This is a genomic window from Pseudoduganella sp. GW821-FHT05F09 (assembly GCF_059419605.1).
Genome location: NZ_JBWKSD010000006.1, coordinates 1 through 53760, shown reverse-complemented (window position 1 = coordinate 53760; position 53760 = coordinate 1). Strand labels below are relative to the sequence as shown.

The following is a 53760-nucleotide window of genomic DNA, read 5'->3' as shown; positions in this document are numbered from 1 at the left end:
CCAGCAGCAGAGCGGCCAGCTCGTGCCGGCTGTAATAATGGAAGTTGTCGCCGGTCCGCGCGATGAGCGCCGCGCAAACAGCGCTCGCCCACGGCGGTTCAGCGTCGAAGACGCGCTTGCAGGCGGCGGTCAGGCTGGCCAGGCTGCCGTCCGTGGCCAGCGCCATATCGGCCAGCGCCAGCACGGTGTGTTGTTTGATATTCATGCGCAGCGAAGGGGCGGGGATCCTTCAACGAGTCTCGTGATGCGTGGGCTGTCTTGCGCGCAAGCGCAACGCGGCCCAGGCGGCGAAGTACTGAACAATCAATGTCCCACGGGGTAGCCCCGTAGAGGCTGTCCCCGCACGAGGCAGGGACAGGCCGGCTTGAAGGAATCCGCCCCGCACACACAGTAGGGCAATTTTGCACAAAGGTCAACACAAGCGGCTTAGCGCGCCTCCACCACCGGCAGCTCGATCGCGCTGGCCGAACCTGGCGCGTGGTAGATGCGCTGGGTGGCCTTGATGTAGTCCGAGGGCTGCGCATGGAAGATGTTGGGCACGAAGCGCTGCGGGTTGCGGTCGTACAGCGGGAACCAGCTGGACTGGATCTGCACCATCACGCGGTGGCCCTTCAGGAACACGTGGTTCACGTTCGGCAGCGCGTAGCGGTAGCGCTCCACCTTGTTGGCCGGGATGGCCTCGGCGTGCTCCAGGCTGTTGCGGTAGCGGCCGCGGAAGATGTCCATCGCAATGCCCTGCTGGTAGCCGCCCAGCTCCGGCTGCGACGCCATCTCGTCCGGATACACGTCGATCAGCTTGACGACCCAGTCGGCGTCGGTGCCGCTGGTGGCCGCGTACAGGTTCACCATGGGCTGGCCGGACAGCTGCAGCGGCGCGGCCAGCGGCTCGGTCACATAGGTCAGCACGTCCGGCCGGTCGGACACGAAGCGCTGGTCGCTCACCAGCCACGGCTTCCACACGTTCTCGTCGTGCATGCGCACCGGGCGCGGCACGAAGGGCACCGGCTTGGCCGGGTCGGACACGTACTCGTCATACGCGGCGCCGCCCTTGGGCGCGTCGAAGCCCAGCTTGTAGCCGTCCTGCAGATAGATGGCCTTGGACGCGGCCGGGCAGCCGCTGGCGCAGGACTGCGGCCAGGCGGCCAGGCGCTGCCAGCGGTTGCTGCCGGTCTGGTAGCTCAGCACCGGCGGCGTGTCGGCCACCGGCGCGCCGTCCTTCAGGTACTGGTTGAAGAAGGGCTGCATCACGTTGCGGCGGAACTCGAGCGCGGTGTCGCCGGTGAACTTGATGGCGCCCAGGCTGGAGCCGTCGTAGTTCACGCCGCTGTGCCGCCACGGGCCGATCACCAGGAAGTTCAGCTTGTTGTCCTTGTCCTGCTGCTCCATGGCGGCGTAGGCCGCGTAGGGGCCGTAGATGTCCTCCTGGTCCCACTGCCCCACGATGTGCATGGTGGGCACGCTCAGCTTGCGCGCGCCCACCAGCTTGTCGATGGCCTGGTGCTGCCAGTAGCTGTCGTAGGCCGGGTGCTCGAACAGCTTTTTCGTGTAGGGCAGCTGGTCCAGGCCGAATTTCTTCGCGTAGCCGCCGGCCGAGCCGGCGCGCAGCAGGCCGTCGTAGTCGTCGTAGACGCCGCTGGCCGGCGCTTCGCCGCGCCCCTTGACCGAGGTCTGGCCGCCGATGTACGGCAGGCTGGGCATGCGGAAGGCGCCGTTGTGGAACCAGTCGTCGCCGCGCCAGCCGTCCACCATGGCGCTCATGGGCGCGGCCGCCTTCAGCGCCGGGTGCGGGTTCATCAGCGCCATCATGACGGTGAAGCCCTCGTAGGACGAGCCCACCATGCCGACCTTGCCGTTGGTCTCCGGCACGTTCTTGGTCAGCCACTCGATGGTGTCCCAGGCGTCCGTGGCGTGGTCGATGCCGGTGCTGTTGAGCGGGCCGCTGAGCGGGCGCGTCATCACATACTCGCCCTCGGAGCCGTATTTGCCGCGCACGTCCTGGAACACGCGGATATAGCCCTCGTCGATAAAGGTCTCGTCGCCCTGCGGCAAGGTGGAACGGATGCTGGGGCTGGCGTTGCGCTGGGCGCGCCGCGCCGCGTTGTACGGCGTGCGGGTCAGCATGATGGGCGCGTTCTGCGTGCCCTTGGGCATCACGATCACCGTGTACAGCTTGACGCCGTCGCGCATCGGCACCATCACCACCTTCTTCACATAGTCCGCGCTATCGGCCGGGGCGGCCAGGCTGGCCGGAATGTCGGGCGCCATCGGCGGCGTCTGCGCCAGCGCGGACGAAATAAACAGGGTCAGCGCGGCCAGGGCCGGCAGCTGCAGGAGGGGGCGGGTGTCAGGGCGGGTACGCGGCTTGCGCATGGGTAAGGTCTCCGTGTTGTGCTGCGGGCCATGGTAGACAACTGCCCCGCTTCGCGCAATGCCGCTTTTGTAACGCAACTTTGCTGTCTCTGTAGCATTTGCTTGCAAATTGCCTGCCGTTATGCGCGCCGCCGCACAGAAGCCAAAGCTGAGCCGGCTTACAGTGGGCCCACAACCAACAGAACAAGGAGTGCCATCATGAAAAAACTGCTGATCGCTGCCGCCATGGCCGCCACCCTGGGCGGCGCCGCCGCCCCGTCCTTCGCCGACGTCGTCGTGGTGCGCACCGCGCCGCCGCCGCCGCGCCATGAAGTCATTCCGCACGCCCGCCCCGGCTACACCTGGGTCGCCGGCCACTGGGACTGGAACGGCCGCCGCAACGTGTGGATCAAGGGCGCCTGGGTGCGCGACCGCAACGGCTACGTCTACCGCCCCACCGCCTGGGAACAGCGCGACGGCCGCTGGGTGGTCGAGCGCGGCGGCTGGCAGCGCGGCGACCGCGACCATGACGGCGTGCCCAACCGCGTGGACCGCGACCGCGACGGCGACGGCGTGCCCAACCGCCGCGACGACAGCCCCAACAACCCGAACCGCCATTAAGGCGTCCGCGCAGCCGCCCCGCCACCCACCTTGACAGGGCGGCGGCAAACTGCAACCATACGGGCATGAAATATTTCCAACCACATCGCACCTGCCTGAATTGGTGGCCCCGCTGACCTAGCGCGGCCACTGCACAGTGATGTGAGTACTTAGACAACGCCGCCTTCGCAGGGTGGCGTTTTTCTTGGCGCATCGTGCGGGGGCAACACCAAAGCCCGAGGAACCCGTATGAGCCAGTCCGCAACGCCCGCCACGCCCGCCGCATCCATCCCCGCGTCCGTGATCCTGACCGGCGACCGCCCCACCGGTCCGCTGCACCTGGGCCACTACGTCGGCAGCCTGCGCAACCGCGTGGCCTACCAGCACGACTACCAGCAGTTCATCATGCTGGCCGACTCCCAGGCCCTGACCGACAACATGGAAGACACCGGCAAGGTGCACCGCAACGTGGTCGAAGTGGCGCTGGACTACCTGGCCGTCGGCATCGACCCGGCCAAGTCCACCATCCTGATCCAGTCGCAGATCCCCGAACTGGCCGAGCTGACCTTCTACTACCTGAACATGGTCACCGTGGCGCGCCTGGAGCGCAACCCGACCGTCAAGCAGGAAATCGTGCTGCGCGGCTTCGAGCGCGACATCCCGGCCGGCTTCCTGACCTACCCGGCCAGCCAGGCCGCCGACATCTCGGCCTTCAAGGCCACCCTGGTGCCGGTGGGCGAAGACCAGATCCCCATGATCGAGCAGACCAACGAGATCGTGCGCAAGTTCAACCGCCTGGCCAACCGCGACATCCTGGTCGAGTGCAAGGCCCTGGTGCCGGAAATCGGCCGCCTGCCCGGCATCGACGGCAAGGCCAAGATGAGCAAGTCGCTGGGCAACACCATCAACCTGGGCGCGACGGCCGAGGAAATCACCGCCGCCGTGAAAAAGGTCTACACCGACCCGCTGCACCTGCGCGTGCAGGACCCCGGCCACCTGGAAGGCAACGTCGCCTTCATCTACCTGGACGCCTTCGACCCGGAAAAAGCCGCGCTGGAAGAGATGAAAGCGCATTATGTGCGCGGCGGCCTGGGCGACAGCATTGTCAAGAAGCGCCTGGAAGTGGTGCTGCAGGAAATGCTGGCCCCGATCCGCGCCCGCCGCGAGGAGTTCGCCAAGGACAAGGGCCAGGTCATGCAGATCCTCAAGGAAGGCACGGCCAAGGCGCGCGAAGTGGCAGCCAGGACGGCGGACGAGGTCAAGGCCGCGCTGGGCCTGAGCTACTTCTAAGCCGCCCGCCATGCCGCCCGCCTGGCCGCTGCCGGCCTGCGCCCTGCTGCTGTACGCGGCGGCCAGCGCGGTCTGCTTCGCGGTCTACGCCCTCGACAAGGCCGCCGCCCGCGCCGGCCGGCGGCGCACGCCCGAGCGCACGCTGCTGCTGCTCGGCCTGTGCTGCGGCTGGCCCGGCGCCCTGCTGGCCCAGCAATGGCTGCGCCACAAGACCAGCAAGCGCGCTTTCCAGCTCGCCTTCTGGGCCACCGTCGCGGCCAACCTGGCCGGCCTGGCCGCCCTCGCCTGGCTGCTGCAACGCTGAATCCATGGACGACGCGCGCGCCAGCAAATTCATCCGCCGGGTCGAATACCGGGCCGTCCGCAAGCTGGGGCTGACCCGGGACGGCCTGCAAACCCGCCGCCTGCACCCGAAAACCATCAATATCTTTGCCGGCCCCAACGGCGCGGGCAAATCCACGCTGCTCGACGCCATCGCCATTGCCGGCCACCCCGCCAAAATGGCCAGCCTGCGGCGCAACCAGCCGCCCAGCGGCGTGGCCACCCGCATCCGCCTCATCTTCGCCAACCAGTCCGAACTCTCGCTCGACCTGCGCTATAACACCGGGGTCAACGAGAACGCGGACTTCGCCGCCTCCTACGCGGTGCTGGGCGTCTACACCAGGAACGACGCGGAACCGTGGCGCGGCCCGCGCAAGGTGGGCCAGGACATCGCCCGCGGCGCCGACCTCCAGCCCTTCGCCGAGCGCCTGGCCGACTCCCAGGTGCAGGTGCGCGAAATCGGCCCGGCCGGGGCCGCGCAGATCGCCGGCGCCGCCATCGCCGCCGAGCTCCAGCGCCTGTGCGGCGAACTCACCGGCCTGCAGCCGGGCGGCGCCCAGCCCATCCGCCACGGCCCGGACGGCTACGAACTGACCTTCGCGGACGACCCCATCGCCACCAACACCGTACCGGCCGAGCACATGCCGTCCGGCTGGATGCACCTGGCCGGCCTGCTGGCGCAGTTGCGCCAGGCGCCCGAAGGCAGCATCTGCCTGATCGAAGAGCCGGAAACCCATCTGCACGCCACGCTGCAGCGCACCCTGGCCCGCTGCATGGGCGAGATCGCGGCGCAGCGCACCCTGCAGCTGTTCCTGTCCACGCACTCCAGCGTGCTGCTCAACGACAAGCTCTGGCCCGCCGGCACGGCCTTCTTCAGCATGGACGGCAACGTTGCGCGCGAAACGGCGCTCGGCAGCGCCATGCTGGACCTGCTGGGCGTCAAAGGCAGCGACCTGCTGCAGTCCAACGGCGTGCTCTGGGTCGAAGGGCCGTCCGACCGCCTCTACTTCAACGCCCTGCTGGCCGAACTGCAACTGCAGCAATACGGCGCCGTGCGCTACCGCGAGAACGTGCACTACAGCTTCGGCCTGTTCGGCGGCGCCTGCATCAGCCACTTCAGCGCCGCCGCCGAGGCCGACGTGGACGGCCTGATCAACGTGATCCGCATCAACCGCCACGCCGCCATCGCCATTGACCGCGACGCCGACTTCGGCACCGACGGCTTCGGCAGCCTGTACGCCCTGAACGGCGCCGGGCGCACCAAGCAGCGCCTGCTGGCGGAGATCTACCGCGACGGCCAGGGCGGCAACGCCGCCTACCTGGGCGAGCGCTACACCATCGAATGCTATCTGCCGCCCGCGCTGGCGCGCACATACCTGGACCCGGCGTCCGGCTACAGCAAGGTGCGCAGCGGCGTCACCAAGGTCTGGCTGGCGCGCCACGCGGTGGACACGCCCGGCCTGGCGGCGCTGATGCTGGCCGCCCACGGCGACCTGCGGCAAGGCGTGCAGCGCCTGCTGGCCGCCATCGCCGCCTGGAACTGAACGCCGCGCCGGCGCCGCGCGCTTCCCGCGCCGCCCCATGCTGTGCGACACTGTCGCCCTTGCGAAAAGGAATTCTCAACGATGTGGAATGGTGTACTGTGCGGCCTGCTGGCCGGGGCCATGTGGGGCATGGTGTTTATCGTGCCGGAATTGCTGTCGGCCTTCTCGCCGGTGGAGATGGCGGTGGGCCGCTACGTCGCCTACGGCGCCATCGCGCTGGGGCTGATGCTGCCGCGCCTGGGCTCGCTGTACGCGCGGCTGGACCGGGCCGACTACGCGGCGCTGGTGCGCCATGCGCTGTCGGGCAACATCGTCTACTACATGCTGCTGGCGCTCGGCGTGAAGCTGGCCGGCGTGGCGCCCACCTCGCTGATCATCGGCGTGCTGCCGATCTCGGTCACCCTGATGGGCCGCAAGGACCACGGCGCCCTGCCGCTGCGCCAGCTGGCGCTGCCGCTGCTGGTGGCGGCGGCCGGCATCGCCTGCATCAACGTGGACGTGTTCCTGCACGCCGGCTCGGCCGGCCACCCTGCCTGGCAGACCCTGCTCGGCGTGCTATGCGCCGCCGGCGCGCTGCTGTGCTGGAGCTGGTACACGCTGGACAATGCGCGCTACCTGAAGCGCAATCCGCACTTCAGCAGCGCCGAATGGTCGGCCCTGTACGGCCTGTCGAGCGGCCTGATCGCGCTGCTGATCGGCCTGGCGGCGCTGGCGGTGTGGCATGGCGACGTGCTGGGCGCGGCCGGCAAGGCCAGCGGACGCGACTGGCTGATGTTCTGGATCACCAACACGCTGCTGGCCCTGGGCGCCTCGGTGATCGGCAACCACCTGTGGAATATCGCCAGCCGGCGCGTGCCGGTCACGCTGTCCGGCCAGCTGATTTTGTTCGAGACGCTGTTCGCGCTGCTGTACGGCTTCGTCTACAAGCAGCAGTGGCCGCGTCCGCTGGAAACGGCCGCCATCGTGCTGCTGGCGGCCGGCGTGATGTGGTCGGTGCGCGTGCACGCGCTGGAGGACGAGGTCACCCCACCCTGACGGCCGGCCCTAGTCCAGCAGGCCGCTTTCGCACAGCACGTCCTGCACCAGCTCCAGGCGCAGCACCGGGTTCTGCTCGGCCATCAGGCGCTGCTTGCGGTTGGGCGTCATGCGCAGCAGCTCGCACCAGCGGTTGGCCACCCAGCCGGAATCGTCCAGCTTGTAGGGCGGCAGCAGCGGCATCTGGTTCGACGGCAGCTGGCGTTTTTGCAGCGAACGGATCACCGCCGCCAGCGCGTCGGCCACGTTCTTCTGCTCCTCGGGCACGGGCACGTCCAGGTCCGGCGCCAGCATCTCCACCTCGCCCATCCACAAGCCGTGCTTGAGCTGGGAGGCGGACTGGATGCGGAAGCGCTGGGTGCCGACGCAGGTCAGCTGCAGCAGGCCGGACAGCGGCGAGGTCCAGTCCACGATGCGCGCCATGGTGCCCACCTCGGTCAGCTCCTCGTGCTGCTCGGGGCGCTGGATTTCGCTGCCGGAGGCCAGCGCCACCACGCCGAACTCCTCGGAGCGGGCCAGGCACTTCTTGATCAGGTCGAGATAGCGGACTTCGAATACCTGCAGGGGCAAGTGTCCGTCGGGAAACAGTACTGTATTAAGCGGAAATAACGGTATCGAAGGCATTCCGTCATGATCGCACAATAAGGTCATGCCGCCGAGCAAATTCCAGTGCCTGCGGCGGAAGCTGGCGGGGGTGTGGCAAACGCCCTACGCTGAAATGAAAATATCCGGACCAGCCGGATATTTTTTTGCAACAAAGCAGCTTGCAGGGCCTGAAACTTATTTAATCAGGAACTGCTCTTTGCTTTTGCCTTCCAGCCATTTCGGCGCGCGGCCGCGGCCGGTCCAGCTTTGGCCGGTGGCAGGGTCGCGGTATTTCATTGGAACAGGAGCGCGTGGCTTGCTCACTTTTGCAGGTTTGGCCGTACCAGCCAGATCAGCCAGCGACAGACCATGCTCGCGCATGATGGCGGCGATTTTTTCTTTAGCCGAATTCAGTTCCTCGCGGCGAACGGATTCCGCCAGATTTTGCAGTTCGGCGATTTTTGCCTGGTATTCCTGATAAGTGGTCATGACTCAACTCTTCCTTGATGGTTGATAAGAGACTCCCCAAAAATGCAGCCCCTGTAGAACTCGGTGACATTTTGTGAGAATTCAAGACCGCAATTTACCACAAGAGCGCGGGGATATTCTAGTTAAATGTGAAACCCCCGGCAAACTTGTATCTTCCAAAGTAATTATTTTTTGCGCCGCAGTCGCCAGGTAGTAATACCGGTAATAAAAAACAGGGCCGGCAGCAAGCCCGCCAGCGCCACCAGCCATTTGACGGCGGCGCCGCCCAGCTGGCCCGAATGCAGGGGAAACAGCGCAGCCAGGAAACGGTCGCCGGGCTGGCCGGATAAAGGATCGATGGCTTCCAGGACTTTACCGCTGCGCATATCGATGTAAATACGCAGCGTGCCGGTGCGCTGCCAGTCGTCGGCGCGCACCAGGCGCGCAATGTATAGACCTTTATCGGGCTGGCGGGAAATACCGGCCATGGTGGCGCCGCCGCGCAAATACGGCGCGGCTATTGCCTGCGCTTCGCCCCAGCTAATAGCGGTTTCGTCTTTTTTCAGCGCCGGCATGGCGATACTGCGGCGTTCCGCACCCACGTCGGCAAGCCGCGCCACCATGCCGCTCACCACTTCCGGCAAACCGTTGTAAAAACCCGTCAGCGCCAGCAGCAGCAAAGGCAGCAGCGCCAGCAAACCGACGGAACGGTGCAGATCATAATGGCTGCGGTAAGTACTTTGATTCAATTTAATCCGCAAGGCGCGCCGCCATTGCCATTTTGCCGGCCAGGCCAGATAAAGCCCTATCGCCAACAACAGCGCGATGGCCGCGCCGATATAACCCTGGGCCTGGCGGCCCGATTTACCCTGGAACATATTCAAATGCCAGGTCTGCACCATCGGCATCCAGTATTGCGCGCCCAAGCCGGCGGCGGCCCGGTCGCGGCTGCCCAGCAGCGCGCCGCTGCATGCGTCCAGCATGGCCTCGCCCGTTTCCACGCCCGGCGCCTTGAACATCACGCGCAGGCTGCCGCCCTCGTGGCGTGGCAGGAACACACCGCCCACCTTGGCTTTCGGCCACTGCGCCTGCACCGCCCGCGCGGCCGCGTCCACGCCCAGCGGCGCGGCGCACACGGAGGCGCTATGGAACAGCTGCGGATTCAGCGCTTCGTCGATATCGTGCTCGAAGACCAGCAAGGAGCCGCTCAGGCCCATCAGCACGAACAGCAGGCCCAGCGTCAATCCCGCCCAGCGGTGCAGCCACACGATGGCCGGCTTGAATGAGACGCGGCGCTGGGCCGGAACTGCAGCTGCTGACAGAGACATTTTTTGTGGCATTGATACGGGAATCCGGCATCATAGCATTAGAATGAGAATGGGTCTCAATTACATATTGGCAGCAGCAATTCCCTGCCATAATGGAAATATTTACCGAACCAGCAGCAACTCCGGGGGCGAACATGAAGAACGTGGTTTTATTGTCGGGCCAGGCTGTTCCCGCCCTGGGCCAGGGCACCTGGAATATGGGCGAAGATCCCACCTACCGCGCGCATGAGGTGGCGGCGCTGCAGCTGGGCATGGACCTGGGCATGACCTTGATCGATACGGCTGAAATGTATGCCGACGGCGGCAGCGAGGAAGTGGTGGCCGAGGCCATCGCCGGCCGGCGCGAGCAGGCCTTTTTGGTGAGCAAGGTCTATCCGCACAACGCCACCCGGGCCGGCGTGGTGGCGGCCTGCGAGCGCAGCCTGAAGCGGCTGAAGGTGGAACAGATCGACCTCTACCTGCTGCACTGGCGCGGCTCGGTGCCGCTGGAGGAAACCCTGGCCGGCTTCGCGGCGCTGCGCCAGGCGGGCAAGATAGGCGATTACGGCGTCAGCAATTTCGACCTGGCCGACATGCGCGAGGCGCGCGCGCTGCCGGGCGGCGGCGAAATCGCCGTCAACCAGGTGCTGTACAACCTCGCCAAGCGCGGCATCGAATGGGATCTGCTGCCCTGGTCGCAGCAGCAGCAAGTGCCGCTGATGGCGTATTCGCCGCTGGAGTCGAACCCGCAGGAACAGCGCGCCATGCTGGAAAACCGCAGCCTGCAGGCGGTGGCACGCCGCCACGGCGCCACGCCGGCGCAGATCGCGCTGGCCTGGCTGCTGCGCCAGGACGGCGTGATCGCCATCCCCAAGGCCGCCAATCCGGACCATATCCGCCAGAACCGCGCCGCGCTCGACATCGCCCTCGGGCCGGAGGACCTGGCCGAGCTGGACCAGGGCTATCCCCGCCCCCGCCGCAACAGCCCGCTGGCCATGCGCTGAGCGCCCCCTAAATCGCCGGGCAGCCGCCGGATTTGTATTTGCAGTGGCGCGCCACCACCGCGCGGATGATGCTGACCAGCTGGCAGGCGGCCGGCCCCGGCCGTTCGGTATTGGCGATAATCAGCGACAGCGACAGCTTGCGCTTCTGCCCCACCCGCAGCCGCAGCGGCTGCAGCAGGCCGGAGGCGAGCTGGCTCTGGATCTTGTGCGTGGCCATCCACGCGAAGCCCAGGCCGGCGCACACCATCTCGGTGCGCGTGGCCGGACTGGTGACGGTCCAGCGCTGCGCCGTGTTGAGCCAGCCATAGTCGCGCGTGGACGCCACGCCGCCGTCGCGCACCACGATGTGCAGGTGGCGCTCCAGGTCGTCCTCGTTCAGGTCGCGGCCCAGGCCGTGCAGCGGGTGGCTGGGGTGGGCCACGGCCAGGAATTCGATATCGAGCAGCGCGTCGCCAAGGAAGCCGCTGGGCACATAGTTGGCGATCACCACGTCGGCGCGCTTTTCGCGCAGCACGTCGTCCGAGGCCGACAAGATGGTCTCCTCCAGGTTCACCCGCGTATGGCGCGCCAGCGGCTCGAACTCCTGCAGGATCTGGATCAGCAGCTCGCTGGGGAACAGGCTGTCCACCGCGAAGCGCAGCTCCGACTCCCAGCCCTCGTTCAGGCTGGCCGCCAGCTCCTCCAGCTGGAAGGCGTCGTCCAGCAGCTCGCGCGCCTTGCGCAGCAGGGTTTCGCCGTTGCGCGTGAGCTTGGCGCGCCGGCCGTCGATTTCCAGCAGCTCTATGCCCAGCTGCTCCTGCAGCTTGGCCACCATATAGCTGACCGACGACTGGCTGCGGTGCAGCGCCTCGGCCGCCTGCGCGTAGCCGCCGCATTCCACGATGGCCTGCAGCACCTGCCACTGCTCCAGCGTACTGCGCGGTATCTTCATTATTTGCTTTGCATGATGTAGGTGCCGTCCCAGTCGTCCGGCGGCGGCTCGGCGGCCAAGCGCTGGCAGCGCTCCACATACATGGCGGCCGCCTTGTCGCCCGGATTGAGCGCCAGCACTTCCTCGAACAGCTTGCGCGCCGCCGCCCATTTGCGCTGGCGGTAGTTGATCAGGCCATTGCGGAACAAGCCCATGGCGTCGATCAGGTTGGGATAGCTGTCCTCGCTGTGGTAGTCCAGCACCTCGTAGACCGACACCGGCTTGGTCTTGCCCTGCACCACCACATAGTCCAGCTCGCGCATGCGGTAGGTGCCGCGCAGCGCGCGGTAGGTGAATTCGCTGACCAGGATGTGCGCGCCGTACTGCTTGCAGGCCGACTCCAGCCGCGCGGCCAGGTTCACGCCGTCGCCGATGATGGTGTAGTCCATGCGCTTCTTGGAGCCGATATTGCCCGACACCACCTGGTCCGTGTTCAGGCCGATGCCGATGTCCACCGCCAGCTTGCCGTCGCGCACGCGCAGCTGGTTCCAGGCGCGCAGCTCGCGCATCATGGCGATGGCGGTGCGCAGCGCGCGGTCCGGGTCGTCCTCGTGCGCCACGGGAATGCCGAAGGCGGCCATGATGGCGTCGCCGATGAATTTGTCCAGCATGCCTTCTTCGCGCTGGATGCAGTCCACCATCATGGTGAAGTATTCGTTGAGCAGTGCCACCGTGCCCTGCGCGCCGAGCTGCTCGGTAATGGTGGTGAAGCTGCGCACGTCCGAGAACAGCACCGTGGCGTTGACGTTCTTGCCGCCCAGCATTTCGGCGCCGTTGGCCACCATCTGGTCCGCGATGCCGGGGTCCATATAGCGCGACATGGTGGCCTTGAGCCGCTTTTCGCTGGAGATGTCCTCCAGCATCAGCATCCAGCCGATGCGCTTCTTCTCCACCGACAGCAGCGGCTGCACGTTGAAGTTGACCGAGATGGTGTCCTCGCCCACCATCAGCGGCGCGTCCATCAGGTGGCCGGCGACCTGGTTTTCCTCCACCAGGCGCAGCTTGTCCAGCACCCAGGCGTTGGCGCCGCCGAAGAACTCGGCCGCCGGCCGCCCCAGCAGCTCGGCTGCGGACGCGCGCAGGATGCGCAGGCCGGCCGCGTTGCAGGTGACGATTTTCTCCTGCCCGTCCAGCGTGATCACGCCGCTGGACATGGACTCCAGCATGGCCTCGTTGTAGTTCTTCATCTGCTGCACGTCGGCAAACAGCTTGGCGTTTTCGAGCGCGATGGAAATCTGCGCCGTGAACGCGCGCAGGCGCGACTCGTCCTCGGCGCTGAAGGGGCCGCCGCGCTTGTTGAGCACCTGCGTCACGCCTATGGTCTTGCCGTGCTTGTTGACGATGGGCACGCACAGGATGGAGCGCGTGAAAAAGCCGGTGCGCTTGTCGAAGGCCGGGTTGAAGCGCAGGTCGGCGTAGGCGTAGGGGATGTTGATGGTCTTGCCCGAGCTGAACACGGCGCCCGCGATGCCGGCCGTGTTGGGAAGGCGGATCTGCATCGACTCCAGGCCCTGCCCCACTTCGGACCACAGCTCGCCGGTCTTCTCGTCGTTCAGGAACAGCGTCGAGCGCTCGGCGCTGAGCAGGCGGGTGGCCTCGCCCATCACGCGCTGCAGCAGCGAGCCGAGCTTGATGTCGGCCGTCACTTCGGACACCACGTCAATGAATTCCATCTCCTGGCGCCGCACCTTCTTCATGCTCTCCAGGAAGCGCGCGCTTTGCAGCGCCAGCGTGCCCTGCGTGGTGAGCGCCGCCAGCAGCTCCAGGTCCTTGGGCGTGAAGTGGCCGCGCTGCTTGTTCAGCGTCTGCGACACGCCGATGATCTCGCCCTTGAAGGTGCGGATGGGCACGCACAGGATGTTGCGGGTGACAAAGCCGGTCTGCTCGTCGATGGCACGGTTGAAGCGCGGGTCGGCGTAGGCGTCGGCGATCACCAGCGGCTCGCCGGTGGTGAACACATGGCCGGCAATGCCGGAGGTGTTCAGGAAGCGGATTTCGCGCTGGGTTTCGCCCTGCGCCACGCGCGAGAACAGCTCGTTGGTTTCCGGGTCGTTCAAGAACAGCGTGCCGCGCTCGGCGTCCAGCTCCTCGGTGGTCACTTCCACCAGCGCGGTCAGGATTTCGTCCAGCGTGTCGTAGGCGGCCATGCGGCGCGACACTTCCAGCAGCAGCTCGGCCATGCGCAGGCGGGACTGGGCGCCGGCCTGGGCGCGCGCGCCGCCCTTGGTCATGTCGTTCATGCGGCGTGGCTTTCCAGGGCGAGGCGCAGCGCGCGGATGGTGTCGTGCAGCTGCTGCACCTCGGCGCGCTGGGCGCTGATCTGCTGCTGGTTCAGGCTGGCCTGCTCGGCATGCACGCGCTCCAGCTCGTCTCGCAGCACCGTGACGGTGTCGCGCAGCTGGGCGATTTCGGCGATGGCGCCGGTCAGCGCGGCCTTGACGGCAATGTCGCGCTCGCCATGCGCCTGCTCCAGCGCGTCGCGCAGCGACATCACGGTGGCGCGGATCTGCTGGGTTTCGTTGTGGGCCGCGGCGAGCGCGTCCTGCACCTGGCGCTGGCGGTCGTGCTGGGCCTGCTCGAGCTCGGCGCGCAGCACGACCACGGTGCGCTGCAGGTCGCGCACTTCGGACTGGGCCGCACTCAGGGCGTCCGGCTCGGCAAGGATGGTGTTGGTCGTGCGTAGTGTCATCCCTTTATCATACCACCCGCTCTTGCGGCGGAGAACCGCCCGGCGTCTTACAATTTCCACTCCAGGCCGGCGCGGAACTGGGCCGCGCCCGGCGCCAGCGAGTTGCGGCGCAGGCTGCCGGCGGCGTCGCTGTAGGTGTTTTCCTCCAGATAGTCCTCCGCCAGCGCGCTGACCACGGACAGGCGCAGCGCGTGCCGGGGCGTGAATTTGTGCAGCCAGTACATTTCCAGGTCGCGCTTGACGGTGACGAAACTGCTCTGGGTGGCGCTGATGCGCATGACGCCGCCGCGCTTGAAGACGAAGCTGGCGCCGGCGCTGTCCATCGTGTCGGCCGATTTGTAGTCGAAGCCCAGCGTGGCCGACAGCGGCAGCTGCTGGTTCAGGCGGTTGTACGGCCCCGGCACGGCGTCCACCCGCGACCAGTTGCGGCTGACGCTGGCGCGCAGGTCCAGCGCCTGCGCCGTGTGCATCAGCGCCTTGAGCGGGAATTTGGCCTCCAGCTCCACGCCGCGCGCCACCGCGCTGCCGTCGTTGATGCTGGTCTGCACCCAGCGGCCGTTCTCCAGCAGCAGCGTCTGGCGCGTGTAGTCGGTGATGCGGCGCGCGAAGCCGCTGGCGCTCAGCAAGGCGGTGTCGGCCCAGTAGTGCTCGTAGGACAGGTCCAGGCCCAGCGCCAGTTCCGGCTTCAGGCCGGGGTTGCCCCGGAAATCGGGCGTGGTCTGGGTGTTGTTGTTGGCCAGGAAGCGGCGCGGTATCAGCTGGGTGGTGGCGGGCGCCTTGTAGGTGCGGGTGAGCGCCAGGCGCAGCTGGTCCTTGGTGTCGGGAATTTTCCACAGCGCCTGGAACAGCGGGCTGAACACGCTGCTGCGGTTGCGCACCGGGGCGAAGCCGGTGCCGTCGCTGTCGGTCTCCAGCCCCTCCCAGCGCAGGCCGGCGTAGATCGACAGGCGCGGCGTGTAGTCCCATTCGTCCTGCAGGAACAGCGCCAGGCGGCGCACGTCGGCATTGAAGTCCTCGTCCATATTGGCCGGATGCTTGCCGGCCAGCGCCACTTCGCGCTGGCCCCGGAAATCGTCGCGGCGGCTGTCGGCGCCGTCCCAGCCTGCGGACAGGGCGTGGCCGGTGAACAGCGGCGTGGAATACTTGCCGGTGAAAGTGTAGCCGTGCTCCCGGGACAGGATATCGACCTGGCGGTCCAGGCCAGGCACGCCATGGTTGGCGCCGGTCTGGCGCGTGGCGTTGCGGTTGCGGTTGGCGTTCAGGCCCAGCTTGGTGTCCAGCTTGCCGCCGCCGTCCAGCTTGTGCAGCCAGTTCAGGTCGGTGCGGTAGAAGTCGTTCCGGGTGCGCACAAAGTTGGCCGTGCCGTCGAAGTCCTGCGGCGGGCCGAACACGGTGGCCGTGTCCATGGTGGCCACCACGCGGTAGCGGTTGGTGGCGAGAAAGGACTGCCAGGTCAGCGTGTCGCCGTTGGCCAGGGTCCAGTTCAGGCGCGGCGCCAGGTTGATGTTTTCCACCCGGCCCACCTCGTTGGACTCGGAATCGCGCAGCAGGCTGGCGCGGCCCAGCGGGTCGCCGCCGTGGTCCTGGATCAGCTTAAGCCAGTGGAAGTTCAGGCGGTTGGCCGACAGCACGGCGGAATAGGAGAAATTGCCGTCGCGGTCGGACAGGGTGTAGACCCCGTTGCCCTGCGAGAAATCCTCGCCCTTGCCCGCCAGCGCCTTGATTTCGCGCTGCGCCGTGCGGACCGCCTTTTTCAGCACGATGTTGATGGTGCCCGCAATGGCCTGGGTGCTGAACTCGGCGCTCGCGGCGCGCATGATCTCGACCCGCTCGATGGCGTCCGGCGCCAGCTGGTCCACGGAAAACCCGGCCGGGGCGCGCTCGCCGTTGAGCAGGATTTGCGTGTAGCCGTTGCCCAGGCCGCGCAGGCGGATGTCGGTGCTGCCGCGCCCGCCCGCCACGGTGACGCCCGGCAGGCGCTTGAGCACGTCGGCGATATTGCTGTCGCCGTAGCGCAGGATTTCCTCGCTGTTGACGACGATCTTGCTGGCCGTATCGTCGCGCCGCGCATCGTACTCGGCGCCCGAGGCCTTGACCTCCACCTTCTGCATCGCCTTGCCTTCCTTGGGCGCCTCGGCCGCGCGGGCGCTCCAGGCGGACGCCACCGCGGCGGCAGCGAGCGTTAGTTTCATTGCAGTATGAAAGCGAGGCATGGCGGCGGCGTAAGTTTGCAAAAAAGGCTACAGTTTCCCACAATTGCTTGTTGTTGGGAAATAGTTTGCATCGCCGATTTTCTCCCCACGGCGTCGCGCACCGTTATAATGCGTATTCGTCTATATTGATAGGTGTGATAACTGTGTCCGACCGTCTTGCTGTACTGCCGCAATACCTGCTGCCCAAGGGCGCGCTGACCAATTTCGCGGGCCGCGTGGCCGGCGCGAAGGGCGGCGCCATGACTACCCGTTTGATACGCTGGTTTGTTGGCCGCTATGACGTGAACATGGCCGAGGCGGCCAATCCGGACATCGCCAGCTACCACTCCTTCAACGAGTTCTTCACGCGCGCGCTGCGCCCGGACGCGCGCCCGCTGGCGGACGCCGACTTCATCTGCCCGGTGGACGGCCGCATCAGCCAGTTCGGCGCCATCGAGGACGACCAGATTTTCCAGGCCAAGGGCCACAAGTTCAGCACCACCGCACTGGTGGGCGGCGACAAGGAACTGGCCGCGCAATTCCAGCACGGCAGCTTCGCCAACCTCTATCTGAGCCCGCGCGACTACCACCGCATCCACATGCCCTGCGACGGCAAGCTCACCCGCATGATCTACGTGCCGGGCGAGCTGTTCTCGGTCAACCCGACCACCGCGCGCGGCATTCCCGGCCTGTTCGCCCGCAACGAGCGCGTGGTGTGCGTGTTCGACACCGCCAGCGGCCCCTTCGTCATGACGCTGGTGGGCGCCACCATCGTCGGCAGCATGGCCACCGTGTGGCACGGCGTGGTCAACCCGCCGCGCCATGACAGCGTCAAGGAATGGACCTATGCCGACCAGAACATCGTGCTGAAAAAAGGCGACGAGCTGGGCCGCTTCCTGCTGGGCTCGACCGTCGTCATGCTCTTCCCCAAGGACAAGCTGCACTTCAACGCCAGCTGGCAGCCGGCCGGACCGGTGCGCCTGGGCGAAACCATGGCCAACCTTAAATAAGAATGCTGAAGACGCTGATGATGCTGAAACCTACCGTGATCGCCATGAGCATGGCCGCCGCCGCACTGTTCGCCGCCGGCGGCGCCTCCGCCTCGCCCGCCGTGCCCCGCGACGGCGCCGAATACCGGCTGCTGTCCGCGCCGGTGCAGGTGCAGGCGCAGGGCAAGAAAGTGGAAGTCATCGAGTTCTTCATGTACCACTGTCCGGCCTGCAATATGCTGGAGCCGGGCCTGGCCGCGTGGGTCAAGAAACAAGGCGACGCCATCAACTTCCGCCGCATCCACGTGCCGCACAACGGCGCAGCCGATCCGGAAGCGCACCTGTTCCTGACGCTGGAAGCGCTGAAGCTGGACGAAAGCCTGCACGCCAAGGTGCTCAACACCTGGCACGTGGAGCGCAAGCGCCTGAAGTCGGACGAGGACAATGTCGAGTGGGCCGTGAAGAACGGGCTCGACAAGGCGCAATTCCTGGCCGCCTACAATTCCTTCGGCGTGCAGACGCGCCTGCGCAACCTGGAAAAACTGGTCGGCAGCTACCGCGTGGACGGCACGCCGACGCTGGTCATCAATGGCCGCTACCTGACCTCGCCGTCCATCGTCGCGGAAGGCAACCCCAACATGCCCCGCCAATCGGTCGAAGCCGCCGCCTTCCAGGTCATGGACGCGCTGGTGCTGAAGGCGCAACAGGAGCTGGGCCGCTAGTCGCCCTGGCGGCGGTGCAGCTGGCGGCGCTCAATATATGACGGTCTAGGCTTCGCAGCGTTGTCTTTGCGCCAGGCGCTGGCACGGGTCCAGTATTCATTGACGCTGCGGCGTATCCAGACGTCGCGCCACGCGTTGCGGGGACAGCCAGTGATTGTCATGCACCACTCGCGTGGCGAGACGGCGCTGCCGGCATACATGAGCCTGTCGCCGTCGACCTTGGCGTGGTAGTCGACACCCTTGTAGCGCAGCCGCAGATCCGTGCCGTCGGGAAGGAACAGGTCTTTCCACTGGTAGCCCCTGCCGCCAGGTTTGCCGAGCCGCTCAGCCATCCACTGCTTCACCGCGAACGCAACAATTTCCTCAGGCTGCCGGATATCGCCGCTCCGTTGCAGCGCATAAGCCAGGTCAATATATATGCGCCCCAATAGGCGCTCAGCAAATGTCTCGTTTCGCATAATTTTGTCTCCTTTTGTCTCGCCGCACATAGGTTGGACAGGACATTTAAGGATGGGTTCCTGAAAAAATGGCCTGAAATGCGAGACAAAACGAGACAAAACGAGGCTGAAAGAGACAAACCCTTGCGGCCTAAAACCAAACATACATATCCTCCAAAGCACCGATCCAGACCAGCGGCACGAGCGTAGCCACGACAGGCATCAAGGCGCGCGCTGCTTTGAACTAAACTAAGAGATACATCTGGAGACCGCGATGAGCACTACCACTTCTTCCATCAGCATTCAGGTTGACGCCGACATCAAGCGCCGCGCCAACGAAGCCCTCGCCGATATCGGACTGTCCATGTCCGATGCCATCCGCATTTTCTTGCACCGGGTTGCTGAAGATCAGCAGTTCCCTTGGGAGCTAAAGGTTCCCAATTCAGAAACCCGTCTGGCAATGGAAGAGGCCCGCGCTATTGCAAGCGCAGGTAGCGACATCGCTCCTTCTGCACCGCCAGCCGCAGGCGGACGACACTAGAGCCAAAATTTGAACAGGCCAAAGACCAGCGGCATGGCAACGAGATTGCTTGCCACGCCGAGAACGAAACGCTGCTTCCGCATCAAATAAAGCGACAGGCAAAACGGCGTTCCGACGCCGACCGCCGTTGCCAGCATCAGCGGCCAGAACACCTCGCCGTGTCCTCCGGAGACAGCCATCCCGAAGATGACCGCCATGAAGAGAAAAAAGTAGACTGCGGCGGCGACCAGCAGCCAGAGTATCCATGCAATGGTGGTCTTCATCAGCTAGTCCTGTCGTTGAGCGTTTCCAGCATGTCGAGGAAGACGCGGGTCTTGGCCGGCATCAGGCGGCGGCCCGGGAAGACGGCCCAGCCGGTCACGGTGGGGAAGCTCCATTCGGGCAGCACGCGCACCAGCTGCCCGCTTTCCAGGAAACTCTGCGCGAACAGCTCCGTGCTGGCCGCGATGCCGATGCCGGTGCAGGCCATGCGCACCAGCAGCTCCGGCGAATTGGCGATCATGCGCGCGGGCAGCTCGCGCTCCCATTCCGTTTTGCCGCGCAAGAGCTTCCACCGTATCATGCCGTTCGCCTTGGGCGGCAGGCTCAGAAGGTCATGCTTGTACAGGTCGTCCGGCTGCTCGGGCAGGCCGCGCAAGGTGGTGTAGCCGGGCGAGGCGTACAGCGCCAGCTTGCTGATGGCCACCGCGCGCGCCGCCAGCGTGGAGTCGTCCGGCAGATTGCCCATGCGGATGGCCAGGTCGTAGCCCTCGGCCACCAGGTCCACCCGGCGCGGCGACAAGTCGATCTCCAGCGAGATGGCGGGATACTTTTCCATAAAGCGCGCCATCAGCGCCCCCATGGTGTGGTTGGCGAAGTCGCCCGGCATGGACACGCGCAGCAGGCCGCTCGGCGCCTGCTGCCGGTGCTGCGCCAGCGCGCCGGCAGCCTCCACTTCCTCCGTCACCTTGCGCGCGTGCTCCAGCAGGCTGGCGCCGAATTCGGTCAGCACCAGGCGCCGCGTGGTCCTTTGCAGCAGGCGCTCGCCCAGCTGCGCTTCGAGCAGCGACAGGCGGCGCGACACGGTGGACTTGGGCTGCCCCACCCGCTCCGCCGCCGCGCTGAAACTGCCGCACTCCACTATCCGGGCGAACAGAAGCAAGTCGCCAGGGTCGATATCCGCCATATGAATTCCATGCTGTGTATGCCAGCGCACCTTACCACAACAGGCGCTGTCCAGAAAACAACGAGCCGGATAAATTGATTTACACTTAATATGTTTAAGCTTAAAGTATATTCAGGCCGTCCCCCTTTCAACCAATTAGGAAAAAGAAGATGAAAAAAACCTTGATCGCCATCGCCCTGACCTCCCTGTCCGGCCTGGCCGCAGCGCAAAGCGCCGTCGTGATCTACGGCGCGGTCGACGCCGGCATCGTGCGTGAATCGGGCGGCGTCGCCGGCAATATCACCAAGCTGACGGGCGGCGTGGAAGGCGGCTCCCGCCTCGGCTTCCGTGGCAGCGAGGACCTGGGCGACGGCATGAAGGGCATCTTCGCACTGGAAATGGGCCTGGGCCTGGACACCGGCGTGAGCGGCCAGGGCGGCGTGCTGTTCGGCCGCCAGGCGCTGGTCGGCCTGCAGACCAAGTCCGGCACGGTCACGCTGGGCCGCCAGTACACGCCGCTGTTCATGGCCATGACCTTCATCGATCCCTTCCAGTCCCTGAGCACCGCTGGCTCGGCCGCCAACCTGATGTCGAACGCCGGCATCCGCATGAACAACACCGTGAAGTACGCCATGCCGGACACCAACGGCTTCTCCGGCGAGCTCGCTTACGCTCCGGGCGAAGTGGCGGGCAACAGCGACGCCGGCCGCAACCTGGGCGCGAACTTCGGCTACGCCAACGGCCCGCTCGTCATCAAGGCCGGCTACGCCAACGTCAACAGCATCCCGGCCGGTACCGCTGCGCTGACCAAGGGCCGCACCACCATGCTGGGCGCCACCTACGACTTCGGCGTGGCCAAGGCTGCGCTGGCGTATGCGTCCAACCGGGGCACGGTCAACATCAACAACACCATCAACCCGAACAGCCAGGCCGACTCGCGCGACCTGCTGCTGGGCGTGACGGTGCCATACGGCCTGCACACCTTCCGCGCGTCCATCATCAACAAGAAGGACCGCGCCGGCACCAAGCGCGGCGCCGACCAGTGGGGCGTGGGCTACAGCTACTACCTGTCGCGCCGCACCGACGTCTACCTGGCCTACGCCCGCATCGACAACGACGCCGCCAAGGGCACCACCGGCTTCTACACCGTGGGCAACGCCACCGAAGTCGGCTCGGGCAACCGCGCAGTCAACGCCGGCCTGCGCCACAACTTCTAAGGCTGCGCAATGGACGCCAAACCGGACTACTGTTTCGAACGCGAAGTGCTGGTCCGGTTTGCGCATTGCGACCCGGCCGGCATTGTCTACTTCCCGCAATACCTGGTGCTGTTCAACGGGCACGTGGAGGACTGGTTCAACGAGGGACTGGGCATAGGCTACGCCCACTTCATCGGCGAGCGCCGCTGCGGGCTGCCGATGGTGAAGCTGGACTGCGAGTTCAAGGCGCCGAGCAAGATGGGGGAGCGGCTCACGCTCGGGCTGGAGGTGACGAAGGTCGGCAACAGCTCGATAGCGCTACGCTTGAGCGCCAGCGCGCAGGGACAGTTGCGCGTGCTGTCCAACCAGGTGCTGGTCACAACCTCGCTCGATACCAATAAGTCGATTCCGATTCCCGATGATTTGCGCGGGCAGCTGGAACCTTGCGCTGCGAGTGGCGGGTTACGCGCTCCGGACTAGGCGTCCCCCGCTAACCCGCCATTCTCAAACCCCTACGTAGCGGTGCCAAACATCCGGCGCCGCCCGCAGCGTGGGCGAATCCCCCGACCACACCACCTTGCCGCGCTCGATAATCGTGTGCTGGTCCGCAAAGCGCGTCAGCCGCTCCACGTATTTATCGATCACCAGCGTGGTCTGTCCCACGCTGCGCAGCCGCTCCAGGCAGTGCCAGATCTCCTCGCGTATCAGCGGCGCCAGCCCTTCCGTGGCCTCGTCCAGTATCAGCAAATGCGGATTGGTCATCAGCGCGCGGCCTATGGCCAGCATCTGCTGCTCGCCGCCGGACAGCTGCTTGCCCATATTGCGCGAGCGCTCCCGCAAGCGCGGAAACAGCTCGTAAATGCGCGCCAGCGTCCACGGCTCGGCCGCCTTCGAGCGGTTGGCCGAAAAAGCCACCAGGTTCTCCTCCACCGTCAGGTTGGGGAAAATCTGCCGCCCCTCCGGCACGATCGCCACGCCGGAGCGGGCGATGCGGTCCGTCGCCATGGCGTCGATGCGCTCGCCGTTGAAGGTGATGCTGCCGCTGCCTATGCGGTTCAGCCCCAGGATGGAACGTATGGTGGTGCTCTTGCCCATGCCGTTGCGGCCCAGCAGCGTGGCGATGTCGCCGCGCCTGATCTCGAACGTCACGCCGAACAGCACCTGGCTGCTGCCATAGGCCGCCGTAATGTCCTGCACCTTCAGTATCGCGCTCATGCCGCCACCTCGTCTTCCAGTTCGTCGCCCAAATAGGCCTTCTTCACTTCCAGATTGCAGCGGATCTGGTCCGGCGTGCCGGTGGCGATGATGCGGCCCGACACCAGCACCGAAATCCGGTCCGCCATGCGGAACACGGCGTCCATATCGTGCTCGATGATGAGCACCGCGATCTCCGGCCGCAGGCTTTCGATCAGCGGTATCATCTCCACCGATTCCTCGTGCCCCATGCCGGCCATCGGCTCGTCCAGCAGCAGCAGGCGCGGACGCGTGGCCAGCGCCAGGCCCAGCTCCAGCTGCCGCTGCGCGCCGTGCGCGAGATTGCCCGCCAGCCCGTCCACCTGCCGTCCCAGGCCCACCCGGTCCGCCAGCGCGCGCGCCTCCTCGAACATGGCGCGCTCGCCCAGCGCCGGCCGCCAGAAGCGCATGCTGGAGCCGCTGCGCGCCTGCACCGCCAGCGCCAGGTTGTCCAGCACCGAAAAGCGCGGGAAGATATTGGTGATCTGGTAGGAGCGCGCCAGCCCGGCCTGCACCCGCAAGTGCATGGGCACGCGCGTGACGTCCGCCCCGGCGAAGACGATGCGGCCGCTGTCGGACGCCAGCGCGCCGGAGATCTGGTGTATCAGCGTGGTCTTGCCCGCGCCGTTGGGGCCGATGATGGCGTGGATCTCGCCCGCGTTCACCGTCAGGTTGAGATTGTCCGTCGCAGTCAGGCCGCCGTAGCGCTTGACCAGCCCTTGCAGTTCCAGCAGCACGCTCATTTTACTGCTCCCTTGGTGTTGAAACGGTCGGCCAGGCTGGCCATGCCCTTGGGCAGCAGCAGCACCACGACCAGCAGCAGCACGCCCAGCGGCAGCTGCCAGTGCTCGGTATAGCCGGACAGGACTTCCTCCAGCAGCAGCAAGGCGAAAGCGCCCAGCGCGCCGCCCCAGAAATAGCCCGCGCCGCCCAGGATCACCATCACCATCAGGCTGCCGGACTGGGTCCAGTGCACCAGGCTGGGGCTCACCAGCATGTTCTGGTTGGCGATCAGCGCGCCCGCCAGCCCGGCCAGCGCGCCGGCGATGGCGAAGCAGGTCAGCTTGTAGCGGAACACCGGGTAGCCGATGGCGGCCATGCGCGTTTCATTTTCGCGCACCGCCTGCAGCACGCGGCCGAAACGGGAATTGACCAGGCGGTGCAGCAGCAGCAGGCAGGCCGCCAGCAAGGCCAGCACCACGTAGTAGAAGGCCGTGTCGCCCGACAGGTCCACGCCCGGCAGGCCGAGCGAGGAACGCGATGTCAGGTTCAGACCGTCCTCGCCGCCGTAGCTGCGCAGCGAGATGAACAGGTAGTACACCATCTGCGCGAAGGCCAGCGTGATCATGATGAAGTAGATGCCGCGCGTGCGCAGGCACAGCGCGCCTATCGCCAGCGCCAACAGCCCGCCCACCAGCATGGCCAGCGGCCAGGCGATCCAGGCCGACGCCACGCCGTGCTGCATCAGGATGCCGACCGCGTAGGCCCCGGCGCCGAAATAGGCCGCGTGGCCCAGGCTGACCATGCCGCCGAAGCCGAGAATGAGATTGAGGCTGCTGGCCGCCAGCGCGAAGATCATCAGGCGGCAGGCCATGCTCACATAGAACTCCTGGCCCAAGGCCTGCGCGCCCAGCGGAAAGGCCAGGAAAACCGCCAGCAGCGCCAGGGTGCGCGGCAGCGGGAGTTGGTGGTGCAGATTGCTGTGCATGGTGGGCTCCTAGCCGCGTGCGGGGAACAAGCCCTCGGGTTTAAAGAACAGCACGGCGGCCATCAGGATGTAGATCAGCATCGATGACAGCGCCGCGCCCAGGTCGGCCATCAGGCCCTCGGGCGCCAGCGAGCGCGTGAGCACCGGCAGCAAGGTGCGGCTCAGCGTATCGACCATGCCCACCAGCAGCGCCCCGGCCAGCGCGCCCCGGATCGAGCCTATGCCGCCGATGACGATGACCACGAAAGCCAGTATCAATATGCCCTCCCCCATGCCCGACTGCACCGTGAGTATGGGGCCGAGCAAGGCGCCCGCCAGGCCGCACAGCGCGGCGCCGAAGGCGAACAGCAGCGTGAACACGCGGCCTATGCTGGCGCCCATCACCACCGCCATTTCGCGGTTGGACGCGCCGGCCCGCACCACCATGCCGATGCGGGTCTTCACCACAACAAAGTACAACAGCAGCGCCACCGCCAGGCCGGCGCCGATAATGAACAGGCGGTAGGCCGAATAGCTGAAGTCCTGCGTGAACTGCACCGGCGTGGCCAGCGCGGCCGGCACGTTCAGCGAAATCGGCGCCGCGCCCCACAGCATGCGCGCGGCCTGGTTGAAGATGAGGATGAGCGCAAACGTGGCCAGCACCTGCGACAGGTGGTCGCGCCGGTACAGCCTGCGCACCACGGCCAGCTCCAGCACCACGCCCAGCAGCGCCGTCGCGCCCACCGCCAGCAGCAGCCCCAGCCAGTAGGAGCCGGTCAGCCCGGTGAAGCTGGCGGCGAAATAGGCGCCCGCCATGTACAGCGAACCGTGCGCCAGGTTCACCAGGTCCATAATGCCCAGCACCAGTGTCAGCCCGGCCGCCAGCAAAAACAGCATCAGGCCGAATTGCAGGCCGTTCAGGCCGTGCTCTATCAGTAGCGCGATATCCATGCCCATCCTTCCCCGAAGTACCCCGTCAAAATTACTTTAAGCCTCAAGCATATTACCCGAAATCCGCGCCGTTCCAAGCTTTTTCGCAGGGCGGCAACGCGTTTTTTTGAGCCGCGACATTTATCTTGACGCCTATATATTTTAAGCTTAAAGTATATTTCAGAGCATCTGGAAAGCAAGCAGTTCGAACGCCCCCACAGACATAGTCAACACGGAGCAGAAATGATCGCTACAGGCTACACCGACACCTTCGCCAGGGACAATCTGCCGCCCCGCGAGCTATGGCCGGACATGGCGGCCGCCCTGCCGGAGCTGCAATACCCGGACCGCCTGAACTGCGCCGCCGCGCTGCTGGACGATATGGTGGCCCAGGGCTTTGGCCCCCGCCCCGCCATCCACAGCTACCAGGAATCGTGGACCTACGCCGAACTGCTGGAAAAAGTGGACCGCATCGCCCACGTGCTGCGCGGCCCGCTCGGCCTGCAAGCGGGCAACCGCGTGCTGCTGCGCGGCGCCAACAGCCCCATGATGGCGGCCTGCGCGCTGGCCGTGCTGAAAGCGGGCTGCGTGCTGGTGCCCACCATGCCGCTGCTGCGCGCCAAGGAACTGTCCACCGCGCTCACCAAGGCCAAGGTCAACGCCGTGCTGTGCGCCGCCGCGCTGGCCGAGGAGATGGAACTGGCGCGCGGCCAGACCGGCATGGCCGGCCCCGCCGTCTACTTCGGTGCAGCCGATGCAGGCGCCGCAGGCAGCCTGGAAGAGCTGATGCGGCAGCAGCCGTCCAGCTTCAAGGCCGCCGACACCGCCGCCGACGACGTCTGCATCATCGGCTTCACCTCCGGCACCACCGGCGTCCCCAAGGGCACCATGCACTTCCACCGCGACGTGCTGGCCATCTGCGACTGCTTCCCGCGTTCCACGCTGCGCTCCGGCGCGACCGACGTGTTCATCGGCACGCCGCCGCTGGCCTTCACCTTCGGCCTGGGCGGCCTGCTGCTGTTCCCGCTGCGCGTGGGCGCCGCCGCCGTGCTGCTGGACCGCCTTACGCCCGACCTGCTGCTGAAAGCCATCCAGGACTTCCGCGCCACCATCTGCTTCACCGCCCCCACCTTCTATCGCCTGATGGCGCCGCTGGCCAAGGCCTACGACCTGTCGTCGCTGCAGAAGGCCGTGTCGGCCGGCGAAGCCCTGCCCACCGCCACCCGCACGCTGTGGCGCGAGAGCACCGGCCTGGAAATCATCGACGGCATAGGCGCCACCGAAATGCTGCACATCTTTATCTCGGCGGCCGGCGATGACGTCCGGCCCGGCGCCACCGGCAAGGCCATCCCCGGCTACCAGGCCTGCGTGCTCGGCCCGGACGGCAAGGAGCTGCCGCCCGGCGAAGTGGGCCAGCTGGCCGTGAAAGGCCCCACCGGCTGCCGCTACCTGGACGACGCGCGCCAGGAACAATATGTGCGCAACGGCTGGAACCTCACCGGCGACGCCTACCGCATGGACCAGGATGGCTATTTCTGGTACCACGCGCGCACCGACGACATGATTATTTCGGCTGGCTATAATATCGCCGCGCCCGAAGTGGAGGACGCGCTGATGTGCCATCCGGCCGTGGCCGAATGCGCGGTGGTCGGCTGGCCGGACGAGGAGCGCGGCCAGATCGTGAAGGCCTTCGTGGTGCTGCGCCAGGGCCAGGACGCCAGCGCGGAGCTGGCGCGCGCCCTGCAGGAGCATGTAAAACAAACCGTGGCGCCGTACAAGTATCCGCGCGCCGTGGAATTTCTGGCGGCGCTGCCGCGCACCCAGAGCGGCAAGCTGCAGCGCCATGTGCTGCGCAGCGCGCCGGCGAAATAAGCCCGTGCATAAGCCAGTAAATAAGCCAGTAAATAAGCCCGTCCCACCACCCAACCAGGAGCCGCCAGTGAAATTCACCGCCATCACCCTACGCCACACCGCCCTCGCCGCCGCAGCAGCCGCCGCCCTGTCCAGTGCCGCCGCCCCCGCGCTCGCCGCGGACAGCGTGAAAGTCGGCATGGTGACCACGCTGTCCGGCGCCGGCGCCGGCCTGGGCGTGGATATCCGCGACGGCTTCTCGCTCGCGCTCACCCACCTGGGCAACAAGATGGGCAACCTGCCGGTGGAAGTGATCACCGGCGACGACCAGCAATCGCCGGACGTGGCCAAGCAGCTGGTCGACAAGATGATCAAGAAGGACAAGGTCGACTTCATGAGCGGCATCGTGTTCTCCAACCTGATGCTGGCGGTCGGCCCCACGGTGTTCAACTCCAAGACCTACTTCGTCAGCGCCAACGCCGGTCCTTCGCAATACGCGGGCGAGCAGTGCAACCCCTATTTCTACAACGTGGCCTGGCAGAACGACAATCTGCACGAGGCGGTGGGCCAGCAGGTGCAGCAGCGCGGCTTCAAGAACGTGGCCCTGATCGCCCCCAACTACCCGGCCGGCAAGGACGCGCTGACCGGCTTCAAGCGCTACTACAAAGGCAAGGTGGCCGACGAGATCTACACCAAGCTGGGCCAGCTGGACTACGGCACCGAGCTGGCGCAGCTGCGCGCGCTGAAAGCGGACGCGGTCTACATCTTCCTGCCGGGCGGCATGGGCATCAACTTCATCAAGCAGTTCGTGGACGCCGGCCTGTCGAAGAACCTGCAGCTATTCGGCCCCGGCTTCTCGGCCGACGAGGACATCATCCGCGCCGTGGGCGCGCCCATGCTGGGCATGTTCAACGCCTCGCAGTGGGGCCACGACATCGACAACCCGCAGAACAAGCGCTTCGTCGCCGACTTCGAGAAGACCTACGGCCGCCTGCCCAGCCTCTACGCCTCGCAAGGCTACGACGCCGCCATGCTGATGGATTCGGCCGTGCGCGCCGTCAAAGGCAACCTGGCCGACAAGGCCGGCGTGGGCAAGGCCCTGCAAGCGGCCAGCTTCAAGTCCGTGCGCGGCGACTTCAAGTTCAACCGCAACCACTTCCCGGTGCAGAAGTATTACGCCCGCATGATAGGCAAGGACGGCCAGGGCCGCATCACCAACCGCACCCTCGGCGTGGTATTCGACGCCCACCAGGACGCCTACGTGGGCGCCTGCAAGCTGCAATAAAGGAGACACGATGAACATCACCTGCATAGGCGGCGGCCCCGCCGGACTGTATTTCGGCCTGCTGATGAAAAAGCAGAACCCAGCCAACCAGATCACCGTCGTCGAGCGCAACCGCGCCTACGACACCTTTGGCTGGGGCGTGGTGTTCTCGGACCAAACCCTGGGCAACCTGGTCAACGCCGACGAGCAGACCGCGCGCACCATCCTGCAGTCCTTCAACCACTGGGACGACATCGACACCCATTTCAAGGGCGCCAAAGTCACCTCGGGCGGCCACGGCTTCTGCGGCATAGGCCGCAAGCGCCTGCTCAACATCCTGCAAAGCCGCTGCGAGGAACTGGGCGTGAAGCTGGTGTTCGAAACCGACGTGGCGGACGACCAGGAAATCGCCGCCGCCTACAATGCGGACCTGGTCATCGCCAGCGATGGCCTGAACAGCCGCATCCGCACCCGCTACGCCGCCAGCTACCAGCCGGACATCGAGCAGCGCAACTGCCGCTTCGTCTGGCTCGGCACCAAGAAGCTGTTCTCCGCCTTCACCTTCGCCTTCGAACAGACGGAGCACGGCTGGTTCCAGGCCCACGCCTACCAGTACGACGGCGATACCTCCACCTTCATCGTCGAGACACCGGAGGAAGTGTGGCGCAAGGCCGGCCTGGACCAGATGAGCCAGCAGGAATCCATCGCCTACTGCGAGCGCCTGTTCGCCAAGCACCTGGACGGCAATCCGCTGATCAGCAACGCCACCCATTTGCGCGGCTCGGCCGCGTGGATCACCTTCCCGCGCATCATCTGCAACAACTGGGTGCACTGGAACACCGTGGGCGGCAAGCGCGTGCCGGTGGTGCTGATGGGCGACGCCGCCCACAGCGCGCACTTCTCCATCGGCTCCGGCACCAAGCTGGCGCTGGAGGATGCGATCGAACTGGCGCGCTGCTTCGCGCAGCACGCCGGCGAAGGAATGGAACAGGTGCTGGACGCCTACCAGCGCGTGCGCGCAGTGGAAGTGCTGAAGATCCAGAGCGCGGCGCGCAACTCCATGGAATGGTTCGAGAACGTGGACCGCTACACCGCCATGGAAGCCGAGCAGTTCGCCTACTCCATGCTGACGCGCAGCCAGCGCCTGTCGCACGAGAACCTGCGCGTGCGCGACGCCGGCTACGTGGAACGCTATGAGGGCTGGATCGCCGAACACGCCCACGCGCAGGCCGGACTGCCGCCGCCGGCGTCCGGCCGCCACAGCATTCCGCCCATGCTCACGCCGTTCAAGCTGCGCGGCACCTTGCTGAAGAACCGCATCGTGGTCTCGCCCATGGCCCAGTACTCGGCGGTGGACGGCGTGGCGGGCGACTACCACCTGGTGCACCTGGGCGCGCGCGCCCAAGGCGGCGCCGGCCTGGTGTTCGCCGAAATGACCTGCGTCTCGGCGGACGCGCGCATCACGCCCGCCTGCCCCGGCCTGTACGCGCCGGAACACACGGCGGCCTGGAAGCGCATCGTCGACTTCGTGCATAACAACACCAGCGCCAAGATCGCCATGCAGATCGGCCACGCCGGCGCCAAGGGCTCCACCCGCCGCGCCTGGGACGGCATCGACCAGCCGCTGGAAAGCGGCAACTGGCCGCTGGTGTCGGCCTCCGAACAGCAATACCTGCCCGGCGTATCGCAAACGGCGCGCGCAGCCACCGCCGAAGACCTGGCCCGCATCAAGGCCGATTTCGTCTCCGCCACCGTGGCGGCGGCCGAAGCGGGCTTCGACTGGCTGGAACTGCACTGCGCGCACGGCTACCTGCTGTCGTCCTTCATTTCGCCGCTGACCAACCAGCGCCAGGACGAATACGGCGGCTCGCTGGAAAACCGCTGCCGCTATCCGCTGGAAGTATTCAAGGCCGTGCGCGCCGCCTGGCCGCAGGACAAGCCGATCAGCGTGCGCATTTCCGCGCACGACTGGGTGGAAGGCGGCATCACGCCCGACGACGCGGTGGCCATCGCCCGCCTGTTCAAGGCCGCCGGCGCGGACATGATCGACTGCTCGTCCGGCCAGGTCAGCAAGCGCGAAAAGCCGGTCTACGGCCGCATGTTCCAGACCCCGTTCGCGGACCGCGTGCGCAACGAGGCCGGCATACCGACCATCGCCGTGGGCGCCATCTTCGAGGCGGACCACGCCAACAGCATCATCGCCGCCGGCCGCGCCGACCTGTGCGCCGTGGCGCGTCCGCACCTGGCCAATCCGGCATGGACGCTGACCGAGGCGGCCAAGATCGGCTACCTGGACGTGGAATGGCCGCAGCAGTACACGGCGGGCAAGGTGCAGCTGGAGCGCAACCTGGAGCGCGAACGCCAGATCGCGGCCGCCAGCAGCGGCATGACGCCGCAGCAGATCGCAGCCAAGCTGCTGGAAGGATGAGCATGAATAGCGCAATACAGGCCGGCACCACGCCCGGTCCGCTGCACGGCAAACACGCTTTCGTCACCGGCGGCGGGCGCGGCATCGGCAGCGCGATCGCCGCTGCGCTGCTGGCGCAAGGCGCGCGGGTGACACTGGCCGGACGCACGGCGGCGGTGCTGGAACAGACGGCGCGCGAGCTGGCGTCGTCCCCGGACACTGCCATAGCCTTCGTCACCGTCGACGTCACCAGCCGCGAATCCGTCAACGCCGCGCTGGCCGAGGCGGCACGCCGCCACGGCCCCATCGCCATCCTGGTCAACAACGCCGGGCAAGCCGCCTCCGCCCCCTTCGCCAAGACCGGCGACGACATCTGGCGCCGGATGATGGCGGTGAACCTGGACGGCACCTACCACTGCATCCAGGCCGCGCTGCCCGGCATGCTGGCGGCGGGCTGGGGCCGCATCGTCAACATCGCCAGCACGGCGGGCATGACGGGCTACGCCTACGTGTCCGCCTACTGCGCCGCCAAGCACGGCGTGATCGGCCTCACGCGCTCGCTGGCGCTGGAACTGGCGACCAAAGGCATCACCGTGAACGCGGTCTGCCCCGGCTACACGGAAACCGATATCGTCAAGGACGCCGTCGCCAACATCGTCGCCAAGACCGGCCGCAGCGAAGAGCAGGCGCGCGCCGAACTGGCGGCGGGCAACCCGCAGAAACAGCTGGTCCAGCCGGACCAGGTAGCCAGCGCCGTGGCCTGGCTGTGCCAGCCGGGCGCCAGCGCCATGACCGGCCAATCGCTGGCCGTGGCCGGCGGCGAGATCATGTAAGGAGCAGAAGAATGACGCGCAAATCACCAGCCAAAGCCATCCTGCAGGCCGTGCCCGCGCCCACATCGGCACCGGCGCAGGGTTCCCAGGTATTCGACCTGGAATCGCGCCTGACGCAGGACCACCACCAGTCGCTCAAGCTGTGGCTGCGCATGCTGTCCTGCACCACCATGATAGAGAGCGAGATCCGCACCCGGCTGCGCAACGAATTCGGCATCACCCTGCCGCGCTTCGACCTGATGGCGCAGCTGCAGCGCCATCCCGAGGGCCTGCGCATGGGCGAGCTGTCCAAGCGCATGATGGTCACCGGCGGCAATATCACCGGCATCACCGACCAGCTGGAACATGAAAAACTGGTGCTGCGCGTGCCGGACCCGAAAGACCGCCGCGCCTACAGCGTAAAGCTCACCGCCGCCGGACGCCGCTCCTTCGAGCGCATGGCGCTGGTGCACGAAGGCTGGATCGCCGACATGCTGGACGGCCTGTCGGTGCAGGAAAAGAACGACATGATCGCGCTGCTGTCGCGCATGAAAGGCCATCTGAGCGACGGCCCCCAACACGAAGAATAAGGAACACACCATGCGCCACCTCCCCGGCACCCCGCACCAGCTGCCCGGCAACAGCCTCTCGCTGGCCGGCTACCAGGCCTCCCACTTCAAGTTCGAAGTGCAGGCCGGCGTCGCCACGCTGACCCTGAACCGCCCCGAGCGCAAGAACCCGCTCACCTTCGAGTCCTACGCCGAGCTGCGCGACCTGTTCCGCGCGCTGGCCTACGCGGAGGACGTGAAGGCCGTCGTCATCACCGGCGCGGGCGAGAACTTCTGCTCCGGCGGCGACGTGCACGACATCATCGGCCCGCTGACCAGGCTGGACATGCCCGGCCTGCTGGCCTTCACCCGCATGACGGGCGACCTGGTGAAAGCCGTGCGCGCCTGCCCGCAGCCGGTGATCGCCGCCATCGACGGCGTATGCGCCGGCGCCGGCGCCATCCTGGCCATGGCCTCCGATATGCGCCTGGGCACGGAGCGCAGCAAGACCGCCTTCCTGTTCACCCGCGTGGGCCTGGCCGGCTGCGACATGGGCGCCTGCGCGCTGCTGCCGCGCCTGATCGGCCAGGGCCGGGCCGCCGAGCTGCTGTTCACCGGCCGCTCCATGGCCGGCCCCGAGGGCGAACGCTGGGGCTTCTTCAACAGCCTGCACGAACCGGCCGCGCTGCTGCCGGCGGCGCAGGCGCTGGCGCAGGGCCTGGCCAGCGGCCCCACTTTCGCGCACGGCATGACCAAGAAAATGCTGCAGCAGGAGTGGAATATGGGCGTGGACGAAGCCATCGAAGCGGAAGCGCAGGCGCAGGCCATCTGCATGGCCACCAACGACTTCCACCGCGCCTACCACGCTTTCGTGGCCAAGCAAAAACCCGAATTCGAAGGCAATTAAGGAGACGCCATGTCCGACAAGAATTACCTGAGCTGGCCCTTCCTGGAGCCGCGCCACCGTCAGCTCGAGCAGGAACTGGACAGCTGGGCCGCGCAGCACATCTCGCAGGAGCACGGGCACGACGTGGACGCAGCCTGCCGCGCGCTGGTTGCCCGGCTGGGCCAGTCCGGCTGGCTGGCGCACGCCATTGCCGGCACCCGCCACGGCGGCGGCGCCGATGTGATCGACACCCGCGCCCTGTGCCTGATCCGCGAAACGCTGGCGCGCCACAACGGCCTGGCCGATTTCGCCTTCGCCATGCAGGGCCTGGGCTCGGGCGCCATCAGCCTGTTCGGCAGCGACGCAAACCGCGAAACCTATCTGCCCCGCGTGGCGCGCGGCGAAGCCATTGCGGCGTTCGCGCTGTCCGAGCCGCAGGCCGGTTCCGACGTAGCGGCCATGCAATGCGCCGCCGTGCAGGACGGCGACAGCTACGTCCTGGACGGCGAAAAGACCTGGATTTCCAACGGCGGCATCGCCGACTTCTATGTGGTGTTCGCCCGCACCGGCGAACAGCCGGGCGCGCGCGGCATCTCCGCCTTTATCGTGGAAGCGGGCACGCCGGGCTTCGAGATTGCAGAGCGCATCAACGTGATCGCCCCGCACCCGCTGGCGCGGCTGAAGTTCTCCAACTGCCGCATCCCCGCCGCGCAGCGCCTCGGCGAAGCCGGCCAGGGCTTCAAGGTGGCCATGGCCACGCTGGACGTGTTCCGCACCTCCGTGGCCGCCGCCGCGCTGGGCTTTGCCCGCCGCGCGCTGGACGAAGCGCTGGCGCACGCCAAGCAGCGCAAGATGTTCGGCCAGACCCTGGCCGACTTCCAGCTGACCCAGGCCAAGCTGGCGCAGATGGCAACCGGCATCGACGCCGCCGCCCTGCTCACCTACCGCGCCGCCTGGCAGCGCGACCAGGGCCAGAACGTGACCAAGGAAGCCGCCATGGCCAAGCTCACCGCCACCGAAACCGCGCAGCAGGTAATCGACGCTGCGGTGCAGATGTTCGGCGGCCTGGGCGTGGTCAGCGAGCATCCGGTGGAAAGGCTGTACCGCGAAATCCGCTCGCTGCGCATCTACGAAGGCGCTTCCGAAGTCCAGCAACTGATCATCGCGCGCGAAATGCTGCGCGCATAAAAACCAATAGGGGACAACATGCAATTTCTGCAACCACCAGGCTGGGTACAGCCCAAAGGATACGCCAACGGCGTGGCGGCCAGCGGTCGCACCGTCTGCGTCAGCGGCATGATAGGCTGGGACGCGGAAGGCCGTTTCCACACCAGCGACTTCGCGGGCCAGGTTGAACAGGCGCTGCGCAACATCGTCGCCGTGCTGGCCGAAGCCAATGCGGGGCCGGAGCACGTTGTGCGCATGACGTGGTACGTGATCGACAAGAAGGAATACGTCGCCGCCTACAAGGAAATCGGCGCGGCCTACCGCGCCGTATTCGGCCGCCACTTCCCCGCCATGACGGCGGTGCAGGTCGCGGGCCTGATCGAGGACGAAGCCAAGGTGGAAATCGAAGTCACCGCCATCGTTCCGGAACCAGCATGAGCAATACGCTCGGCAAGCTCACGCTGGGCGTAGCTGGCGCGGGCGCCATGGGGCGCGGCATTGCGCAGGTGGCGGCGCAGGCCGGCGTCACCGTGCTGCTGTACGACGTGCAGGACGGCGCGGCCGGCAAGGCCGTGGCCACCGTGCGCGAACAGTTCGCCACGCTGGCCGCCAAGGGCAAGCTCACGCCGGATGCGGCCGGCGCGGCCGGCCTGAAACTGCACGCCGCCGCCTCGCTGCACGCGCTGGCCGATTGCGACATCATTATCGAAGCCATAGTCGAACAGCTGGAAGCCAAGCGCGCGCTGTTCGACGCGCTCGAAGCCATCGTTAATCCCAGCTGCGTGCTGGCGACGAATACCTCGTCGCTGTCCGTGACCGCCATTGCCGCCGGAGCGCAGCTGCCGGGCCGCATCGCGGGCTGCCACTTCTTCAATCCCGTGCCGCTGATGAAGGTGGCGGAAGTGATCGCCGGCGCGCTCACCGACGCCGGCGCCACGCAAGCACTCACCGCCTTCGTGCACCGCATCGGCCACACGCCGGTGCAGGCCAGCGACACGCCGGGCTTTATCGTCAACCACGCGGGGCGCGGCTACCTCACCGAAGCGCTCAGGATCGTCCAGGAAACCGTGGCCGATTTCGCGCAAGTGGACGCCGTGCTGCGCGGCGCCGCAGGCTTCCGCCTCGGCCCCTTCCAGCTGCTCGACCTGACCGGGCTGGATGTGTCGCATCCGGTAATGGAATCGATCTACCGCCAGTACTACCAGGAGCCGCGCTACCGCCCCAGCCCCATCACCGCGCAGCGCCTGTCCGCCGGCCTGCTGGGCAAGAAGACCGCGCGAGGCTTCTACCGCTATGACGACGGCAAGGCCGAGCCGCAGCCTGCCAACGCCACCGCTGCCGCCGCCTGGACCGGCCCAATCTGGCTGGACGCCCCCGACGCCGAAACGCAAGCCAGCCTGGCGGATCTGCTGCGCGGCCTCGGCGCCGAGGTCGAAACCGGTCCCCGCCCCTCCGCCAGCGCCCTGTGCCTGGTTGCGCCGCTGGGTGAAGACGTCAGCGCCTGCGTGGCGCGGCTGGACCTCGACGCCGGCCGCACGCTGGGCATCGACCCGCTCAGCACCGCCCACGCCACGCTGATGCTCAACCCCGCAACGGACACCGCGCTGGCCGCCCGCCTGCTCGCCCTGTTCGAGCAAGCCGGCCGCCCCGCCACCCTGGTCAGCGACAGCGCCGGCTTCATCGTGCAGCGCGTGCTAGCCACCATCATCAACATCGGCTGCGACATCGTCCAGCAAGGCATCTGCACGCCGTCCGACCTGGACAGCGCCGTCACGCTAGGCCTGGGCTACCCGCGCGGCCCGCTCGCCTGGGGCAACTACCTCGGTCCGCGCCGCGTGCTCGCCATCTTGAACAATCTGCATCGCCTGACCGGCGACCCGCGCTACCGTCCCAGCCCGTGGCTGACGCGCCGCGCCCAGCTCGGCCTGTCGCTGCTGCATACCAGCGGCGCCGCCGCAGCAAAATAAACGCCCCATCCAACAACCAGGAGAACACACATGGCACACGCAAAAGCATCCTTCCAGTGGGACGACCCCTTGCTGCTGTCCGCGCAGCTGACCGACGAAGAACGCATGGTGCGCGACGCGGCCCAGGCCTATTGCAACGACCGCCTTGCCCCGCGCGTGCTGGAAGCGTTCCGCCACGAGCGCACCGACCCGGCCATCTTCCGCGAAATGGGCGAACTGGGCCTGCTGGGCGCCACCATCCCGACGGAATACGGCGGCGCGGGACTGAACTACGTCTGCTACGGCCTGATCGCCCGCGAAGTCGAGCGCGTGGACTCCGGCTACCGCTCCATGATGAGCGTGCAAAGCTCGCTGGTGATGGTGCCCATCAATGAATTCGGCAGCGAAGCGCAAAAGCAGAAATACCTGCCCAAGCTGGCCACCGGCGAATGGATAGGCTGCTTCGGCCTGACGGAACCCAACCACGGCTCCGACCCCGGCAGCATGGTCACGCGCGCCAAGACCGTCCCGGGCGGCTACTCCCTGTCCGGCGCCAAGATGTGGATCACCAACAGCCCCATCGCCGACGTGTTCGTGGTCTGGGCCAAGACCGACGACGGCCGGATACGCGGCTTCATCCTGGAAAAAGGCTGGAAAGGCCTGAGCGCGCCCGCCATCCACGGCAAGGTCAGCCTGCGCGCCTCCATCACCGGCGAGATCGTGATGGACGAAGTGTTCGTCCCCGAAGAAAACCTGCTGCCCGAAGTCTCGGGCCTGCGCGGCCCCTTCACCTGCCTGAACTCGGCGCGCTACGGCATCGCCTGGGGCGCGCTGGGCGCGGCGGAATTCTGCTGGCACACCGCGCGCCAGTACACCATGGACCGCATGCAGTTCGGCCGCCCGCTGGCCGCCAACCAGCTGATCCAGAAAAAACTGGCCGACATGCAGACCGACATCACGCTGGCCCTGCAAGGCTGCATGCAGCTGGGCCGCATGAAGGACGCCGGCACGGCGGCGGTGGAAATCACCTCCATGATGAAGCGCAATTCCTGCGGCAAGGCGCTGGAGGTGGCCCGCACGGCGCGCGATATGCTGGGCGGGAACGGCGTGTCCGACGAATTCGGCGTGATCCGCCACATGGTCAACCTGGAAGCGGTGAACACCTACGAAGGCACGCACGACGTGCACGCCCTGATCCTGGGCCGCGCGCAGACCGGCATTCCCGCGTTTTCCTGATCCACAGAGCGAGGAGGCGGCATGCGCAGCAAAGCCAGCATCATGGACGGCGCGGGGCAGCACGCCGCCGCGCTCTATCAGGGTTACAGCGCGGCGGAGCTGGACCGCCAGTACAACGCCCGCGCCACCGTGCCGGACGCCACCGTCTACCTGCGCGCCTACGCCGAGCAGAGCGCCGCCATGCGCGCCGCCCTGCCCTGCCACTGCGGCGTGGCCTACGGCGCGCACGAGGACGAGCAGCTCGACATCTTCCCCGCGCCCAAGCCGGGCAGTCCGGTGCTGGTCTACATCCACGGCGGCTACTGGCGCGCCCTGTCCAAGGACGACTCCAGCTTCATGGCCGCCACCTTCACAGCGGCCGGCGCCACCGTGGTGGCGGTCAACTACTCGCTGGCGCCCGGCGTGTCGCTGGACCATATCGTGGACCAGAACCGGCGCGCTCTGGCCTGGGTGCACCGCCATATCGCGCAATACAACGGCGACGCGGCGAAGATTTACCTGTGCGGCAGTTCGGCGGGCGGCCACCTGGTCGGCATGCTGCTGGCGCCGGGCTGGCAGCAGGCGCACGGCCTGCCGGACAAGGCTGCGGCGGGCGCCTGCCCGATCAGCGGCCTGATGGACCTGGCGCCCATCCCCGCCACGCATATCAACGAGTGGGCCAAGCTGGACGCGGCGGCGGCACGCCGCCTCAGCCCCCTGCACCACCTGCCCGAGCAAGGCGGCCCGCTGATCTCCTGCGTAGGCGGCGCGGAAACCGCCGAGTTCCGGCGCCAGAGCCGCAGCTACGCCGACGCCTATCGCGCCAGGGGCCTGGCGGCGGAGTACCTGGAAATAGAAGGCGCCAACCATTTCGACGTGGTGCTGGAACTCGCCAAAGCCGATAGCCCGCTCACCCGCGCCCTGCTGCGCATGATGGGCCTGGCCGGATGAGCTGCTAGCGGCGGTGTTTGGCGAAGAACTGCCACATGGCCTCGTTGGCGTCCATATCGCGGGTGGTCTTCCCGATGGGCAGGCCGACATTGAAGGGATCGGCGCCAGGCCAGGTATGGCCGCCTTCCCGCACCGTGGCCAGCGCCACGCTTTGCTCGCCGTTGCCCTGCTCGATCCACACCACGTCCTTGCCTTCGGCGCGGGGGCTTGGCGCAGCGGCCGCAATGCCGTTCCGCTTCAGCCAATAACTGTAGCTCTCCTCCGCTGACAGATAGCCGCCCGGCTTGCCGCCATAGGCCACCACCTGGTCCGCCGTGCCATGTATCAGCAGTACGCCCACCTGCGGGGGCTTGGCGGGATGGGCAGGGCTGGCGCTGTGCTGCACCACCGGCTCCGGCATCGGCGCGCCGACGGACGCAACGGCCGCAAACAGCTGGGGCAACTCGGCCGCGATCCGCAGCGCGAAGAAGCCGCCGCGCGACAGGCCGGCCGCATACACGCGCTGGCTGTCCACGCGGTAGTCCTGCTTGATTTTGGCCAGCAGCGCTTCGGTGTAGCCGATGTCGTCGCTGCCCTCAAAGTAGGACATGCCGAAACCCACGTTCCAGTCCTGCTTGATCCCCAAGGGATAGACCACGATGAACTGGTGGCGGTCCGCCGCGCGGTTCATCTGCGTATAAAGCATTTGCTCGGCCATGGTCATGCCGCTGCCGTGGAAATTGAACACCACCGGGAAAGCGCGCTTCGGCTGGCTGTCATACGACGCGGGCGTGTAGACAATGTAGCGGCGCTTCTCCTCCTTGTGAACCAGCGACTTCACTTGAGCGAGCGCCGGGCAAGACATGCCGACGAGGAGGATAAGGCTGATCAGGATTTTCATTTTGCGCACACGGGGAAAGTTGACGAGTACGCAGCATAGAAAAACGGCGGTGAAGCCGAGGTGAAATCCGCCGGATTTCAGCTGGCGCGCAGCGGCACAACGTCCACCCGGTAAGCCTCAGGCGCCGCGTGGAAGCTGATCTCCCAACCCATGGCCTCGGCGATGCGCCGCAGCAGATGCTGGCCGTGCATGAAGCCCTGCATGGCGCCGTTCCGGTCAGGATCGACCGTGTTGCTCACGCCAAGCACGCCGTCCGCGAACGACAGCCGCAGCCGCGAGCCCGGCCCGCCATGGAACAAGGCGTTGCCCAGGCAGTTATTGATAAGCAGCATGGACAAATGCCGGTTGCCCAGCACCGGCAGGCGGTCCGGCAAATCAAGCGCCAGGCTGTCGTCGCCCCACGCGCCCTGTTCCAGCAGGCGCAGCAAACTATCTTCGATGCAGGCGCGCAGGTCCACCGTCTCGTGCGCGATGTGCTCCGCGCGCGCCAGCGCGAACAGCACGTCGATGGTGGCGCCCATTTCATCAAGGCCGGCCTGCAGCTGCGCCACCTCCTGCCCGTCCAGCGGCCGCGAGTGCGCCTGCGCCAGCGTGTTGTTCAGCACCGTGAGCGGCGTGCGCAGCTCGTGGCTCACGTCGCGCGTGAATGCATGCTCGCGCCGCAGCGAAGCATGCAGCTCGCTGACGGTGGCGCCGAGCTTCTGCGCCAGGTAGCCGATTTCGTCGCGCCGGTGACGCGCGCTGAACGCGGCAGGCCCCTGCTGCGGCAGGCTGCGCACTTCTTGCGCCAGCACCTGCAGCGGCGAGACCAGGCGCCGGGACAGCAGGTAGGCCAGCAGCAGCGCCAGGGCGATCAGCCCCAGCGCCAGCAGGACCAGCAGCCAGCCCACCTCCTGGAACAGATGCGACACCACCAGCAGCGGCCCCACATCGGCCAGCAGATAGACCGCCTGCGGCGCCGGGGCCGCAGGCAGATGGAGCGTGCGCAGATGATAGTGCTGGCCTGTGCCGGTGAAAATCTCGGCGCGCTCCCGCCCGGCGGCAAGCTGTTCGCGCACCGGTGGCGGCAGCGCCTCCGCGCTGCGGTAGACGCGTATCAGGTCCAGGCCTGGCGGGGGGATGTCGCCATGCAGCCGGAAGTGCGCCGCCATGGCGGCAGCCTCCCGCTCCAGCAGCCGGTCGACCAGCATGTCTTCCGTCACGTAGGAGATGACCAGCGCCAGGCCGGTATAGCAGACGCAAATCAGCACGGTGAATCCGGCCAGCGCAGCAAACAGGCCATGGCGGATAGACCTAAACATGCGGCTCCGGCGCAAGTTCCAGGCGGTAGCCCAACTGCGGGATGGTCACCACCGACGCGGGCGCGCCCGCCAGTTCGAGCTGCTTGCGCAGCGCGTAGATGTGAGACTTGAGCGCGTCGCTGTCCGGCGGATGGGCGCCCCACAAATCATGCAGCAGCGCGGAGCGCGACACGGCGTGCGGATGCGCGGTGCACAGCATCAGCAATATCGCAAAGCCGGTCTGCGTCACGGGGACCGGCGCGCCGTTGCACAGCACGCGCCTGTCATGCAGCTGCAGCGTCAGCGGGCCGGCCTGCAATTCGCGGCTCAGGTGCAGCTGGCCGCGCCGCGCCAGCGCCTCGCAGCGCAAGGCCAGCTCGCGCAGGTCGAACGGCTTGGTCAGGTAATCGTCCGCGCCCTCCTTGAAGCCGCGCGCCTTGTCCTCGAACGCATCGCGGGCGGTCAGCATCAGCACCGGCACATTGCGCGGCGCGCCGGCCTTGATCGCGCGGCAGACCTCCAGGCCATCGATATCGGGAAGATTCAGGTCCAGCAGCACCACGTCATACGCCTCGCGCGTGGCCAGCTGGATAGCCAGCGCGCCGCTGGCGGCATGGTCGGCCTGCCACTTCAGCCCCTCCAGGAAGTCCACCACCTGGCGCGCAATGGTCGGATGGTCTTCCACTACCAGTATGGTCAAGGAGCTGCGGTTCATTAAGTGCTTACGTGGTTAAAGGTTGCGGCCCGCCCTAGGACAGCGGCGCCAGTATAGCAATTACTGCAACTTGGGCAGAATATTCAGGCGATTGTTCCATCAGTGGTTCAATGAAACCCATTTACCCAGCTTAATCTATCGTTTTGGGACTGTTAAAGTACATCCATCGCAGCACACAACCCAATACAAGGAACGACACCATGAACATCCTGCAAATCAACTCCAGCGCCCGCAGCACCGGTTCCGAATCCACCCGCCTGGGCGACTCCATCGTTGCCAAGCTGACCGCCGCCAACCCTGGCGCCTCGGTAGCCCGCCGCGATCTGGCCGCCAACCCGCACCCGGTGATCGACGAAGCAACCCTGCAAGCCCTGTTCACCCCGGCCGAGCAGCGCACCCCGGAACAAGCCGCCCGCGTGGCGCTGGACGACGCCCTGATCGCCCAGGTGCAGGCGGCGGATGTGATCGTGATCGGCGCGCCGATGTACAACTTCGGCATCACCGTGCAGCTCAAATCGTGGTTCGACGCGATTGCCCGCGCCGGCGTGACCTTCAAATACGGCCCAACCGGCCCGATCGGCCTGCTGAGCGGTAAAAAAGTCTACGTCGCCCTGTCGCGTGGCGGCCTGCACCGCGATGCGCCTAGCGACACCCAACTGCCGCATGTGAAAATGTTCCTGAGCTTCCTGGGCATGACCGACGTGCAGTTCGTCTACTCCGAAGGCCTGGGCATGGGTCCGGACGCAGTGAGCAAGGCGCAAGCCGAAGCCGACGCGCAAGTGAACGCAGTGCTGGCATAAGCAAACTAGCAAATAAGCACGCAAGGCGGCGCTGAACAACAATCAACAGGAGAATGGCAATGACACTAGCAACATCGGTAACATCGGAAAGCGTGCAGCAATCGCGCGGCGTGGAGCGCATCATCAACGGCCAGGCCGTGATGGACGGCGCGGGCGTGAAGATCAACCGTGTATTGACGCAGCCATTGCAGCGCCGCCTGGACCCGTTTTTGATGCTGGACAATTTCGGCAGCGACTCGGCCAATGACTACATCGCCGGCTTCCCCGAGCACCCGCACCGCGGCTTCGAGACGGTCACGTATATGCTCACCGGCCGCATGCGCCACAAGGACAGCGCCGGCAACGAAGGCCTGCTGACCAACGGCGGCGTGCAGTGGATGACGGCGGGCCGGGGCGTAATCCACTCCGAAATGCCGGAGCAGGAAGAAGGCCGCATGGAAGGCTTCCAGCTGTGGCTGAACCTGCCCGCCAAGGACAAGATGCGCGCGCCGTGGTACCGCGACTTCAACGCTGAACAAGTGCCGTCGTTCAGCACCGAAGGCGCGCAGGTGCGCGTGATCGCGGGCAGCAGCCACGGCGTGGCGGGCGCGGTGCAGCGCGAAGTGACCGAGCCCATCTATATCGACGTGGAACTGAAGGCGGGCGCCAGCTTCAGCCAGCAGATCCCGGCCGGGCACAACGCCTTCGTGTTCACCTATCGCGGCGGCGTGCACATCGGCGGCAAGCCGGTGGCCAATGGCCGCATGGCGATCCTGGAGAACACGGCCGGCGCCGACGGCGTGACGGTGCAGGCGGCGGAAGACAGCCGCTTCATCCTGATCGCCGGCCAGCCGCTGAACGAGCCGATTGCGCAATACGGCCCGTTCGTGATGAACACGCAGGCCGAGCTGATGCAGGCGGTGGAAGACTTCCGCGCCGGCAAGCTGGGCGAAGAAGCCCACGTCTAAGCTCGTCAAGATCAAACCAGTCTCTGGGGGAAGCAACACCCCCAGGGCTGTCCCCATTTTCCGTTAAAATGCCGCCATGACATCCCCACTCATCGGTTGGCTCAAGCACCTGAGCCGTATCTGCGGCTTCGACACCGCCGACTCCTTCCCGCCCGGCCACGCGCATGCGCGCACGCGCTGGAACGCCGCCTATTTCGACATTGCCTCCGACGTCAAAGCGGACGAGATGGAGCGCCGCATCTGCGAGGCCATAGGCAACACGCCGCTGGTGTTCGCGCACATCACGGCGCCGACGCCGCGCATGCAGCGCGCCTTGCTGGGCGTGATCGAATCGCGGCTGCGGCACAACCACGGCAAGGAAGCGGCGCAACTGGCCGCCTTGCTGATCAAATCCTACCAAAGCCCGCACACGGCCGAAGCGCTGCCCGGCCTGCGCCAGGCCATCGACAGCACACGCGACGACGAAGCCCCCGCCCGCGTCCGCGCCCTGCTCGAATTCCTCAACAACATGCAATCCCCCTACGACGTCATCGAAATGCGTCCCTGAGCTAAACCCCATTTGCCAAAACCGAGCTGAGCCGCATTCGGGGTCAGACCCCGAATGCGGCTCAGCTCGCTTGGGGAAAACTGCGGTCGCGCAGCTTCATGAAGGGGGTTCGATTGGCGGCGTAGAGTAAGCGTAAACAATCCGCGGCCTACCCCAGCCATCGGCAGAACGTTCGACGATGACGCCCCACCCTAAGCCCCCGTTTGCTGAAGCCGAGCTGAGCCGCATTCGGGGTCTGACCCCGAATGCGGCTCAGCTCGCTTGGCGGGGAAATGGCGGTCGCGCAGCAGCATGAAGGGGGTTTCGACGGCGGCGTACAGCAGCCAGCCTAGCGGGATGCTGACCGCTGTCATGATGGCGATGCCGGTCCAGCTGGCGGCGCTGATGCCGTGCCCGGCAAGTTCGGGTTTGAGCAGCAGGAAGATTTGCTTGTGCGTGAGGTAGATGGCGTAGGACCAGAGCGCGACCTTGCCGAAGCCGGGGATGCGCGTGCGCTCCAGCAGCGAGCCGGGACTGAGCGCGGCGATCAGCAGCAGCGTGCAGCCCAGCGCCAGCAGCGGGTAGCCGAATACCGTCATGCCGTAGCCGTAATGGTCTTCCGAGAACAGGTAGAGCGCGGACCCCGCCACCGCCACGCCGGCGCCCAGCGCCCAGTTGCCGCGCGAGGTGAGCTTGCTCCACGCGCCGCCGTGGTGGTTTTTCAGCAGCGCCAGCGCCACGCCCGCCACCAGCTCGTCGAACCGGCACAGCGAGGAGTAGTAGATCGTGTTGTAGTAGTGGAAGCCGCCTTCGCTGTCGCCCACCTGGGTCTGCCAGAGATAGCTCCGGATCGCCATGCCGGCCAGGAAACTGGCGCAGACCGCCACCCAGGCCCAGACCAGCGAGCGGCGCAGCGCGGCGATCAGCAGCGCCACCGCCGGCAGCAGCACATAAAACTGCTCCTCCACGCACAGCGACCAGGCGTGCGAGAACGCGGTGCCCGGCATCAGGTCGAAATTCTGCGTGAAGGTGAGAAATTGCCACAGCGGCGGCAAGGTCAGCCCGGCCCGGAACCAGGGCCAGCAGGCGTACAGCGCCAGCACCGCGTAGAACGCGGGCAAGGTGCGCAGGAAGCGGCGGATGTAGAAGGTGCGCAGCGAAAAGCCGCCTTCGCTGCGCATGGCGGCGAAGATCTGGTTGCCGATCAGATAGCCGGACAGGGCAAAAAACAGGTCGACGCCGGTCCACCCCACTTCACCCCAAAAGCCGAACGGCGCCTGCTTGCTGACGAACAGCACGTAGTGGTTCATGAACACGAGCGCGATCGCCACGGCGCGCAGCGTGTCCAGGCCATGAATGCGGGTTATGGATTTCATGCAGTATTTTAACTGTTGGCGCGGCCAATCCCCGCTAGAATAACGGCCATTCATCAGCCTCGGGGACCAGCATGACTGTAGCAAGCGATCTGCATTTCAAATCCGTCAACTATACCGGCCAGGGCAAGGGCCCGCGCGTGATCATCACCGGCGCCGTGCACGGCAATGAAACCTGCGGCACCAAGGGCATCACACGCGTGATGCAGGAAATCGACAACGGCCAGCTGCGCATCCTGAACGGCATGGTGACCTTTGTGCCCATCGTCAATCCGCTGGCCTATGCCAAGGGCGAGCGCTCGGGCGACCGCAACCTGAACCGCAACCTGTTCCCGAACGAGAACCCGCAGGACTTCGAGGACCGCATCGCCAACTGGCTGTGCCCGCTTCTCGGCCAGCACGACGTGCTGCTCGACCTGCATTCCTTCAACGCCCAGAGCCAGCCTTTCCTGATGGTCGGCCCGCGCAACAACGACGGCACGCTTCAGCCTTTCCAGCATGAGGAAAAGGAACGCGCCCTGGCGCGCCGCATCGGCGTGACGCGCTTTGTCGACGGCTGGCTGGCCACTTACGGCGCCGGCGTGCAGCGCCGCCTGCGCGACGATTCGCAGCTGGAAACCGTGCTGCGCTACGGCGTGGGCACCACCGAGTACATGCGCTCGACCGGCGGCTACGCGCTGACCCTGGAGTGCGGCCAGCACGCCGATCCGCAGGCGCCCGAGGTGGCTTACCGCGCCATCATGAACACCCTGGCCTTCCTGGGCCTGATCGATGCGCCGCAGCCGGTGGCGCTGGCGCCCGAGCAGACCGAGTACCTGAGCATGGTGGAAGTGCACGACAAGCAGCACGCGGACGACCGCTTCAGCCGCGTCTGGTCCAGCTTCGACCGCGTGGCCAAGGGCGAGGAAATCGGCCGCCGCCACGACGGCACGCCGGTGCTGGCCGCCGATGACGCCATCGTTCTGTTCCCGGACACCAACGCCCGCGCGAACGCCGAGTGGTACTACCTGGCGAAGGCCAATCCAGCCGGCTTCTGATTTCCGGCGCCAGGGGCCGCCGCCCGCGCGGCCCTTGATTCAGCTTTCCGCAATGATCCATTGCATTCCAGCCCGTTGATGCTGGTGTTCCTGACTCCTATACTGGCTTCATTCCCATCCCATAGCGAGCAAACACCATGTCCGACCATATCGCCTTCGTCGTCCGCCTCAGCTCCAAGCCTGAAGTGCGCGAGCGTTTCCGCACCGAACTGTTCAACGTCGTCAACCGCATGAAGGACGAACCGGACTTCATCAACACCTGGGTGCATGAGGATGCCAACGATCCCAACACCTTTGTGCTCTACGAAACCTGGGCCTGCACCCGCGAGTACTTCCTGGCTACGCACCTGGCCAAGGATTACCGCGTGCAGTACGAGGCGCTGCTGCCGGAGATGCTGGCCAAGGAACGCAGCATTGATTTCCTGAACATTATCGCGGCCTACCCGGGCCGTTCCGCCAGCTGAAACGGCGGCGCGCGCGGCGCGTTTTCCGCTGGCTTCGATGTGTCCCCGGGGATACAATCGCTGGCAGGAGAACAAGATGCACATTACGCTGACATTCGCTGCGATACTGCTCGGCCTGCCCCTCGCGGCGCAGGCCGAGCACTATGTGGTCCGCACCATGGGCCAGGAGAGCCTGCCCCCCAAATGGATGCTGCATGACGGCCGGCCCGAGGGCCTGTGTCCGGACATACTGGCGGCCATGGAGAAGGCCGAGCCGCACCTGAAATTCACCGGGCAGGACGATTTCCGCTCGGTGCCGCAAATCGAACAGGGACTGGAGTCCGGCTCGGTGGGCGCCGCCTGCGCGCTGCTGGACTCGGAACGCCGCCGCCGCGTGGCGTTTATGTCGAGCAAGCTGTACACGGTGCGCCACAGGCTGGCGGCCGCCACCAGCGACAAGGCCAGCGTGGAGTCCATCGACGAGCTGGTCCGCCTCAAGCCGCTGATCACCACCTCGCGCGGCGCCGCCTATTCGGACCAGCTGCGCGTGCTGGGCCTGGAAGTGGACGACAGCACCAGCGACAATCTGACCAACCTGAAAAAAATCCTGGCCGGCCACGGCCGCTTCGTCTACATGAACGAGCTGACGCTGGCGTGGATCATCCGGGAGAACAAGCTGAGCGATAAAGTGCGGCTGCTGCCGGCCGTGCTGAAAGAGGAGCCGATTTTCTTCTGGATCAGCAAGAAGGCCGACCCCGGCGCGATGCGCCTGATGAACTCGGCGCTGCAAAAACTGCGGGCCAGCGGTGAGCTGGCCCGGATTTACGAGCGCTGGTCTAATGAACGGACCACGCCCCTGTCCAACTGATGCGCCGGACTAGTGGGCCAGCTTCAGCCCCAATATGCCGCAGGTGATCATGGTGATGCACACCAGCCGCAGCACGCCGGCTGGCTCGCCCAGCACCATGATGCCGAACACCGCCGTGCCCACGGTGCCGATGCCGGTCCACACGGCATAAGCCGTGCCCAGCGGCAGGTCGCGCAGCGCCAGCCCCAGCAGCGCCATGCTGCCGCCCATGGACAGCAGCGTCAGCACCGACGGCACCAGCTTGCTGAAGCCTTCCGTGTATTTCAGGCCCACCGCCCAGCCAATTTCCAGCAGTCCGGCAATAAATAAAAATAGCCACGCCATTTTTTTCTCCTTGTGTGGCAAGGTCGTCCCCGCCGCGCGCCCTGGAATGCGAGGTCGTCCCCGCAGGCAAGAGGCGACAGTATATCATTGCAACATTTCCATCATGAAGGGGTCCCGATGTTACTCTTTGCGCAAGCCGTCACCGGCCTGGTGCTACTGATCCACGTCTACATAGTGCTGCTGGAGACGGTGCTGTTCCGCACCCGCGGCCGGCGCGTGTTCGGCCTGAGCGCCGAAAAAGCGGAAATCGTGCAGCCGGCCATGTCCAACCAGGGCTGCTACAACGGTTTCCTGGTCGCGGCGCTGGCGCTGGGCTTTCTGCATCCGGACCCGGCCGTCGCGCGCGCCTTCACGCTGTTCGGCCTGTGCTGCGTGGCGGTGGCCGGCCTGTGGGGCGCGGCCACGGTGTCGCGCCGCATCCTGTTCGTGCAGACCGTGCCGGCCGTGATCGCCCTGCTGTTGCTCCAACTCGCTTGATTTTTTGACATTGCCAGCGTGCCGCCAGCACGTTTTTCATTTATATCGTAAGATACCGATATATGCATCGTGCTTTATAGATGCACATATCGTTAGAGACCAATATGGACATAGACATCGACGCAATCCACAAGGCGCTGGCCAATCCGGTCCGGCGCCAGATCCTGGCCTGGCTGAAAGAGCCGGAGGCCTATTTCGCCGAGCAGGCCCATCCGCTGACCTTCGGGGTCTGCGCGGGCCTGATCGACCAGCGCACCGGCCTGTCGCAATCGACCGTGTCGGCCCACCTGGCCACCTTGCAAAAGGCCGGCCTGGTGACGGTGCAGCGGGTGGGACAGTGGAATTTCTTCAAGCGCAACGACGAAGTGATCCAGGGCTTTATCGACCATATGAACCAGGGCCTGTGAGCAGGCCCGGCAACTCAAGGACGAACCACCATGGCAAACCTGTTTGACCCTATCAAAATCGGCGACCTGACCCTGAACAACCGCATCATCATGGCGCCGCTGACGCGCGCCCGCGCCGTGGGCGGCGACCGCGTGCCCAACGCGCTGATGGCGGAATACTATGTGCAGCGCGCCTCGGCCGGCCTGATCCTGAGCGAAGCAACCGCCGTCACGCCGCAGGGCGTGGGCTATGCCGACACGCCGGGCATCTGGTCGGACGCGCAGGTGGTCGGCTGGAAAGTGGTCACCGACGCGGTGCACGCGGCCGGCGGCAAGATCTTCCTGCAGCTGTGGCACGTGGGCCGCATTTCGGACCCGAGCTTCCTGAACGGCGACGCGCCGGTGGCGCCGAGCGCCATCGCGGCCAAGGGCCATGTCAGCCTGCTGCGTCCGCAGCGCGAATACCCCGTGCCGCGCGCGCTGGCGCTGGAAGAAATCCCGGGCATCGTGGCGGCCTACCGCAAGGGCGCGGAAAACGCCAAACTAGCCGGCTTTGACGGCGTGGAAGTGCACGGCGCCAACGGCTACCTGCTGGACCAGTTCCTGCAGGACGGCACCAACAAGCGCACCGACGCCTACGGCGGCCCGATCGAGAACCGCGCGCGCCTGATGCTGGAAGTGACGGACGCCGTGATTGAAGTTTGGGGCGCCGGCCGCGTCGGCATGCATTTGGCGCCGCGCCGCGATTCGCATGACATGAGCGACTCCAACCCGGCGGAAACCTTCGGCTACGTGGCGCGCGAGCTGGGCAAGCGCGGCATCGCCTTCATCTGCGCGCGCGAAGCGGTGGGCGAGGACAGCCTGGGACCGCTGCTGAAGAAGGAATTCGGCGGCATCTATATCGCCAATGAAAAGATGGACAAGGCCACGGCCGAGAGCATCCTGGCTGCGGGCACGGCGGACGCCGTCGCCTGGGGCAAGGACTTCATCGCCAATCCCGACCTGCCGGCACGCCTGCAGCAAGGCGCGGCGCTGAACGCACCGCGTCCTGAAACCTTCTACCACGCAACGGCGGAAGGCTACACGGACTACCCTGCCCTGGCCTAAGCCGCCGGCGGCACCGGCTATCAGCGCGGAATGGTGTAATTCACCGGCACAAACTGGTAGCCCTTGCCCTGGCTGCGGATATGTCCGAGGCCCGGGAACTGCAAGTGCGCCGCGCCGATCAGATAACCCTGCTTGGCCGCATCCGCAAACGCCGCCTTGCGCTGGGCCAGCGCGGCCTTGCTGTCGCTGTCGAAATCGATCGTCACCGACGGATCATCGAACTGCACCGCCTGCACATGCAGCAGGTCGCCCAGCAGCACCAGCTTCTGCCCTTTGCTCTCGATCACATACGTGGTGTGCCCCGGCGTATGCCCGTAGCTGTTCACCGCCTTGATGCCTGGCGCCAGCTCGGTATTGCCTTCAAACGGATTCAGCTTGCCCGCATCGCTGTACGGCGACACCGACGCCATCGCGCCCTGGAAGAAGCCCTTCTTGTCGTCCGGCGCTTTCTCCAGGTTCACTTTGCTCAGCCAGAAATCCGTATCGTGCTTGTCCGCGCGCAGCACGGCGTTCGGGAACGCCGCCTTGCCCGCAGCGGCCAGGCCGCCCACGTGGTCCGGGTGCAAATGCGTGATGTAGATCTCGTCCACCTGCTCAGGCTGGTAGCCCGAGGCTTTCAGGTTGGCCAGCAGCTTGCCCAGCGTGGGGCCGAACAGGCCAGCCGCGCCGGTATCGATCAGCACCAGCTTGCTGCCGGTGTTGACCAGGTAGCCGTTCACCGAGGTCTCCAGCGGCGCTTTCAGGAAGGACTTGCCCAATGCCTGCGTGGTCTTGGCGGGCTTGTCGTGCAGCAGCTTGTCGACCGGCAGGTCCACCGTGCCGTCGTTCAGCGCGGTTACTTCGAAATCGCCCAGCATGATGCGGAAGTAGCCGGGAGCCTGGGTCTTCACCAGCGGCGCTGCCGCGAAGGCAGGCGACTGGCCCAGCATGGCGGCGATTGCGATGGCCACGCCTGCGGCCGGAATGCGACGAGAGATCATATTTCCTCTTGGATGAGTGGTGTTGAATTGCTTATATTATCGTAAAAATACGATATACGTGCAGCACCCTCAGAAGCTCATCGGGAAGCGCACCGACAGCGTCACATCCGGCGTGTCGCGCGTGAGCCCCGCGCCCACCGAAACGTTGAGCGAACGCTTGTCGCTGTAGCGGTAGGAGAAGCCCATCAGCAGCGTGCCCAGCTGGGTGCGCACCGATCCGGGCACAGTCACGCCGTTCTGCCTGGTGCGCCCGATGGAGTCGTGGTTGTAGCCCAGGCTGAGCGTGGTCTTCTCATTCAGGGCCAGGCCCATGCCGAAGTTAAAGCCGAACACGGCGCCCGGCTTGAGCCTGCCCAGATCCTCGAACTCGCCGTTGCGCACCATGCGCCGCACGCCGCTGCGCTGGAAGTTGTGCAGATAGCTCACGCTGCCGAACAGTACGGCAGGATCGGACGGATACAGCCAGGTCAGGCTGGGCTGCACCCCGTAGAAGCCGGAACCGGTGGGCAGGTCCAGCGGCAAGCCGGTGCCGGTGGCGTTCGGTCCCACGCAGCGCTGCACGCAATCGGTGACGACTTCGAAAGGATCGCGGCCGGTGCGGCTTTTCAGGCGCAGGCCCGCAACGTAGTAGGCGCGGTCCGGGCCGCCCGCATTGAACTGGTGGCGCAGCGCCACCTCCGCGTCGCCGACGCCGCGTCCGCTGGTCGAGAACACATTGTCCACCGCCGAGCCGGTAAAGATTTCACGGCTGACGGTGGAGTCGGAACGGTAGACATAGGGTATGCGCACCTCCAGCTCGGTGCGCGGCGTGAGGCCGTAGCGGGCGGCCAGCGCGGCGGTCATGGTGTTGCGCTTGACTTCGCGCACATCGACCAGGCCGATCAGCAGCGCCGGGATGATGGTATAGCCCACCAGCACCACGCGGTTGCTGGACGAATAGCCGAACTGGTAGGACGGTTCAAGCACGAAGCGGCCCTTGGGCGTGAGCACGCCGGGCGCCTCGAACAGCGGCGCCACCTCGGGCGGACGGCTGTCGCGCTGCGGAGCCTGGCCCACCGATGCAACAGTTTCGCCTGCAGGCGCAGCGGCAGGCCCGCTTTGTCCGGCCTGCGCGGCCGGCCCGCTTTGTCCGGCCTGCGCGGCCGGCCCGCTTTGCTCCTCCGCCCCGCCCGGCAGCGGCGCGGCGCCTGCCGCCGGACCGGTTCCCCGCTGGCGCGCCAGGCGCTCGGCCGGCGCCGGCGCGGCCTGGGGTCCGGCCTGGGGTGCGGCCTGCGACGAGAGCTGCTGGCGCAGCTGCCGCAGCAACTCGCGCTGCTCGGCCAATTGGCGCTTCAGCGCCTCGATTTCCACCGCCAGCTCGGCAACTCCGGGCGCGCCGGATTGGCCGTGAGCCAGCGTCGTACACATCACCACAGACAAGCCGGCCGTGCCGGCACGCAGAACCTTGGCAAATCGCATGCATTCCTCCTTATCTGGGCGCAACCACGCTCGACAGCGCGGCGCGCATGCTGCTTTCAAAATTACTACTGGTCAGCATAGATAAGCTGGAAACAGCCGCATTGATGGTTGTCTGGCTCTGTATCAATTGGTCATTGACTGTGTTCTGAATAAACAACACCGGCAGCCCCGGCGGCGCGGCGTTGCCCATGCCGTTCTGCACCGTCAGCGGCTGCAGGGCCGCGCTCACCAGCACCGCCTCCTCGGCCGTGATGCGGGACAGGTCGGCAATCTGGAACTGGCTGCTGGCGACGGTGCCGCCGTTGATGGCCACCAGCCGCTCCACGCCCAGCGACACCAGCATGCCGCCGGTATCGAAGCCGCCGCGCTGGGCCTCCAGCGTCTGCTCGGAAACCGGCGTCCAGCCGGACGGCAAGCCGTCCGCTCCGGCGGAAAACATGATGCCGCCCAGCGCGGCGGCGATGCAGCGCAAACGCTTCATTGCGTGCTCCTTAGAAATTGCCGCTGCCCAGCTTGGGCAGGGTCTGGCGTTGCAGGCCGTCGCGCTCGATGCCGCCGGCCAGCAGCGCTTGCGGCGCCGCGCGCCAGTCGGCCGCCGCGTTGAAATGCGCCTTGCCGGGGCTGCCGTGCACCACGAACAGCAAGCCGTTCTGCCAGATCGCTTCAAACGCCCGGCGCGGCATGGCGCGCGTGCCGCTGGCCGGATCGCCCAGCAGCACGCGGCCGCCGGACACGCCCTTGATGACGACGAAATGGTGGTAGCCCCGCTCCGCCACCAGCACGATGGCGGGCAGGCCGGCTTCGGCCAGCTTGTCGAGCGGCAGTTCGAAGCCGTCGGCCACATAGCCCAGGCTGGCCAGGTAGCGCTTGATGTCCAGCAAGGAGAACCCCTCGCGCTGGATGCGCTGCTGGTCGCCGTGCAGGTACATCTGCTGAAACGCGGCCTGTTCGCTCACGGGCCGGTCGAAATGGTAGGTCAGCAGGGTCGCCACCGCCGCCGAACCGCAACTGAAGTCATACTGCTGGCGCACGGTGGCGCGGAAGCGCAGCTCCTTCATGCTCGCCAGCGGCACGGCGTAGCCGCCGCCGCCCGCCGCCGCGAATTCCGCCGCCTGCATGGCGGGCGGCAAGCCCGCCAGCATGGCGGGCGGCAAGCCCGCCAGCAGCAGCGCCAGCAGCATTGATGGTGATGATGGCGCGCTCATTTGAACTGCACATTCACGATGGTGGCGTTCTGGATCAGCACATTGGCGCCCGAATTCTGTATCACCATGGGCAAACCCGACGCGTTGCTGAACGAGCCATCGGCGATGACATTGGCCCCGGTGGCCACCGCCACCGCGCTGTTGCCGCTGACGGCGCCCTGCAGCTTCATATCGCTCCAGGGCGTGTCGCTGCCGCCGCGCAGCGCGTCCAGCCGCCGCGCGCTGAGCGCAGGGCCCAGCGCCGGTCCAGGTCCCCGGGCAGGCTCCTGCGCAGAACCCGCCTCCGCAGGCCCTGCCTTAGCAAGCGAGGCAGAAGCCACGGGCGCCGCCAGCGCGGCCAGCACACCGTCCTCCCCCAGCACGGGAAGGACGGGCGCCGCCAGCACCAGCGCCATGGCCAGCTTGGCAGCGTGCCGCATCGCTACCTGCCGACGCTCAGGTTGGCCTGCACGTTCACGCTCTGCTGGATCAGCGACGAGAAGCCATTGTTCTGGCTCACCGTCATGATGCCCGCAGCCGACTGGCCCACGCTGGTCATGGTGTTGGACATATCGAAGGTGCCGGCATTGACGGTGTTCGAGCCGCCCACGCCGCCGGTGCCGCCCGCGCCCGCGCCGCCGGCCGCATTGCCGGCCGTCTGCGTGCCGCCTGCGCCGCCCGCGCCTGCCGTGGCC

57 protein-coding genes and 1 pseudogene (1 of these 58 only partly in view) are annotated in these 53760 nt (G+C 66.4%); 31 read left to right on the top strand and 27 right to left on the bottom strand.

The window, feature by feature from the left end:
- On the bottom strand, nt 1-205 hold the start of the coding sequence (locus AC07S4_RS19995; RefSeq protein WP_494988317.1) for a reverse transcriptase family protein. 1181 nt of this gene lie to the left of the window's left edge; the window shows 205 of its 1386 coding nt (coding positions 1-205); the start codon lies at nt 203-205; the stop codon falls past the left edge of the window.
- A gap of 221 nt (nt 206-426) precedes the next feature.
- On the bottom strand, nt 427-2370 hold the full coding sequence (locus AC07S4_RS19990; protein WP_494988316.1) for a CocE/NonD family hydrolase: 1944 nt from the start codon (nt 2368-2370) through the stop codon (nt 427-429).
- 198 nt (nt 2371-2568) lie between these two features.
- Here AC07S4_RS19990 and AC07S4_RS19985 point away from each other — a divergent pair, with 198 nt between their 5' ends.
- The 5 genes from AC07S4_RS19985 to AC07S4_RS19965 all read left to right on the top strand — a co-directional run bounded on the left by AC07S4_RS19985 (nt 2569) and on the right by AC07S4_RS19965 (nt 7139).
- Nucleotides 2569-2970 (top strand): YXWGXW repeat-containing protein, encoded by a 402-nt coding sequence (locus tag AC07S4_RS19985; protein WP_494988315.1) that lies wholly within the window; start codon nt 2569-2571, stop codon nt 2968-2970.
- Between the two features lie 228 nt (nt 2971-3198).
- The gene (gene trpS / locus AC07S4_RS19980) at nt 3199-4239 is read left to right on the top strand and encodes a tryptophan--tRNA ligase (RefSeq protein WP_494988314.1); all 1041 of its coding nucleotides are present in this window, start codon (nt 3199-3201) and stop codon (nt 4237-4239) included.
- Nucleotides 4240-4249: 10 nt separating this feature from the next.
- The gene (locus AC07S4_RS19975; protein ID WP_494988313.1) at nt 4250-4543 is read left to right on the top strand and encodes a DUF1294 domain-containing protein; all 294 of its coding nucleotides are present in this window, start codon (nt 4250-4252) and stop codon (nt 4541-4543) included.
- 4 nt (nt 4544-4547) lie between these two features.
- Entirely contained in the window at nt 4548-6104 is a 1557-nt protein-coding gene (locus tag AC07S4_RS19970) for an ATP-dependent nuclease (RefSeq protein ID WP_494988312.1), read from the top strand.
- 81 nt (nt 6105-6185) lie between these two features.
- Nucleotides 6186-7139, top strand: coding sequence for a DMT family transporter (locus tag AC07S4_RS19965; RefSeq protein ID WP_494988311.1), 954 nt, complete (start codon nt 6186-6188; stop codon nt 7137-7139).
- Between the two features lie 9 nt (nt 7140-7148).
- Here the strand turns inward: AC07S4_RS19965 and AC07S4_RS19960 are convergent, their stop codons facing one another.
- The 3 genes from AC07S4_RS19960 to AC07S4_RS19950 all read right to left on the bottom strand — a co-directional run bounded on the left by AC07S4_RS19960 (nt 7149) and on the right by AC07S4_RS19950 (nt 9520).
- Entirely contained in the window at nt 7149-7763 is a 615-nt protein-coding gene (locus AC07S4_RS19960) for an LON peptidase substrate-binding domain-containing protein (protein ID WP_494988310.1), read from the bottom strand.
- 156 nt (nt 7764-7919) lie between these two features.
- Nucleotides 7920-8213, bottom strand: coding sequence for an H-NS histone family protein (locus AC07S4_RS19955; RefSeq protein WP_494988309.1), 294 nt, complete (start codon nt 8211-8213; stop codon nt 7920-7922).
- 164 nt (nt 8214-8377) lie between these two features.
- Nucleotides 8378-9520: a PepSY-associated TM helix domain-containing protein gene (locus AC07S4_RS19950; protein ID WP_494988308.1), complete on the bottom strand. Its 1143-nt coding sequence runs from the start codon at nt 9518-9520 to the stop codon at nt 8378-8380.
- Nucleotides 9521-9654: 134 nt separating this feature from the next.
- Between AC07S4_RS19950 and AC07S4_RS19945 the strand changes: the two genes are divergently transcribed.
- Entirely contained in the window at nt 9655-10503 is an 849-nt protein-coding gene (locus AC07S4_RS19945; protein WP_494988307.1) for an aldo/keto reductase, read from the top strand.
- A gap of 7 nt (nt 10504-10510) precedes the next feature.
- On the opposite strand, the gene AC07S4_RS19940 is transcribed toward AC07S4_RS19945, so the two are convergent.
- From AC07S4_RS19940 to AC07S4_RS19925, 4 genes are read right to left on the bottom strand one after another with little or no spacing between them, the layout of a single operon-like run.
- Nucleotides 10511-11434, bottom strand: a complete 924-nt coding sequence (locus tag AC07S4_RS19940; RefSeq protein ID WP_494988306.1) for a LysR family transcriptional regulator — start codon at nt 11432-11434, stop codon at nt 10511-10513.
- A complete protein-coding gene (locus AC07S4_RS19935; RefSeq protein ID WP_494988305.1) occupies nt 11434-13713 on the bottom strand; it encodes a GAF domain-containing protein in 2280 nt (759 codons plus the stop codon). Before AC07S4_RS19935 ends, AC07S4_RS19940 begins: the two co-directional genes overlap by 1 nt.
- On the bottom strand, nt 13710-14162 hold the full coding sequence (locus AC07S4_RS19930) for a hypothetical protein (protein WP_494988304.1): 453 nt from the start codon (nt 14160-14162) through the stop codon (nt 13710-13712). Before AC07S4_RS19930 ends, AC07S4_RS19935 begins: the two co-directional genes overlap by 4 nt.
- A gap of 47 nt (nt 14163-14209) precedes the next feature.
- Nucleotides 14210-16354 carry a TonB-dependent receptor plug domain-containing protein gene (locus tag AC07S4_RS19925; RefSeq protein WP_494988303.1) on the bottom strand — a complete coding sequence of 715 codons (2145 nt, stop codon included), beginning with the start codon at nt 16352-16354 and terminating at the stop codon, nt 14210-14212.
- A 164-nt stretch (nt 16355-16518) separates the two neighbouring features.
- Between AC07S4_RS19925 and asd the strand changes: the two genes are divergently transcribed.
- The gene (gene asd, locus AC07S4_RS19920; RefSeq protein ID WP_494988302.1) at nt 16519-17364 is read left to right on the top strand and encodes an archaetidylserine decarboxylase; all 846 of its coding nucleotides are present in this window, start codon (nt 16519-16521) and stop codon (nt 17362-17364) included.
- 17 nt (nt 17365-17381) lie between these two features.
- Nucleotides 17382-18065: a thiol:disulfide interchange protein DsbA/DsbL gene (locus AC07S4_RS19915; RefSeq protein WP_494988301.1), complete on the top strand. Its 684-nt coding sequence runs from the start codon at nt 17382-17384 to the stop codon at nt 18063-18065.
- Here the strand turns inward: AC07S4_RS19915 and AC07S4_RS19910 are convergent.
- Complete coding sequence (locus AC07S4_RS19910) at nt 18062-18523, bottom strand: hypothetical protein (RefSeq protein WP_494988300.1); 462 nt, start codon at nt 18521-18523, stop codon at nt 18062-18064. The genes AC07S4_RS19915 and AC07S4_RS19910 overlap by 4 nt on opposite strands.
- Before the next feature lie 253 nt (nt 18524-18776).
- Here AC07S4_RS19910 and AC07S4_RS19905 point away from each other — a divergent pair, with 253 nt between their 5' ends.
- The gene (locus tag AC07S4_RS19905; RefSeq protein WP_494988299.1) at nt 18777-19043 is read left to right on the top strand and encodes a type II toxin-antitoxin system RelB/DinJ family antitoxin; all 267 of its coding nucleotides are present in this window, start codon (nt 18777-18779) and stop codon (nt 19041-19043) included.
- On the opposite strand, the gene AC07S4_RS19900 is transcribed toward AC07S4_RS19905, so the two are convergent.
- The gene (locus AC07S4_RS19900; protein ID WP_494988298.1) at nt 19040-19306 is read right to left on the bottom strand and encodes a hypothetical protein; all 267 of its coding nucleotides are present in this window, start codon (nt 19304-19306) and stop codon (nt 19040-19042) included. The genes AC07S4_RS19905 and AC07S4_RS19900 overlap by 4 nt on opposite strands.
- The gene (locus AC07S4_RS19895) at nt 19306-20208 is read right to left on the bottom strand and encodes a LysR family transcriptional regulator (RefSeq protein WP_494988297.1); all 903 of its coding nucleotides are present in this window, start codon (nt 20206-20208) and stop codon (nt 19306-19308) included. The genes AC07S4_RS19900 and AC07S4_RS19895 overlap by 1 nt, the downstream gene beginning before the upstream one ends.
- A gap of 149 nt (nt 20209-20357) precedes the next feature.
- Here AC07S4_RS19895 and AC07S4_RS19890 point away from each other — a divergent pair, with 149 nt between their 5' ends.
- Both AC07S4_RS19890 and AC07S4_RS19885 read left to right on the top strand, forming a co-directional pair.
- Nucleotides 20358-21404, top strand: coding sequence for a porin (locus tag AC07S4_RS19890; RefSeq protein ID WP_494988296.1), 1047 nt, complete (start codon nt 20358-20360; stop codon nt 21402-21404).
- A 9-nt stretch (nt 21405-21413) separates the two neighbouring features.
- Nucleotides 21414-21863, top strand: coding sequence for an acyl-CoA thioesterase (locus AC07S4_RS19885; protein WP_494988295.1), 450 nt, complete (start codon nt 21414-21416; stop codon nt 21861-21863).
- Nucleotides 21864-21887: 24 nt separating this feature from the next.
- On the opposite strand, the gene AC07S4_RS19880 is transcribed toward AC07S4_RS19885, so the two are convergent.
- From AC07S4_RS19880 to AC07S4_RS19865, 4 genes are read right to left on the bottom strand one after another with little or no spacing between them, the layout of a single operon-like run.
- Entirely contained in the window at nt 21888-22598 is a 711-nt protein-coding gene (locus AC07S4_RS19880; RefSeq protein WP_494988294.1) for an ABC transporter ATP-binding protein, read from the bottom strand.
- Nucleotides 22595-23359, bottom strand: a complete 765-nt coding sequence (locus AC07S4_RS19875; protein ID WP_494988293.1) for an ABC transporter ATP-binding protein — start codon at nt 23357-23359, stop codon at nt 22595-22597. The genes AC07S4_RS19880 and AC07S4_RS19875 overlap by 4 nt, the downstream gene beginning before the upstream one ends.
- On the bottom strand, nt 23356-24324 hold the full coding sequence (locus AC07S4_RS19870; protein ID WP_494988292.1) for a branched-chain amino acid ABC transporter permease: 969 nt from the start codon (nt 24322-24324) through the stop codon (nt 23356-23358). Before AC07S4_RS19870 ends, AC07S4_RS19875 begins: the two co-directional genes overlap by 4 nt.
- A gap of 9 nt (nt 24325-24333) precedes the next feature.
- Nucleotides 24334-25254: a branched-chain amino acid ABC transporter permease gene (locus AC07S4_RS19865; protein WP_161074284.1), complete on the bottom strand. Its 921-nt coding sequence runs from the start codon at nt 25252-25254 to the stop codon at nt 24334-24336.
- 222 nt (nt 25255-25476) lie between these two features.
- Here AC07S4_RS19865 and AC07S4_RS19860 point away from each other — a divergent pair, with 222 nt between their 5' ends.
- From AC07S4_RS19860 to AC07S4_RS19810, 11 genes are all read left to right on the top strand, one after another.
- Nucleotides 25477-27105, top strand: a complete 1629-nt coding sequence (locus AC07S4_RS19860; RefSeq protein ID WP_494988291.1) for an AMP-binding protein — start codon at nt 25477-25479, stop codon at nt 27103-27105.
- A 67-nt stretch (nt 27106-27172) separates the two neighbouring features.
- On the top strand, nt 27173-28369 hold the full coding sequence (locus AC07S4_RS19855) for an ABC transporter substrate-binding protein (RefSeq protein ID WP_494988290.1): 1197 nt from the start codon (nt 27173-27175) through the stop codon (nt 28367-28369).
- Between the two features lie 10 nt (nt 28370-28379).
- Nucleotides 28380-30776: a bifunctional salicylyl-CoA 5-hydroxylase/oxidoreductase gene (locus AC07S4_RS19850; protein WP_494988289.1), complete on the top strand. Its 2397-nt coding sequence runs from the start codon at nt 28380-28382 to the stop codon at nt 30774-30776.
- A gap of 2 nt (nt 30777-30778) precedes the next feature.
- Nucleotides 30779-31588 (top strand): SDR family NAD(P)-dependent oxidoreductase, encoded by an 810-nt coding sequence (locus tag AC07S4_RS19845; protein ID WP_494988288.1) that lies wholly within the window; start codon nt 30779-30781, stop codon nt 31586-31588.
- A gap of 11 nt (nt 31589-31599) precedes the next feature.
- The gene (locus AC07S4_RS19840) at nt 31600-32157 is read left to right on the top strand and encodes a MarR family winged helix-turn-helix transcriptional regulator (RefSeq protein ID WP_494988287.1); all 558 of its coding nucleotides are present in this window, start codon (nt 31600-31602) and stop codon (nt 32155-32157) included.
- Between the two features lie 10 nt (nt 32158-32167).
- The gene (locus tag AC07S4_RS19835) at nt 32168-33022 is read left to right on the top strand and encodes an enoyl-CoA hydratase family protein (RefSeq protein WP_494988286.1); all 855 of its coding nucleotides are present in this window, start codon (nt 32168-32170) and stop codon (nt 33020-33022) included.
- Between the two features lie 9 nt (nt 33023-33031).
- Nucleotides 33032-34189, top strand: a complete 1158-nt coding sequence (locus AC07S4_RS19830) for an acyl-CoA dehydrogenase family protein (protein ID WP_494988285.1) — start codon at nt 33032-33034, stop codon at nt 34187-34189.
- A gap of 18 nt (nt 34190-34207) precedes the next feature.
- Nucleotides 34208-34606 (top strand): RidA family protein, encoded by a 399-nt coding sequence (locus tag AC07S4_RS19825; protein WP_161074291.1) that lies wholly within the window; start codon nt 34208-34210, stop codon nt 34604-34606.
- Nucleotides 34603-36135: a 3-hydroxyacyl-CoA dehydrogenase gene (locus AC07S4_RS19820; RefSeq protein WP_494988284.1), complete on the top strand. Its 1533-nt coding sequence runs from the start codon at nt 34603-34605 to the stop codon at nt 36133-36135. The genes AC07S4_RS19825 and AC07S4_RS19820 overlap by 4 nt, the downstream gene beginning before the upstream one ends.
- 30 nt (nt 36136-36165) lie before the next feature.
- Nucleotides 36166-37350, top strand: a complete 1185-nt coding sequence (locus AC07S4_RS19815; RefSeq protein WP_494988283.1) for an acyl-CoA dehydrogenase — start codon at nt 36166-36168, stop codon at nt 37348-37350.
- A 21-nt stretch (nt 37351-37371) separates the two neighbouring features.
- A complete protein-coding gene (locus AC07S4_RS19810; protein WP_494988282.1) occupies nt 37372-38280 on the top strand; it encodes an alpha/beta hydrolase in 909 nt (302 codons plus the stop codon).
- A gap of 4 nt (nt 38281-38284) precedes the next feature.
- Here AC07S4_RS19810 and AC07S4_RS19805 read toward each other — a convergent pair whose 3' ends face one another.
- The 3 genes from AC07S4_RS19805 to AC07S4_RS19795 form a co-directional block, all read right to left on the bottom strand.
- The gene (locus tag AC07S4_RS19805) at nt 38285-39160 is read right to left on the bottom strand and encodes an extracellular catalytic domain type 1 short-chain-length polyhydroxyalkanoate depolymerase (RefSeq protein WP_494988281.1); all 876 of its coding nucleotides are present in this window, start codon (nt 39158-39160) and stop codon (nt 38285-38287) included.
- A 77-nt stretch (nt 39161-39237) separates the two neighbouring features.
- Nucleotides 39238-40461 (bottom strand): histidine kinase dimerization/phospho-acceptor domain-containing protein, encoded by a 1224-nt coding sequence (locus AC07S4_RS19800; protein ID WP_494988280.1) that lies wholly within the window; start codon nt 40459-40461, stop codon nt 39238-39240.
- Nucleotides 40454-41140: a response regulator transcription factor gene (locus AC07S4_RS19795; protein ID WP_494988279.1), complete on the bottom strand. Its 687-nt coding sequence runs from the start codon at nt 41138-41140 to the stop codon at nt 40454-40456. The genes AC07S4_RS19800 and AC07S4_RS19795 overlap by 8 nt, the downstream gene beginning before the upstream one ends.
- A gap of 215 nt (nt 41141-41355) precedes the next feature.
- Here AC07S4_RS19795 and AC07S4_RS19790 point away from each other — a divergent pair, with 215 nt between their 5' ends.
- The 3 genes from AC07S4_RS19790 to AC07S4_RS19780 all read left to right on the top strand — a co-directional run bounded on the left by AC07S4_RS19790 (nt 41356) and on the right by AC07S4_RS19780 (nt 43449).
- Nucleotides 41356-41955 carry an FMN-dependent NADH-azoreductase gene (locus tag AC07S4_RS19790; protein WP_494988278.1) on the top strand — a complete coding sequence of 200 codons (600 nt, stop codon included), beginning with the start codon at nt 41356-41358 and terminating at the stop codon, nt 41953-41955.
- A gap of 59 nt (nt 41956-42014) precedes the next feature.
- Entirely contained in the window at nt 42015-42902 is an 888-nt protein-coding gene (locus AC07S4_RS19785; RefSeq protein WP_494988277.1) for a pirin family protein, read from the top strand.
- 76 nt (nt 42903-42978) lie between these two features.
- Nucleotides 42979-43449 carry a hypothetical protein gene (locus AC07S4_RS19780; RefSeq protein WP_494988276.1) on the top strand — a complete coding sequence of 157 codons (471 nt, stop codon included), beginning with the start codon at nt 42979-42981 and terminating at the stop codon, nt 43447-43449.
- Nucleotides 43450-43640: 191 nt separating this feature from the next.
- Here the strand turns inward: AC07S4_RS19780 and AC07S4_RS19775 are convergent, their stop codons facing one another.
- The gene (locus AC07S4_RS19775; RefSeq protein WP_494988275.1) at nt 43641-44804 is read right to left on the bottom strand and encodes an acyltransferase family protein; all 1164 of its coding nucleotides are present in this window, start codon (nt 44802-44804) and stop codon (nt 43641-43643) included.
- Nucleotides 44805-44875: 71 nt separating this feature from the next.
- Here AC07S4_RS19775 and AC07S4_RS19770 point away from each other — a divergent pair, with 71 nt between their 5' ends.
- From AC07S4_RS19770 to AC07S4_RS19760, 3 genes are all read left to right on the top strand, one after another.
- Nucleotides 44876-45838, top strand: a complete 963-nt coding sequence (locus tag AC07S4_RS19770) for a M14 family metallopeptidase (RefSeq protein ID WP_494988274.1) — start codon at nt 44876-44878, stop codon at nt 45836-45838.
- Nucleotides 45839-45975: 137 nt separating this feature from the next.
- Complete coding sequence (locus AC07S4_RS19765; RefSeq protein WP_161074302.1) at nt 45976-46302, top strand: putative quinol monooxygenase; 327 nt, start codon at nt 45976-45978, stop codon at nt 46300-46302.
- Nucleotides 46303-46378: 76 nt separating this feature from the next.
- Nucleotides 46379-47149, top strand: a complete 771-nt coding sequence (locus AC07S4_RS19760; RefSeq protein ID WP_494988273.1) for a substrate-binding periplasmic protein — start codon at nt 46379-46381, stop codon at nt 47147-47149.
- Between the two features lie 9 nt (nt 47150-47158).
- Here the strand turns inward: AC07S4_RS19760 and sugE are convergent, their stop codons facing one another.
- Entirely contained in the window at nt 47159-47473 is a 315-nt protein-coding gene (sugE, locus tag AC07S4_RS19755) for a quaternary ammonium compound efflux SMR transporter SugE (protein WP_494988272.1), read from the bottom strand.
- Between the two features lie 117 nt (nt 47474-47590).
- Here sugE and AC07S4_RS19750 point away from each other — a divergent pair, with 117 nt between their 5' ends.
- From AC07S4_RS19750 to AC07S4_RS19740, 3 genes are all read left to right on the top strand, one after another.
- A complete protein-coding gene (locus AC07S4_RS19750) occupies nt 47591-47950 on the top strand; it encodes a DUF1304 domain-containing protein (RefSeq protein WP_494988271.1) in 360 nt (119 codons plus the stop codon).
- A gap of 104 nt (nt 47951-48054) precedes the next feature.
- Nucleotides 48055-48357 carry an ArsR/SmtB family transcription factor gene (locus AC07S4_RS19745; protein WP_494988270.1) on the top strand — a complete coding sequence of 101 codons (303 nt, stop codon included), beginning with the start codon at nt 48055-48057 and terminating at the stop codon, nt 48355-48357.
- 30 nt (nt 48358-48387) lie between these two features.
- Nucleotides 48388-49443 carry an alkene reductase gene (locus AC07S4_RS19740; protein ID WP_494988269.1) on the top strand — a complete coding sequence of 352 codons (1056 nt, stop codon included), beginning with the start codon at nt 48388-48390 and terminating at the stop codon, nt 49441-49443.
- A 20-nt stretch (nt 49444-49463) separates the two neighbouring features.
- Here the strand turns inward: AC07S4_RS19740 and AC07S4_RS19735 are convergent, their stop codons facing one another.
- The 6 genes and pseudogenes from AC07S4_RS19735 to AC07S4_RS19710 form a co-directional block, all read right to left on the bottom strand.
- The gene (locus AC07S4_RS19735) at nt 49464-50423 is read right to left on the bottom strand and encodes an MBL fold metallo-hydrolase (RefSeq protein ID WP_494988268.1); all 960 of its coding nucleotides are present in this window, start codon (nt 50421-50423) and stop codon (nt 49464-49466) included.
- A 69-nt stretch (nt 50424-50492) separates the two neighbouring features.
- Complete coding sequence (locus tag AC07S4_RS19730; protein WP_494988267.1) at nt 50493-51881, bottom strand: coiled-coil domain-containing protein; 1389 nt, start codon at nt 51879-51881, stop codon at nt 50493-50495.
- A 10-nt stretch (nt 51882-51891) separates the two neighbouring features.
- On the bottom strand, nt 51892-52362 hold the full coding sequence (locus tag AC07S4_RS19725) for a hypothetical protein (RefSeq protein WP_494988266.1): 471 nt from the start codon (nt 52360-52362) through the stop codon (nt 51892-51894).
- Between the two features lie 10 nt (nt 52363-52372).
- Entirely contained in the window at nt 52373-53023 is a 651-nt protein-coding gene (locus tag AC07S4_RS19720) for a C39 family peptidase (protein WP_494988618.1), read from the bottom strand.
- A 59-nt stretch (nt 53024-53082) separates the two neighbouring features.
- Complete coding sequence (locus AC07S4_RS19715; RefSeq protein ID WP_494988265.1) at nt 53083-53505, bottom strand: hypothetical protein; 423 nt, start codon at nt 53503-53505, stop codon at nt 53083-53085.
- Nucleotides 53506-53507: 2 nt separating this feature from the next.
- A pseudogene (locus tag AC07S4_RS19710) lies at nt 53508-53760 on the bottom strand (hypothetical protein); the annotation flags it as partial.

Excerpts from the sequence above, each read along its gene's own strand:
- AC07S4_RS19990 (WP_494988316.1), bottom strand. The coding sequence starts at position 2,370 with ATGCGCAAGCCGCGTACCCGCCCTGACACCCGCCCCCTCCTGCAGCTG.
- AC07S4_RS19985 (WP_494988315.1), top strand. The coding sequence starts at position 2,569 with ATGAAAAAACTGCTGATCGCTGCCGCCATGGCCGCCACCCTGGGCGGC.
- trpS (WP_494988314.1), top strand. The coding sequence starts at position 3,199 with ATGAGCCAGTCCGCAACGCCCGCCACGCCCGCCGCATCCATCCCCGCG.
- AC07S4_RS19975 (WP_494988313.1), top strand. The coding sequence starts at position 4,250 with ATGCCGCCCGCCTGGCCGCTGCCGGCCTGCGCCCTGCTGCTGTACGCG.
- AC07S4_RS19970 (WP_494988312.1), top strand. The coding sequence starts at position 4,548 with ATGGACGACGCGCGCGCCAGCAAATTCATCCGCCGGGTCGAATACCGG.
- AC07S4_RS19965 (WP_494988311.1), top strand. The coding sequence starts at position 6,186 with ATGTGGAATGGTGTACTGTGCGGCCTGCTGGCCGGGGCCATGTGGGGC.
- AC07S4_RS19960 (WP_494988310.1), bottom strand. The coding sequence starts at position 7,763 with ATGCCTTCGATACCGTTATTTCCGCTTAATACAGTACTGTTTCCCGAC.
- AC07S4_RS19955 (WP_494988309.1), bottom strand. The coding sequence starts at position 8,213 with ATGACCACTTATCAGGAATACCAGGCAAAAATCGCCGAACTGCAAAAT.
- AC07S4_RS19950 (WP_494988308.1), bottom strand. The coding sequence starts at position 9,520 with ATGTCTCTGTCAGCAGCTGCAGTTCCGGCCCAGCGCCGCGTCTCATTC.
- AC07S4_RS19945 (WP_494988307.1), top strand. The coding sequence starts at position 9,655 with ATGAAGAACGTGGTTTTATTGTCGGGCCAGGCTGTTCCCGCCCTGGGC.
- AC07S4_RS19940 (WP_494988306.1), bottom strand. The coding sequence starts at position 11,434 with ATGAAGATACCGCGCAGTACGCTGGAGCAGTGGCAGGTGCTGCAGGCC.
- AC07S4_RS19935 (WP_494988305.1), bottom strand. The coding sequence starts at position 13,713 with ATGAACGACATGACCAAGGGCGGCGCGCGCGCCCAGGCCGGCGCCCAG.
- AC07S4_RS19930 (WP_494988304.1), bottom strand. The coding sequence starts at position 14,162 with ATGACACTACGCACGACCAACACCATCCTTGCCGAGCCGGACGCCCTG.
- AC07S4_RS19925 (WP_494988303.1), bottom strand. The coding sequence starts at position 16,354 with ATGAAACTAACGCTCGCTGCCGCCGCGGTGGCGTCCGCCTGGAGCGCC.
- AC07S4_RS19915 (WP_494988301.1), top strand. The coding sequence starts at position 17,382 with ATGATGCTGAAACCTACCGTGATCGCCATGAGCATGGCCGCCGCCGCA.
- AC07S4_RS19910 (WP_494988300.1), bottom strand. The coding sequence starts at position 18,523 with ATGCGAAACGAGACATTTGCTGAGCGCCTATTGGGGCGCATATATATT.
- AC07S4_RS19905 (WP_494988299.1), top strand. The coding sequence starts at position 18,777 with ATGAGCACTACCACTTCTTCCATCAGCATTCAGGTTGACGCCGACATC.
- AC07S4_RS19900 (WP_494988298.1), bottom strand. The coding sequence starts at position 19,306 with ATGAAGACCACCATTGCATGGATACTCTGGCTGCTGGTCGCCGCCGCA.
- AC07S4_RS19895 (WP_494988297.1), bottom strand. The coding sequence starts at position 20,208 with ATGGCGGATATCGACCCTGGCGACTTGCTTCTGTTCGCCCGGATAGTG.
- AC07S4_RS19890 (WP_494988296.1), top strand. The coding sequence starts at position 20,358 with ATGAAAAAAACCTTGATCGCCATCGCCCTGACCTCCCTGTCCGGCCTG.
- AC07S4_RS19885 (WP_494988295.1), top strand. The coding sequence starts at position 21,414 with ATGGACGCCAAACCGGACTACTGTTTCGAACGCGAAGTGCTGGTCCGG.
- AC07S4_RS19880 (WP_494988294.1), bottom strand. The coding sequence starts at position 22,598 with ATGAGCGCGATACTGAAGGTGCAGGACATTACGGCGGCCTATGGCAGC.
- AC07S4_RS19875 (WP_494988293.1), bottom strand. The coding sequence starts at position 23,359 with ATGAGCGTGCTGCTGGAACTGCAAGGGCTGGTCAAGCGCTACGGCGGC.
- AC07S4_RS19870 (WP_494988292.1), bottom strand. The coding sequence starts at position 24,324 with ATGCACAGCAATCTGCACCACCAACTCCCGCTGCCGCGCACCCTGGCG.
- AC07S4_RS19865 (WP_161074284.1), bottom strand. The coding sequence starts at position 25,254 with ATGGATATCGCGCTACTGATAGAGCACGGCCTGAACGGCCTGCAATTC.
- AC07S4_RS19860 (WP_494988291.1), top strand. The coding sequence starts at position 25,477 with ATGATCGCTACAGGCTACACCGACACCTTCGCCAGGGACAATCTGCCG.
- AC07S4_RS19850 (WP_494988289.1), top strand. The coding sequence starts at position 28,380 with ATGAACATCACCTGCATAGGCGGCGGCCCCGCCGGACTGTATTTCGGC.
- AC07S4_RS19845 (WP_494988288.1), top strand. The coding sequence starts at position 30,779 with ATGAATAGCGCAATACAGGCCGGCACCACGCCCGGTCCGCTGCACGGC.
- AC07S4_RS19840 (WP_494988287.1), top strand. The coding sequence starts at position 31,600 with ATGACGCGCAAATCACCAGCCAAAGCCATCCTGCAGGCCGTGCCCGCG.
- AC07S4_RS19835 (WP_494988286.1), top strand. The coding sequence starts at position 32,168 with ATGCGCCACCTCCCCGGCACCCCGCACCAGCTGCCCGGCAACAGCCTC.
- AC07S4_RS19830 (WP_494988285.1), top strand. The coding sequence starts at position 33,032 with ATGTCCGACAAGAATTACCTGAGCTGGCCCTTCCTGGAGCCGCGCCAC.
- AC07S4_RS19825 (WP_161074291.1), top strand. The coding sequence starts at position 34,208 with ATGCAATTTCTGCAACCACCAGGCTGGGTACAGCCCAAAGGATACGCC.
- AC07S4_RS19820 (WP_494988284.1), top strand. The coding sequence starts at position 34,603 with ATGAGCAATACGCTCGGCAAGCTCACGCTGGGCGTAGCTGGCGCGGGC.
- AC07S4_RS19815 (WP_494988283.1), top strand. The coding sequence starts at position 36,166 with ATGGCACACGCAAAAGCATCCTTCCAGTGGGACGACCCCTTGCTGCTG.
- AC07S4_RS19810 (WP_494988282.1), top strand. The coding sequence starts at position 37,372 with ATGCGCAGCAAAGCCAGCATCATGGACGGCGCGGGGCAGCACGCCGCC.
- AC07S4_RS19805 (WP_494988281.1), bottom strand. The coding sequence starts at position 39,160 with ATGAAAATCCTGATCAGCCTTATCCTCCTCGTCGGCATGTCTTGCCCG.
- AC07S4_RS19800 (WP_494988280.1), bottom strand. The coding sequence starts at position 40,461 with ATGTTTAGGTCTATCCGCCATGGCCTGTTTGCTGCGCTGGCCGGATTC.
- AC07S4_RS19790 (WP_494988278.1), top strand. The coding sequence starts at position 41,356 with ATGAACATCCTGCAAATCAACTCCAGCGCCCGCAGCACCGGTTCCGAA.
- AC07S4_RS19785 (WP_494988277.1), top strand. The coding sequence starts at position 42,015 with ATGACACTAGCAACATCGGTAACATCGGAAAGCGTGCAGCAATCGCGC.
- AC07S4_RS19780 (WP_494988276.1), top strand. The coding sequence starts at position 42,979 with ATGACATCCCCACTCATCGGTTGGCTCAAGCACCTGAGCCGTATCTGC.
- AC07S4_RS19775 (WP_494988275.1), bottom strand. The coding sequence starts at position 44,804 with ATGAAATCCATAACCCGCATTCATGGCCTGGACACGCTGCGCGCCGTG.
- AC07S4_RS19770 (WP_494988274.1), top strand. The coding sequence starts at position 44,876 with ATGACTGTAGCAAGCGATCTGCATTTCAAATCCGTCAACTATACCGGC.
- AC07S4_RS19765 (WP_161074302.1), top strand. The coding sequence starts at position 45,976 with ATGTCCGACCATATCGCCTTCGTCGTCCGCCTCAGCTCCAAGCCTGAA.
- AC07S4_RS19760 (WP_494988273.1), top strand. The coding sequence starts at position 46,379 with ATGCACATTACGCTGACATTCGCTGCGATACTGCTCGGCCTGCCCCTC.
- sugE (WP_494988272.1), bottom strand. The coding sequence starts at position 47,473 with ATGGCGTGGCTATTTTTATTTATTGCCGGACTGCTGGAAATTGGCTGG.
- AC07S4_RS19750 (WP_494988271.1), top strand. The coding sequence starts at position 47,591 with ATGTTACTCTTTGCGCAAGCCGTCACCGGCCTGGTGCTACTGATCCAC.
- AC07S4_RS19745 (WP_494988270.1), top strand. The coding sequence starts at position 48,055 with ATGGACATAGACATCGACGCAATCCACAAGGCGCTGGCCAATCCGGTC.
- AC07S4_RS19740 (WP_494988269.1), top strand. The coding sequence starts at position 48,388 with ATGGCAAACCTGTTTGACCCTATCAAAATCGGCGACCTGACCCTGAAC.
- AC07S4_RS19735 (WP_494988268.1), bottom strand. The coding sequence starts at position 50,423 with ATGATCTCTCGTCGCATTCCGGCCGCAGGCGTGGCCATCGCAATCGCC.
- AC07S4_RS19730 (WP_494988267.1), bottom strand. The coding sequence starts at position 51,881 with ATGCGATTTGCCAAGGTTCTGCGTGCCGGCACGGCCGGCTTGTCTGTG.
- AC07S4_RS19725 (WP_494988266.1), bottom strand. The coding sequence starts at position 52,362 with ATGAAGCGTTTGCGCTGCATCGCCGCCGCGCTGGGCGGCATCATGTTT.
- AC07S4_RS19720 (WP_494988618.1), bottom strand. The coding sequence starts at position 53,023 with ATGCTGGCGGGCTTGCCGCCCGCCATGCAGGCGGCGGAATTCGCGGCG.
- AC07S4_RS19715 (WP_494988265.1), bottom strand. The coding sequence starts at position 53,505 with ATGCGGCACGCTGCCAAGCTGGCCATGGCGCTGGTGCTGGCGGCGCCC.